The sequence below is a fragment of the Richelia sinica FACHB-800 genome, assembly GCF_014698825.1.
Lineage (GTDB): Bacteria > Cyanobacteriota > Cyanobacteriia > Cyanobacteriales > Nostocaceae > FACHB-800.
On the sequence record NZ_JACJTT010000024.1, the window covers coordinates 1 to 57,671 of the forward strand.

Annotated in this window: 46 protein-coding genes and 1 pseudogene (1 of these 47 running past the window's edge); 24 read left to right on the forward strand and 23 right to left on the reverse strand. The window is 39.3% G+C overall.

The genetic code is table 11. The features are described from left to right. Positions 1-297 (reverse strand): annotated as a pseudogene (locus H6G73_RS24280) (IS4 family transposase); the annotation flags it as partial. 61 nt (positions 298-358) lie between these two features. On the opposite strand from H6G73_RS24280, the gene H6G73_RS16050 reads away from it, so the two are divergent. Further along, entirely contained in the window at positions 359-1,252 is an 894-nt protein-coding gene (locus tag H6G73_RS16050) for an iron uptake porin (RefSeq protein ID WP_313948295.1), read from the forward strand. A gap of 102 nt (positions 1,253-1,354) precedes the next feature. Here H6G73_RS16050 and H6G73_RS16055 read toward each other — a convergent pair whose 3' ends face one another. After that, complete coding sequence (locus tag H6G73_RS16055; RefSeq protein ID WP_190606229.1) at positions 1,355-2,176, reverse strand: PEP-CTERM sorting domain-containing protein; 822 nt, start codon at positions 2,174-2,176, stop codon at positions 1,355-1,357. 1,080 nt (positions 2,177-3,256) lie between these two features. Between H6G73_RS16055 and H6G73_RS16060 the strand changes: the two genes are divergently transcribed. After that, a complete protein-coding gene (locus H6G73_RS16060) occupies positions 3,257-4,276 on the forward strand; it encodes an XDD4 family exosortase-dependent surface protein (protein WP_190606231.1) in 1,020 nt (339 codons plus the stop codon). Positions 4,277-4,656: 380 nt separating this feature from the next. Here H6G73_RS16060 and H6G73_RS16065 read toward each other — a convergent pair whose 3' ends face one another. After that, positions 4,657-5,763, reverse strand: a complete 1,107-nt coding sequence (locus H6G73_RS16065; protein WP_190606233.1) for a thiamine phosphate synthase — start codon at positions 5,761-5,763, stop codon at positions 4,657-4,659. 144 nt (positions 5,764-5,907) lie between these two features. Between H6G73_RS16065 and H6G73_RS16070 the strand changes: the two genes are divergently transcribed. Next, positions 5,908-7,623, forward strand: a complete 1,716-nt coding sequence (locus H6G73_RS16070; protein ID WP_190606235.1) for a DUF1565 domain-containing protein — start codon at positions 5,908-5,910, stop codon at positions 7,621-7,623. Positions 7,624-7,647: 24 nt separating this feature from the next. Here the strand turns inward: H6G73_RS16070 and H6G73_RS16075 are convergent, their stop codons facing one another. Next, positions 7,648-8,349, reverse strand: coding sequence for a hypothetical protein (locus H6G73_RS16075; protein ID WP_190606237.1), 702 nt, complete (start codon positions 8,347-8,349; stop codon positions 7,648-7,650). Positions 8,350-8,475: 126 nt separating this feature from the next. Then, positions 8,476-10,566 (reverse strand): S-layer homology domain-containing protein, encoded by a 2,091-nt coding sequence (locus H6G73_RS16080; protein WP_190606239.1) that lies wholly within the window; start codon positions 10,564-10,566, stop codon positions 8,476-8,478. 270 nt (positions 10,567-10,836) lie between these two features. Between H6G73_RS16080 and H6G73_RS16085 the strand changes: the two genes are divergently transcribed. The 9 genes from H6G73_RS16085 (at position 10,837) to H6G73_RS16125 (ending at position 21,592) form a co-directional block, all read left to right on the forward strand. After that, positions 10,837-11,835: an ABC transporter ATP-binding protein gene (locus tag H6G73_RS16085; RefSeq protein WP_190606241.1), complete on the forward strand. Its 999-nt coding sequence runs from the start codon at positions 10,837-10,839 to the stop codon at positions 11,833-11,835. Further along, positions 11,836-12,648 carry an ABC transporter permease gene (locus tag H6G73_RS16090; protein WP_190606242.1) on the forward strand — a complete coding sequence of 271 codons (813 nt, stop codon included), beginning with the start codon at positions 11,836-11,838 and terminating at the stop codon, positions 12,646-12,648. Between the two features lie 71 nt (positions 12,649-12,719). Next, positions 12,720-14,546, forward strand: coding sequence for a GldG family protein (locus tag H6G73_RS16095; RefSeq protein ID WP_190606244.1), 1,827 nt, complete (start codon positions 12,720-12,722; stop codon positions 14,544-14,546). 44 nt (positions 14,547-14,590) lie between these two features. Beyond that, positions 14,591-15,232 carry a DUF4340 domain-containing protein gene (locus H6G73_RS16100; protein ID WP_190606246.1) on the forward strand — a complete coding sequence of 214 codons (642 nt, stop codon included), beginning with the start codon at positions 14,591-14,593 and terminating at the stop codon, positions 15,230-15,232. Between the two features lie 24 nt (positions 15,233-15,256). Then, on the forward strand, positions 15,257-16,111 hold the full coding sequence (purU, locus tag H6G73_RS16105) for a formyltetrahydrofolate deformylase (RefSeq protein ID WP_190606249.1): 855 nt from the start codon (positions 15,257-15,259) through the stop codon (positions 16,109-16,111). A gap of 239 nt (positions 16,112-16,350) precedes the next feature. After that, positions 16,351-17,088, forward strand: a complete 738-nt coding sequence (locus H6G73_RS16110; protein WP_190606251.1) for a phycocyanobilin:ferredoxin oxidoreductase — start codon at positions 16,351-16,353, stop codon at positions 17,086-17,088. Between the two features lie 1,164 nt (positions 17,089-18,252). Continuing rightward, positions 18,253-19,677, forward strand: a complete 1,425-nt coding sequence (locus H6G73_RS16115; RefSeq protein ID WP_190606253.1) for an HlyD family efflux transporter periplasmic adaptor subunit — start codon at positions 18,253-18,255, stop codon at positions 19,675-19,677. A gap of 11 nt (positions 19,678-19,688) precedes the next feature. Next, complete coding sequence (gene devC, locus H6G73_RS16120) at positions 19,689-20,843, forward strand: ABC transporter permease DevC (RefSeq protein WP_190606255.1); 1,155 nt, start codon at positions 19,689-19,691, stop codon at positions 20,841-20,843. A 32-nt stretch (positions 20,844-20,875) separates the two neighbouring features. Beyond that, entirely contained in the window at positions 20,876-21,592 is a 717-nt protein-coding gene (locus H6G73_RS16125; protein WP_190606257.1) for a DevA family ABC transporter ATP-binding protein, read from the forward strand. A gap of 429 nt (positions 21,593-22,021) precedes the next feature. On the opposite strand, the gene H6G73_RS16130 is transcribed toward H6G73_RS16125, so the two are convergent. After that, the gene (locus H6G73_RS16130) at positions 22,022-22,789 is read right to left on the reverse strand and encodes a hypothetical protein (RefSeq protein ID WP_190606259.1); all 768 of its coding nucleotides are present in this window, start codon (positions 22,787-22,789) and stop codon (positions 22,022-22,024) included. Positions 22,790-22,998: 209 nt separating this feature from the next. On the opposite strand from H6G73_RS16130, the gene H6G73_RS16135 reads away from it, so the two are divergent. The 7 genes from H6G73_RS16135 (at position 22,999) to H6G73_RS24485 (ending at position 35,491) form a co-directional block, all read left to right on the forward strand. After that, on the forward strand, positions 22,999-23,718 hold the full coding sequence (locus H6G73_RS16135; RefSeq protein ID WP_242034225.1) for an HAD hydrolase family protein: 720 nt from the start codon (positions 22,999-23,001) through the stop codon (positions 23,716-23,718). 985 nt (positions 23,719-24,703) lie between these two features. After that, positions 24,704-25,042 carry a Mo-dependent nitrogenase C-terminal domain-containing protein gene (locus H6G73_RS16140; RefSeq protein WP_190606264.1) on the forward strand — a complete coding sequence of 113 codons (339 nt, stop codon included), beginning with the start codon at positions 24,704-24,706 and terminating at the stop codon, positions 25,040-25,042. 14 nt (positions 25,043-25,056) lie between these two features. Beyond that, entirely contained in the window at positions 25,057-25,329 is a 273-nt protein-coding gene (locus H6G73_RS16145; RefSeq protein ID WP_190606266.1) for a cupin domain-containing protein, read from the forward strand. A 438-nt stretch (positions 25,330-25,767) separates the two neighbouring features. After that, positions 25,768-26,514, forward strand: coding sequence for a creatininase family protein (locus tag H6G73_RS16150; RefSeq protein WP_190606268.1), 747 nt, complete (start codon positions 25,768-25,770; stop codon positions 26,512-26,514). Between the two features lie 232 nt (positions 26,515-26,746). Continuing rightward, entirely contained in the window at positions 26,747-27,754 is a 1,008-nt protein-coding gene (gene trpS, locus H6G73_RS16155) for a tryptophan--tRNA ligase (protein WP_190606271.1), read from the forward strand. A 61-nt stretch (positions 27,755-27,815) separates the two neighbouring features. After that, positions 27,816-28,730 carry a methylenetetrahydrofolate reductase gene (locus H6G73_RS16160; RefSeq protein ID WP_190606273.1) on the forward strand — a complete coding sequence of 305 codons (915 nt, stop codon included), beginning with the start codon at positions 27,816-27,818 and terminating at the stop codon, positions 28,728-28,730. Positions 28,731-29,173: 443 nt separating this feature from the next. Continuing rightward, positions 29,174-35,491, forward strand: a complete 6,318-nt coding sequence (locus H6G73_RS24485) for a DUF4347 domain-containing protein (RefSeq protein WP_277925193.1) — start codon at positions 29,174-29,176, stop codon at positions 35,489-35,491. A gap of 338 nt (positions 35,492-35,829) precedes the next feature. Here the strand turns inward: H6G73_RS24485 and H6G73_RS16185 are convergent, their stop codons facing one another. Further along, complete coding sequence (locus tag H6G73_RS16185; protein ID WP_190606275.1) at positions 35,830-36,366, reverse strand: GAF domain-containing protein; 537 nt, start codon at positions 36,364-36,366, stop codon at positions 35,830-35,832. A gap of 429 nt (positions 36,367-36,795) precedes the next feature. Here H6G73_RS16185 and H6G73_RS16190 point away from each other — a divergent pair, with 429 nt between their 5' ends. Next, the gene (locus tag H6G73_RS16190; RefSeq protein WP_190606277.1) at positions 36,796-37,608 is read left to right on the forward strand and encodes a SnoaL-like polyketide cyclase; all 813 of its coding nucleotides are present in this window, start codon (positions 36,796-36,798) and stop codon (positions 37,606-37,608) included. Positions 37,609-37,986: 378 nt separating this feature from the next. On the opposite strand, the gene hypB is transcribed toward H6G73_RS16190, so the two are convergent. The 9 genes from hypB to H6G73_RS16235 form a co-directional block, all read right to left on the reverse strand. Continuing rightward, positions 37,987-38,853 (reverse strand): hydrogenase nickel incorporation protein HypB, encoded by an 867-nt coding sequence (gene hypB, locus H6G73_RS16195; RefSeq protein ID WP_190606279.1) that lies wholly within the window; start codon positions 38,851-38,853, stop codon positions 37,987-37,989. Beyond that, positions 38,844-39,185: a hydrogenase maturation nickel metallochaperone HypA gene (hypA, locus tag H6G73_RS16200; protein ID WP_190606281.1), complete on the reverse strand. Its 342-nt coding sequence runs from the start codon at positions 39,183-39,185 to the stop codon at positions 38,844-38,846. Before hypA ends, hypB begins: the two co-directional genes overlap by 10 nt. A 48-nt stretch (positions 39,186-39,233) precedes the next feature. Then, positions 39,234-40,328: a hydrogenase expression/formation protein HypE gene (gene hypE / locus H6G73_RS16205; protein WP_190606299.1), complete on the reverse strand. Its 1,095-nt coding sequence runs from the start codon at positions 40,326-40,328 to the stop codon at positions 39,234-39,236. Between the two features lie 64 nt (positions 40,329-40,392). Beyond that, entirely contained in the window at positions 40,393-40,608 is a 216-nt protein-coding gene (locus H6G73_RS16210) for a tautomerase family protein (RefSeq protein WP_190606301.1), read from the reverse strand. Between the two features lie 23 nt (positions 40,609-40,631). Continuing rightward, the gene (hypD, locus tag H6G73_RS16215) at positions 40,632-41,783 is read right to left on the reverse strand and encodes a hydrogenase formation protein HypD (protein WP_190606304.1); all 1,152 of its coding nucleotides are present in this window, start codon (positions 41,781-41,783) and stop codon (positions 40,632-40,634) included. Positions 41,784-41,832: 49 nt separating this feature from the next. Further along, complete coding sequence (locus H6G73_RS16220; RefSeq protein ID WP_190606306.1) at positions 41,833-42,084, reverse strand: HypC/HybG/HupF family hydrogenase formation chaperone; 252 nt, start codon at positions 42,082-42,084, stop codon at positions 41,833-41,835. Positions 42,085-42,087: 3 nt separating this feature from the next. Further along, positions 42,088-44,472, reverse strand: coding sequence for a carbamoyltransferase HypF (gene hypF, locus H6G73_RS16225; protein ID WP_190606307.1), 2,385 nt, complete (start codon positions 44,470-44,472; stop codon positions 42,088-42,090). Between the two features lie 23 nt (positions 44,473-44,495). Further along, positions 44,496-45,662 carry a hypothetical protein gene (locus tag H6G73_RS16230; protein ID WP_199317751.1) on the reverse strand — a complete coding sequence of 389 codons (1,167 nt, stop codon included), beginning with the start codon at positions 45,660-45,662 and terminating at the stop codon, positions 44,496-44,498. A 126-nt stretch (positions 45,663-45,788) separates the two neighbouring features. Next, the gene (locus H6G73_RS16235; RefSeq protein WP_190606309.1) at positions 45,789-47,300 is read right to left on the reverse strand and encodes a phenylacetate--CoA ligase family protein; all 1,512 of its coding nucleotides are present in this window, start codon (positions 47,298-47,300) and stop codon (positions 45,789-45,791) included. Between the two features lie 126 nt (positions 47,301-47,426). Here H6G73_RS16235 and H6G73_RS16240 point away from each other — a divergent pair, with 126 nt between their 5' ends. Continuing rightward, positions 47,427-47,792, forward strand: a complete 366-nt coding sequence (locus tag H6G73_RS16240; protein ID WP_190606311.1) for a Lin0512 family protein — start codon at positions 47,427-47,429, stop codon at positions 47,790-47,792. An 8-nt stretch (positions 47,793-47,800) separates the two neighbouring features. On the opposite strand, the gene H6G73_RS16245 is transcribed toward H6G73_RS16240, so the two are convergent. Further along, a complete protein-coding gene (locus tag H6G73_RS16245) occupies positions 47,801-48,391 on the reverse strand; it encodes a gamma-glutamylcyclotransferase (RefSeq protein WP_190606313.1) in 591 nt (196 codons plus the stop codon). Positions 48,392-48,731: 340 nt separating this feature from the next. Between H6G73_RS16245 and H6G73_RS16250 the strand changes: the two genes are divergently transcribed. Further along, positions 48,732-49,550, forward strand: coding sequence for a hypothetical protein (locus H6G73_RS16250; RefSeq protein WP_190606315.1), 819 nt, complete (start codon positions 48,732-48,734; stop codon positions 49,548-49,550). A 213-nt stretch (positions 49,551-49,763) separates the two neighbouring features. On the opposite strand, the gene H6G73_RS16255 is transcribed toward H6G73_RS16250, so the two are convergent. The 6 genes from H6G73_RS16255 to H6G73_RS16280 form a co-directional block, all read right to left on the reverse strand. Beyond that, complete coding sequence (locus tag H6G73_RS16255; protein WP_190606317.1) at positions 49,764-50,558, reverse strand: phospholipase D-like domain-containing protein; 795 nt, start codon at positions 50,556-50,558, stop codon at positions 49,764-49,766. A gap of 44 nt (positions 50,559-50,602) precedes the next feature. Then, a complete protein-coding gene (locus H6G73_RS16260; RefSeq protein ID WP_190606319.1) occupies positions 50,603-51,025 on the reverse strand; it encodes a hypothetical protein in 423 nt (140 codons plus the stop codon). Positions 51,026-51,062: 37 nt separating this feature from the next. Beyond that, positions 51,063-51,626 (reverse strand): hypothetical protein, encoded by a 564-nt coding sequence (locus H6G73_RS16265; protein ID WP_190606321.1) that lies wholly within the window; start codon positions 51,624-51,626, stop codon positions 51,063-51,065. A 278-nt stretch (positions 51,627-51,904) separates the two neighbouring features. Beyond that, a complete protein-coding gene (locus tag H6G73_RS16270) occupies positions 51,905-53,185 on the reverse strand; it encodes an O-antigen ligase domain-containing protein (protein WP_190606323.1) in 1,281 nt (426 codons plus the stop codon). Between the two features lie 27 nt (positions 53,186-53,212). After that, on the reverse strand, positions 53,213-54,610 hold the full coding sequence (locus tag H6G73_RS16275; protein ID WP_190606325.1) for a GumC family protein: 1,398 nt from the start codon (positions 54,608-54,610) through the stop codon (positions 53,213-53,215). After that, complete coding sequence (locus H6G73_RS16280) at positions 54,607-55,635, reverse strand: polysaccharide biosynthesis/export family protein (RefSeq protein WP_190606327.1); 1,029 nt, start codon at positions 55,633-55,635, stop codon at positions 54,607-54,609. The genes H6G73_RS16275 and H6G73_RS16280 overlap by 4 nt, the downstream gene beginning before the upstream one ends. Before the next feature lie 767 nt (positions 55,636-56,402). On the opposite strand from H6G73_RS16280, the gene H6G73_RS16285 reads away from it, so the two are divergent. Then, positions 56,403-57,461 carry a polysaccharide pyruvyl transferase family protein gene (locus H6G73_RS16285; protein ID WP_190606329.1) on the forward strand — a complete coding sequence of 353 codons (1,059 nt, stop codon included), beginning with the start codon at positions 56,403-56,405 and terminating at the stop codon, positions 57,459-57,461. Positions 57,462-57,521: 60 nt separating this feature from the next. After that, positions 57,522-57,671, forward strand: the start of a protein-coding gene (locus H6G73_RS16290) for a glycosyltransferase family 4 protein (protein ID WP_190606331.1). Its footprint extends 849 nt past the window's final position; 150 of the gene's 999 nt are visible here — the first part of the coding sequence; it begins with the start codon at positions 57,522-57,524; the stop codon falls past the right edge of the window.

Sequence of the window (57,671 nt, forward strand, 5' to 3'; positions counted from 1 at the left end):
CCATTTGGTGCGGTCAATTACTAGATATAGTATTTCTTTCTCTTCAAAGTATGTCTCTAACCACACTTCAATTAATGGTAGCCATATCTTCTTAATTGTCAATTTTGGTAACGATAAAAATCTTTTAACTTTTCTCCGTCTGCTTTCAAATTTTATTGGGATTGGTAGGGCATTTGCTAAACTCTCCAGGTTCACCTGTTTGATTGATTGCAGAATTTGGAGCAGGATATTTAGTAACAGGTATTCTGAACGGTTTAGTTGACTTTTGAGATGGCTTTGATAGAATGTCGGTATCATTTTCAATAGATTGGTCTTGTTGAGAATATAAGACCTATCTTTTTTTACCATACACCTTCACATTCTTTACTCTGTCTCTTTTTCAGCTCGGGGGGAACACGTAGATTATTTACCCAATGTATTTAGTACAGTTGGTGATGAAGATGGGGGTTCTGGTTCACTTTCTACCTTTGCTCAATATAGCCCAATTTATCGCATTATTTCCCAAGGTGCGGGTGTGGGGTTGAATTATGAATTGAGTCCTGCAATTAACTTGAGTTTAGGTTATTTAGCGCCAAATGCTAGTAGTCCAGAAAATTTAAGTCCTGATAGTAGCAATGGTACAACGGCTGGAGGTTTATTTAATGGCCGTTATTCAGCATTAGCACAATTAACTATCCAACCAACCAAAAATTTAGCTTTCGGTCTAACTTATGTTAATGCTTACACCGCTGGCACACCCACCTTTCTCAATGATGTGGGAACAATTTCCGCAAATTCGCCAAGTTTAATTGCGGATAATTCCCGAAGAAGCATCAATGCTTACGGTGTAGCAGGATTATGGCGAGTTTATCCCAAATTCGCTATTAATGGTTGGTTTATGTATACCAATCAACAAGGCCAATCCGCTGGGGAAGATAATGAAAGTGCAGATGTTTACAGTTATGCGATCGCTCTAGCTTTTCCAGATTTGGGTAAAGATGGTAATTTAGGAGGTATTATCGTCGGTGTTCCTCCCTATGCTACTCGTTCCGGTGTCGTTCCCTTATATAGACCATTTTTAGGTGGTGCAACGGATGTGATCAGCACTATACCTAATCGCGCTACACCAGTGCATATAGAAGGCTTCTACAAATATCGACTCAACGATAATATTTCCATTACACCGGGTGTAATTTGGTTAATAGCTCCTAACCAAAGCAATGATAACCCTGATGTCGTCATAGGTACAATTCGCACTACTTTTACTTTTTAATTCACCTGTCTAAGCTGTTGTGGATTTGACAAAATAGTGCGTTATGGCTCATACCATAACGCACTCTGGAATAGTTGGGACTTTTCAATTTAGTAATAGAAATTAAGCTTGCTTATTTCTCATTTGACGTAAAGAACCACTGCCAATTGCAGCTACTCCTAGAATGCCTAAAATAGAAGTAGGTTCGGGGACGGACTTAGGTTCTGGTGGTAGTCCTACTAATTCTCCAACTGTAGAACGAGTGCGGAAGATGGTGTAGTTTTTGTTGGCAGAAGTTCCTCTAGCTTTGCTATCAGCCGTAGTAACATTGAGAAATTCGGCTGTTGAATTAATTCCTGGAATCTGTCCCCAAGGGTTGTTCTTTGTAAGATCAACTTTATTTGCATCTTTACCCCATGATTTTCTGTCTGTGCTAAAACCACCTTGAATTTCTCCAGCCAATTCTGCTAACCCTGGAACATTACCCTCAAATCTTTCTCCACTCTGAGTAGAAAGATAACCTGCATCACGAATAGGTTCATTACGAGTAATGGGGTTTGAGTTTTTGGAAATTATGTAATCCCAATCTGGTGCTTTACTCAAGAGATTCTTACCATTGTCAAATTGAAATTGACCAATCCAAGATTCATCAACACTTTGATCATCCCAGACAACCACATACAGATAATCTGTAGACTTCAAATTAAAGTTCCAAGTTTCTGCATTAGACCAGTTATAAGTACCTTGACTACCAAATCTGCCTAATTCGTTGCGACCAACAAAATTTAAGACACTACCGTCATTGTTTCCATAGAAAAGTCCATAGTGATTATCTGCTGTCAGAGTTGCAGTTACAGATGCAGCTAGGGCATGACCTGCGCTCATCAAACTCAGACCAATGGAAGCCAGTGTACCTGCAAATATTGTCTTGAATGAAAAGGACATATAAGTATGTATGAGGTGAGTTTTCAAATGTCAGTATGGCATTTTGAAAAGGAATTGAGAATCAGTAAAATACGGTTTTTGATGAAAATTACAATAATATTCTGTCTTTTTGTTTGAATTATTTTCATATAATTTCTATCCCGCCAAAGCCTTGTATTATAGTTATTTCAGCCATTAGTTCGTAATTATCCTTAAGAGAAAATACCTTTTTTATTAGATGTAAAGTAATTATATTTAGAAATCAATTTCATATTTAATCAATAACACAGAAAAAACTCTATTTATTAAATCAATTGTCGGCATTAAATACGTAAATACTAGGAAAATTTTTATAACCCTATTAATACTTTGCTTTAAATTAAGAGCAATAACACGCATTTCAGGGAAATTTTGGGCACTGTTAACACTAGAGATGTGTCAATTGACAGAAGTTGTGATTGCAATCAATGAACATGGATTAAATGGTCGATTATTGGAAACGCCTAAAAATGCAGCATATTTACTTAGGTAAGAAGATGTCATAGCCATACTTGCACAGTTGTCCTAATAGTTGAACCTTGTTTGCACTGCTCATAATACTGATCATGCCTTTAGTCCTTTACTTAGGTAGTAACTGATAGAGAAAAATATGAGCTACAGCTTTTAAACTCTGTATACGCAAAAAAGTACCTGCATATTTATACGGTGAGGCACAATGTGCAGGCCTGTGGAAATCACTTCCTCTATCTCATCATCAAGGTTACTATTTGCTTCACTTCAGGGACTCGCAAATCAAAAATATCCTTTGGAATAGCTATATTACCTGCTTATTGAACGAAATGAATCTTTGCATAGTTATTGAGTTAGAGTCTAGTTATTTTTTCATATTAATAGTGATATCACTTAAGTTTTATCCAATTTCTCCATTAGCGTAAAAATACGGTGATTTAGTGAATGATTATCCAAAGAAATTGATGGATTAAATTATTGATGAAGTTGCTATAGAAGACTAGATAAATGGAATTTACTGCTGTATAAACGGTATTAGTAATCAAAAGATCAGAATTTTTATTGAAGCTAATAAACAAGAATCAACACTATATGTCAGCAGCATCTACTCATAAACTAACAGCTTATTTAACTGTCGGGCTTTCTTCCGTAGCCGTAGTCATGGCAGCACAAACACCTCAAGCCTATGCTGCCACTTTAAGTTTTTCAGCAACAGGCACTAATACTGATACAACTAATGCTTTAGGAGCATCAGTAATATTTGATGATTCCATTAGCGGAAAGTTGAAAATAACCCTCAGAAATACAGGGACTGGAGCATCAGCACCTTCCGATGTGCTGACAGGAATATTTTGGGACATCACTAACAATCCAAAATTAAGTTTAGACAGTGCTAGAGCCGCTAGTTTATTTGATAATTCAAAGATCATTACCCCCTCTCAACCCATTGATCTCACACAAGTATCAGGCAGTAATAAGAAAGAATGGATAAAAGAATGGGGATTTGCATCCACTACATCTAGCAGTGGACTAGGAGGTTCTGTTAATCAAAGATACGGTCTAGGTACAGCTGGCTTTGGTATCGACCCTGGATTCGGTTTATCTGGTGGACAACAGATGAATTACGGTATTATTAGTGGCTACGCTAATAAAGCCAATTCACAAATCACTGGTGGTACTTTTGTCAAAGATTATGCAGAGTTCATTTTATCGGGTTGGAGAACTGGGTTCAATTTAAGTCAGATTACAAATATTCGTTTCCAATACGGTACTGCACTCAGTGAACCTAGCATCAAACCTGCAACACCCACACCGACTCCAACCCCGACTCCAACCCCAACTCCAACCCCAACTCCAACTCCAACCCCAACCCCAACCCCAACCCCAACACCGACTCCAACCCCAACTCCAACCCCAACCCCAACCCCAACACCGACTCCAACCCCAACCCCAACACCGACTCCAACCCCAACACCTACTTCACAACCACCTTATTACACACCAACTCCCCAACCTAAAAAAGTTACTGAACCTAACTCTATGGCAGCTTTTGGCTTATTGACTTTAGGGGCATTAAGACTAATGAAAAAGAAAAACTTCCTGAAAGACTAAATCAATAACATTGGTTGCCAGAGAATTGAAATATTGCATCAATTCCCAAATATGCCTGAGAATAATTCAATTCTCAGGCAATTTGGTTGGTTAGTTTTGCCGTAATTATTTTCTAGAAAAGTAGGTGACTGGTGAGAAGTTGCTAAATCTCTAAATGTCTACTAACAATAACTATAGGCAGTTTAAATTTCACTCAAATGTAACCCTTGTAGGGTTTGTGGGGTATGAACTGAGTCAAGTTGTGAAGCTAAAAAATGGAAATATAGAGTTAGCCAATCCAGACCGGGAACAAACAGCATAGAACTAATTTTGTTGATATTTCATGTAGTGTTAGAAATATCAGACTGGATTGACTTAAGTGAAGGAGTAAGTTTACTAATTTAGTTGTCTGGTCTAACTCGATTGAGTTGAGAAAGATAATATTGTGTAACTAACGTTGGTTGTTCTGATTGCATCAGTGATCGCACTACTGCTACTCTGGGTGCACCTGCATCAATTACCGCATTAATATTACTGGTATCAATGCCACCAATGGCAAACCAAGGAATAGAACAATTTTTCGCGGCATAGCTAACATACTCTAAACCTGCTGCGGCTTTACCTACTTTGGTCGGAGTTTCATAAACTGGCCCCACACCAATATAATCGGCACCCTCAGCAATGGCAGCTTGCATTTCTTCTGCATTGGTGGTGGAACGCCCAATCACCCGCTGTGGGCCTAGTATTTGTCTAGCCACGGCAATAGGCATATCATTTTGACCTAAATGTACCCCATCGGCATCTACCGCCAAAGCTAAATCAACTCGATCGTTGACGATGAACAACGCGCCATAATTTTGGCATAACTGCCGTAATTTTTGAGCTTGTTCTAGACGCACTTGATCATCAGCATTTTTTTCTCGATACTGTACAAGAGTTAATCCGCCTTTGAGTACAGCTTCCACCATGTGGTATAAATTTTCCACTGGGGCTGTAACTAAATATAAACGCGATCGCCACAGGAGTTGATGACGTTGATAACCCATCAAATTACTTTCTAATGTATAAACCTGATAGCGCATCAGCTTAAAAGCCTTACCCATATTGGGGTGATAAAGCTTGCCATACTCCTCTAACACCCTTAAGGCTTCTTGCACACGGCAAAAGTTAGCTTGCAACAAAGAAGAAACATTTGCTCGCTGTTCTTCTTGGGGGTGCGTTAAATCGGTGCCAGTATCGCCAGCCGTATCTCGTGCTGCGCGAATTTCCGCTGTATGCCACTGTGCGATTTCCTGACGGAGGCGCTTGCATTCTCCAGCGAAATGGGGGTTATTCAAGCCAAACCGACACCACTCTTCAATAATCCGCAAGCCTTCACGAGTGCGATCTAAATTAGCATCTAAAATCCGGTGAATAACGTGCTGCATTTGCTGTTTTTGGCTATTTGGCTCGACCATTACAACAACCCCGTTGTTAGTCTTTTCATCGTAACAGCCAGCCTGTTTCATATTGACATCATTAAATAATCACTAACTACTTTGGAATAACCATAATCAATTGGTCAAGATATGATTCATCTTATCGACATTTTTTATTCATAGAGTATAAAGAAGTATTGTAGATTTACTTTTTACAGAATTGGTATAAAACTAATGCCTCCTCATGAATGTGTTAAGTACCCTGTAACAAATCTCTATCCGCAAAATGTTTTTTCTCCTTTGGTGGGATTGACCTTGGGCGTAGGCATAATTAGTACCGCCTGTTTTGACGCTCACTTCAGTATTGCCTTAGCTCAGTTCCCCACAGTAACACAGACCAACCAGAGTGAAAAGACTTCATCTCGGATGACGGTGTTATTTGTCAATCCCCTGAGAGGAGATGATCAAGTCGGTGATGGGAGCGAAATTAGCCCTTGGAGGACTATAACTCAAGCTTTGCAAATAGCTCCACCCAACAGTGTTATTATGCTTGCTCCAGGTACATACAGTGTACAAAACGGTGAGAAATTTCCACTGATACTCAAGTCGGGAGTGGCGATTCAAGGTAACAATAGTAACCAAGGTAGAGACATTAAAATTGTCGGTGGTGGTGAATTTCTCAGCCGCAGTTTTGGCGGTCAAAATGTAGCAATTGTTGGTGCTAACCAAGCGAGTTTAACTGGTGTGACGGTGACGAACACTAACCCTCGTGGTTATGGTGTGTGGATTGAATCTAGTAATACTGTGATTCGGGAAAATACCTTTACTGGTAGTACCCAAGATGGGGTAGCTGTAACCGGTAATGCAATTCCCAGTATTCATAAAAATTATTTTTATCGTAATGGTGCCAATGGCATGACCATTTCTGGCAATTCACGTCCAGAAGTCAGGGAAAATCTGTTTCAACAAACTGGGTTTGGTGTCAATATTGCTCAAAATGCGGCCCCAGTTTTGGTTGCTAATCAAATTCAAAATAACCGGGCTGGGATTTTAGTTCAAGCTAATGCTCGGCCTATCTTGCGGAATAATGTGATTCAGGGAAGTAAGGAAGATGGTTTAGTGGTGATTGCTCAAGCTTTACCTGATTTGGGAAGTCCTTCAGACCCTGGCAGAAATGTATTTAATCGTAATGGTCGCTATGATATCAATGCAAGAACTGCCAAGCAAGCGATCGCTGTACCGGGTAATAGTCTCAATCGCAATCGCATTGCTGGGAGGGTTGATTTTAGTGGCACCACAGCACCTGTAGCCCGGAATCTTCCCCCTAGTTCTTTACGCAGTAATTCAGCTTTAAATATATCCCCTCGCAATAATTCCTTTAGTAATAATTCTCCCCGTGCCAATTCTGTGCAAATGCCAGAAGTTGCCGTTGGTGGTGAAATTGTTTTTTCTGCTCCTACCGTACCGAAAACTGGTAGACAGCCAACCAGATTAGTGAATAACAGAATTAGTAATCCTCGACAATTGCCACCAGTACCCAATAATGCACAAGCTGTTCCTGCCAGGACTAATTTACAAACCATAGCGGCATCAGAACCACAACAAACGCCTCAATTAAACTACGTCAACATTGAGCCAGGAGTAATTGAGTTTACTGCTCCTCAAGTCTCAGCTACGAGAAACACTCCTACTAGAAACTTACAACCAATATCTACACTGAGACCCCACAGTAATGACCGTCCTGGTGTTCGTTATCGGGTGTTGGTGTTAGTAGAAAATAATCAACAAAGAGACTTATTACGGTCTTTAAATCCGGGGGCATTTTCCACCGTTTGGCAAGGCCGTCAAGTCATGCAAGCGGGAGTTTTTAGTAATCAATATAATGCTGATGAAATATCCAGGCAACTTAATAGTCAGGGTTTAAAAGCAATTATTGAGCAATTAAATTAATAAATTAGGGGTTGGTGATGGAGATTATTTTCCATTACCATTTGCACCAGAAGTAGCATAAACAGGTTCGGGTAAAGTTGCTGTCATCGCTTTGAGTTTAGAGGTAAAGGACTCAGAGCGATCGCTCATTTCTGGGGTAAATTGTCCAATGGGAGGATTATGGGCTGATGTTGGTGGTGTAGTTTGGGTGATTGGGGGAGAAATAGCTACTCTCGCCATTGGTATAGGTGGGGGAGTCACATTTTTAACTACTGGGGAAGTACCTCCATTGACTGTTCTGGCCCCTGCACCCACTAAAACAGGTTTTTCTGCCTCTGTTTGTGAGGGGGTGGAGTTAAATACTTTTTTCTCTATTACCGGGGGTAATTGCTCATTTCTAGCTGGTTCTAGCTGAGGTTTAGGTTGGGCTGGAGGTAAAAGAGGTGCTGAGAGCATTGTCAGTCGTTCGGGAAACTTGCTGCAAATCATCCGCTCAAAGTCGAGGTTGAAATGATAACTGACCTGTCCCCGTCGATGCCAAAAGTTTAATATTTGTTGAACTGATACTGCTTTATAACGACCTTGATACAAAGCTTCTATCACACCTAAGTGTAACCAATCAGCAGGGAATTCCCTCTGCCAACGGTCAACTAATTGACTGGCAGTGTACCCACTCAGGTCAAAACTATAGTGAATTAATAAATTTTCTGCTAGTTCAGCAGAAGGGTTTGGGGCTTTTTTTAACATGGGATGAAAATTCCTATTATTAGGTATAAAGAATCACCCATCAGCTTACAAAGATGTTGTTTTCGTTACATGAGTGCTGCGCTCGCAGGCAACGAAATTGTGCGTCAGTGTTTCCCATTCTACTTGTCAATTGCTGATATGCAAAACTATGTATGGTGAATTAATTGGTGGTGTGCGGCCAATAGCTACTAATGCTTGATAAACCATTGCAGCTACTTCCGCCCTTGTAGCTTCTCTGGTGGGTGCGAGTAATTTGGGGTCAGGGTAGTTAACGACGATTTTCTGTTCTGTGGCAGTAGCGATCGCTGTTTTAGCGTATTCAGGAATAGTTTTGCTATCGCTGTAAACTGATAAAACATCTTTATCAGTGGCTGGTAGTGTCAAACCATTAACGAGAGACACCATTACCTGTAATCGTTGCACATTTTGTTGAGGACGGAAGGTGCGATCGCTAAAACCACCTACAAATCCCCCACTAGCAGCAGTTTGAATCGCACTAGCAGCCCAAAAATCCTTACTCACATCAATGAATTCTGGTGCAGGTCGTTTAGGGGTGGGGTTAAAAGCTGCGGTTACTAAAGCTGCGTATTGACCCCTAGTCATGGGTTGGTCTGGTCGATAACTACCATCGGCAAAACCTTGGCTGAAGTTCATACTCACCAAGGCCCGAATAAATGGTTCTGCCCAATGTCCTTGTAAGTCTGTGAAAGAAGGAATATCTATAGCTGGTTTAACAATGTAGGGAGAAGCAATGGCATCAACTTTGCCCATGGTCACCAAGGCTTGATAAATAATTGCTGCCACTTCAGCGCGAGTAATTTCCCGTAATGGTTCCAACTCCTCTAGGTGGGGATAATTCACCACCAACAGTTTTTGTGTAGCTACAGCGACGATATTAGTAGCATAACTGGGAATTTGGGCGCGATCGCTATACACACTCAAAACATTGGGATTACCACCAGTTAGATTTAACCCATTCACCATGGAAACTAAAGCTTGTACCTTGGTTAAATTTTGACCAGGGCGAAATGTGCCATCAGGAAAGCCAGTTAAAAAACCAGATTCTGCTGCACTAGCAATGGCAGAAGCCGCCCAAAAATCAGGACGAACATCGACAAATTGATTGAGTTTTTGACTAGGAGAAAGTTGAAATGTTTTGGCAATTAAAGCTGCATATTGAGCGCGGGTAATTGGTGTGGCTGGTTGAAAAGTACCATCAGGAAAACCAGTAATTAAACCCTTATTCACCAAAGCTTCCACAAAAGTCGCCGACCAATGGCCATCCATATCAGAAAAACTGCTATTAATTGCCACTTGGCTAGGAGTTTCTGCCGTCGCTGCCATAAATTCTACTAATCCCTTGACCTGGGTAGGATTTAATTGATTACCAACAGAAACTAAAGCTTGGGAAGTCAAATTTTGTAAGTCAAATTCTCCTTGGTCACGAAAAATATTATCAGCCGGGTCTTGGGCTAGGCCTAAATCAGGTAAAGCTTGCCCATTCACCAACAAACCACCTTGAGTATTACCCACAATTAAATTCCGACGCAATACTGGTTTCGCTTGGCGAGAAAGAGCGATCGCGGTGCCATTGGTTGATAATTTGTTATTAGCTACTAAAGGTGCAGCAGAGTCACTAATAGCGATGCCTAAAGAATTATTTTGAAATACATTGCGTAGCACTTCTCCTTTGCTATTTCTCGCCATAACTAGACCACTGGCAGTATTTTGGACAAACAAATTATCAACAATGGCAGGTTTAGCGTTACCACTAATAAATACTCCTTCCCTGCCACAGTTACTAAATGTATTGTTAGCCAGAGTAGGCACAGCCGACTCAACCCATACACCAGTACCTTTGGTAGCAGAATTGGTAATAGTCACTCCCAACAGACTAGCATCATCCTCTAAAACCAGGGTGATGTTCTGCACCCCAAAGGTAGGACTCTCATATTCACCACTACCGGAAATAATTATTTCCTTTCCCTTGTTGGACTCATTACCCACTAACAGCACTCCACCAGGGATAATTAACGGAAATACCTCTCCACTAGTCTTGCTGTAAAGACCCGGTGCTAGCTGAATAATTCTGGTTGTGGTAATTTCTTTCAGAGCGCGAGTAATAGTTTTAAAAGGACTTAACCGAGAACCAGCATTTTTATCATTCCCGGTCATGGGGTTGACATACATTGTGGCGACAAGAGTAGAGTTGACCATTGATGATGAAATTTGATTGTTTAAATGAAGACAAGCATAGTTAGTTAACAATAACTTGTAACCGATTTTTAATCAGTGGTCAGTAGGGAGGAGGGAATAGGGACAGGGAACAGGTGACAGGGAACAGGTGACAGGGAACAGGGAACAGGGAACAGGTGACAGTATTTATTTCTCCTCTTCTTTTGCGTCCCTTGCCTTGTCCCCCTAGTCTTAAAATCCCCTGCTAAGATTGTTTGGGTATTCTATAACAGGCGATCGCTTCCAGACAGAATGATTGAAGTTGAACATCTGAGTAAAATATACGGTTCTACTCCAGCGATTACTGATGTGACTTTTAGTGTGGACCAAGGGGAAATTTTGGGGTTGTTGGGGCCTAATGGTGCAGGAAAAACCACCACCATGAGGATTTTAACTGGCTATCTCCCGGCTACCAGTGGCACTGCCAAAATCGCTGGTTATGATGTCCATGAAGATTCTTTGGCTGTGAGGCAACGAATTGGTTATTTACCAGAAACACCGCCTTTATATCCAGAGATGACCGTAGAGGGCTATTTACATTTTGTGGCCCGGATTAAGGGAGTACCAGCAGGGGATCGCCCTCAGAAGGTACAAGCAGCGATGGCACGCTGTAGTCTACAAGACAAGCACCGTGTGATTATTCGTAAGTTATCTAAGGGCTATCGGCAAAGAGTGGGAATTGCCCAAGCGATCGTTCATGACCCCCCAGCGATTATTCTGGATGAACCAACTGTAGGGCTTGATCCCCGGCAAATCATTGAAGTCCGCAATTTAATTAAAAGTCTGGCGGGAACACACACAATAATTCTTTCTACCCACATTCTCCCAGAAGTAAGTATGACCTGTAGCCGTGTTGCCATTATTAATCGCGGTAAGGTTGTCGCTACCAATACACCAGAAAATCTCATGACCCAGTTAACTGGTGGTTCTGGTTATGAATTAGAAATCAACGGGGAAGCACCTTTAGCAAAACAGGTTCTACAAAATGTACCAGGGGTGATTTTAGTGGAATCCCTACCTACCAGTCATCTCCACCCCCACCCCCATCATGCTTATTTACGGGTAATTTCCCAACCAGGAAAAGAACCAGGAAAAGATATTGCCGCTGCCTTAATTAAAGCTGGATTTGGTTTATACGAAATGCGTCGAGTTAGCGCTACCCTAGAAGACGTGTTTTTGCAACTGACCACAGAAGAAAAAAATTTGCCCCTAGAGGTAGACTCAGGTACTACAGAAGGAGAGGCTGCATAGATGGGAATCGTCCTGGCTAATATTATTGCCATTTATCGTCGTGAACTACAGAGTTATTTTGTTTCCCCTTTAGCCTATGGTATCGCCGCTGTCTTTTGGTTTTTGGCTGGGTTGTTCTTTGTGATGATTTTGCTAGGCCCAGACGGAATTTTAGTGACAGTTGCTAGCTACGATTTACAAGGGCAACAACTAGGTGTGCCAGTCCCACCGTTTGACGTTCCCTATGAATTTATCAGGGCATTTTTAGACAGATTGGGGTGGTTACTTTTGTTTGTACTGCCAGTTCTATCTATGGGACTTTATGCAGAAGAACGGAAGCGGGGAACCTTAGAACTTTTAGCCACATCACCAATTACCAATTGGGCTGTAGCCGTCGGTAAATTATTAGGGGTGTTAACCTTTTTTGTCACCATGCTTGTACCCTTGGTAGGATTAGAAGCGATCGCTCTGAGTGGGGCAAATCCTCCCATGTCACCTGTGATTCCCTTATTGGGTCACATCGGCTTAATCTTACTAGCAGCAGCAATATTATCCTTGGGGATGTTCATTTCCTCCCTCACAGACAGCACCATTCTTTCTGCTGTCCTCACCTTTGGACTAATTATTCTCCTCCTCTTCCTGGATTTACTCGCTAAAATTATCCCTGGCCCCATTGGTGAAGCCATCAGTCATTTATCCCTACTCAAACACTACAATACCCTTCTCCAAGGCATTTTTGATACCAGCGCCTTAATCTTATTTGCCACTTACATCCTGTTGGGCATCTTCCTCACAGCCCAATCAATTGATGCACTGCGTTTTCAGCGGCAGTAGGAACTGTTTCTTTCCATCCTATGATCACGTAATCAAGACCAATGCCCATGCCCAATGTCCCATAATGACCAATGACTAAAAAATCTAAAAAACAACTTTGGAAACTGATATTTTTATTAGGCCCCTTCCTGTTGATTGCCGGATTAACAGCAGGATTAATATCAGAAACTTGGGGTGCAATCCCATTAGCATTGATGATTATCGGTCTTGTCATCACTGGGATATGGTTAGTATGGCAAAGCCAAACCAATAGATGGTGGAAACAACGTTCTACCCAAGCAGGTACTAATGCCCTCGTTGCCACCTTAGCTGTATTCGTGATTTTAGGCTTGATTAACTTTTTAGGTACTCGCTACCACCTACGCTTAGATTTAACAGAAAACCAATTATTTACCCTTGCCCCTCAGTCTCAAGAATTAGTACGTAACCTGCCTCAAAATGTGAAAGTCTGGTTATTTACTAAAAATCAAAATCCCCAAGACCGAGATTTACTAGATAATTTCCGCCGACAAAATAACAAGTTTCAATTTGAATATATAGATCCCCAAGCTAGACCAGGGCTAGCAGATAAATTTGGTTTTCAAGATGATGGGGAAGTTTATTTAGAATTTGGTGATAAAAAAGAATTAGTACAAACAGTTAATGAAAATGAACGGTTATCAGAAGTTAGATTAACTAACCGTCTGCAAAAAGTTCTGAGTGGCAAAATCGCTAAAATTTATTTTGTCCAAGGCCATGGTGAACATCCCATTACACCCGCTAAAGGGGCAATTTCCCAAGCAATTCAGGCGTTAACTGACAAGAATTTTACCACTTCTGCCCTGAACTTGGCAGAACAGCCAAAAGTTCCAGAAGATGCTTCTGCTGTAGTTGTAGCAGGGCCCCAACAAGAATTATTTGCTAGTGAAGTTAAAGCCTTGCAAGACTATCTCAAAGGTGGTGGTAATGTACTGCTAATGATTAATCCTAATACCGACCCCAAAATTGACAGTTTGCTGCAAGAATGGGGCGTGCGTTTAGATAATCGGTTAGCAATTGATACCTCTGGTGAAAGTGTTCAACTAGGCCCGGCTGCACCTTTAGTTACAGAATATGGACAACATCCCATTACTAAAAAATTTGGGAATGGTTTCTCATTTTATCCCCTCTCTCGACCATTAGAAATTACGCCTGTACCTGGTGTAGAATCTACTCCTTTACTCAAAACTAAACCCTATCCCAGCAGTTGGGCAGAAAGTGACCAAAAAAGCGAAAAATTAGAGTTTAACGAAGGTAAAGACCTAAAAGGGCCTCTCACTTTGGGTGTGGCTTTAACGAGAAAGTTAACAGACCAAACAACCCCAACAACGTCTCCCAGTCCTACAACTACATCAAGTCCCTCACCTTCTCCAACCACTGCACCAACCCCAACAACGTCTCCCAGTCCTACAGCTACATCAAGTCCCTTACCTTCTCCATCCCCTAGTCCAACCACTGCACCAACCCCAACAACATCACCCAGTCCTACAGCTACATCAAGTCCCTTACCTTCTCCAACCACTGCACCAACCCCAACAACATCACCAAGTCCATTAGCTTCACCAACTCCTACCACCTCCCCAACCACTGCTAATAATCCAGAAAATACTAAAGAATCTCGATTAGTAGTATTTGGCAATTCTGAGTTTGCTAGAGATGGTTTATTTGAACAGCAATTAAATGGCGATGTATTTCTCAACTCAGTAGCTTGGGTCAGTCAACAGGATCAGCAAACTCTGTCTATTCGTCCCAAACAACCTAACAATCGACGTATTACTTTATCTAGTCTACAAGCCAATTTGTTAACCTTACTGTCCTTGTTGCTTTTACCTTTAATTGGGTTAGCAACTGGGGCTATTATTTGGTGGAAACGCCGTTAAAGGAAAGAAAATACCTCACAAGTAAAACTAACAACTGACCAATAATGAAATTTCCACGCACGACTTTAGTTTTGGTACTGATGGCGCTGGGTTTAAGTGGTTTTGTTTATTTTCATGAAATTAAAAATTCTGCCCAGCGTGAAGCAGTTAGTGAGCAAAAAAAGCAAGTTTTATCTTTGCAAATAGATGATATTCAATCTTTAATTATCAAAACTAACAACTCAAATCTGGAGTTGGAGAGGAAAAATACTGACGCAAAACCCCAATGGTCTATTAAGTCTCCTGTATCTGAACCAGCTAATGATGCTATTGTTTCTTATTTACTAGATTTATTAGCTAAAGGTAAAACTGAGAGGATTTTATCAGTTCCACCTAATCAACTAGCAGAATTTGGCTTAGACCAACCCCAAGCGACGATAGATATTAAACTCAAGAATCAGCAAAGTCATCAAATCATTTTGGGGAGGGCAGATTTTACAGGCAATCTTGTATATGCTCAAGTTGATCCTGCTACACAAGTCAATGGTAATATCAATGTGTTGTTGGTATCTAAAGATTTTGGTAATGCAGTAAATCGAGATTTATCAGAATGGAAAAACCTGGAAAATAATCTGAATCTATCTCCTACACCTTTACCAAGTCCAACTTCTCTACCCACTCCAACGGATATCAAAAAATCTCCATAAGTCTAAAAGTCTAAAAAAATATATATGACCAGTCCCACCGCAACGTTACTCATTTCCTGTCCCGACCAAAAAGGATTAGTAGCTAAAATTGCTAACTTTATCTATGCCAACGGTGGTAATATTATTCATGCAGACCAACACACAGACTTTGAAGCAGGTTTATTCCTAACGCGGATAGAATGGCTGTTAGAGGGGTTTAATTTACCTAGAGAAGTAATTGGCACTGCCTTTAATGCGATCGCACAACCTTTAAATGCTAAATGGGAATTACATTTTTCTGATACCGTTCCCCGCATTGCTATTTGGGTCAGTCGTCAAGACCATTGTTTATTAGATTTAATTTGGCGACATCGTGCTAAGGAATTTACAGCCGAAATTCCCCTAATCATCAGCAATCATCCCCATTTAAAAACCATTGCTGAACAATTTGGCATCGATTATCACCATATTCCTATTACTAAAGAAAATAAACTTGAGCAAGAAGCAAAACAACTAGATTTACTCCATCAATACAATATTGATTTAGTTGTTTTAGCCAAATATATGCAGATTGTCACATCTGATTTTATTCAAAAATTTCCACAAATTATTAATATCCATCACTCATTTTTACCGGCATTTATTGGTGCAAATCCTTACCATCGAGCTTTTGAAAGAGGCGTGAAAATTATTGGTGCAACTGCCCATTATGCAACTACTGAATTAGATGCTGGGCCAATTATTGAACAAGATGTAGTAAGAGTTAGCCACCGGGATGATGTGGAAGATTTGATTAGAAAAGGTAAAGATTTAGAACGAGTAGTTTTAGCCAGAGCTGTACGGTTACATTTACAAAACCGAGTTTTGGTTTATGGTAATAGGACAGTTGTATTTGAATAGGGAACAGGGAACAGGTGACAGGTGACAGTGTTAAAAGCCTTTGAATATCCTGATTTATTAATCATTATCTAGAGATTTATCCTATGTAGGGGCGGGTTGACAAATATCTTGATTTATTAATCATTATCTCGATAAACCCGCCCCTACTAATGTAATTTACTAAATCTGTTGAGAATCAAGGGATTTCTGTGGCTGCATTTGAGATAGACTAGGCACTAGGTTGTATTGTCCAAATAATTATGTCCTCAACTTCCACCCCTTCCCTGCGTGAGCAACAACATCCTCTAATTCGCAGTTTAGCAGATACAATTGAGGCTGTTTGGCATAGATACTTAGAGTTATCGCCTTATCACTTACCTGCGGAATTGGGATATGTGGAAGGTAAGTTAGAGGGTGAAAAACTGACTATCGAAAATCGTTGCTATCAAACACCCCAGTTTCGGAAAATGCACTTGGAACTGGCTAAGGTGGGGAATAATTTGGATATTTTGCACTGCGTGATGTTTCCCCGTCCAGAATATGACATTCCCATGTTTGGTTGTGATTTAGTCGGGGGTAGGGGTCAAATTAGTGCAGCGATCGCTGATTTATCTCCTGTAAACTTAGAACGTATCTTACCTGCGGGTTATAACTCTGCGCTACAAGCCTTAACATCAGTGGAGTTTTCCCAACCCCGCGAATTACCCACATGGGGAAATATCTTCTCGGATTTTTGTCTGTTTATTCGTCCGGCATCCTCTGAGGAAGAAGCCAAGTTTCTGGCACGTGTTCAGGATTTTCTAGAAATTCATTGTACCCAAGCGATCGCTTCAACTCCAGCAACACCAGAAAAAATCGCACAGATTATTGCTGGACAGCACAATTACTGTACCAAACAACAGCAAAACGATAAAACCCGTCGTGTGCTAGAAAAAGCCTTTGGCCCAGAATGGGCAGAAAACTACATGACTACAGTTTTATTCGATTTACCAAATTAACCTACTTCCCGCCATAAAAGTTAATAACTAACAATTACAATCCCAATTTATTGGGATTTGTACTTTTGTGATTATCATAGCAGGTTATACCAATGATATAGCATTTCCTAGTCTAATAAAGTACAAAATTATCTGCGTTAAATTATGATTGATTTTACCTCACTGGAATGGGAATAGCTATAAAATAGAACATCTTGTGTAATCAGCATTTTAAATTTTTGACTTTTATTTTTTCATCGTGTATCTCTGTGGTGGACATCTTACCCTTAAATCTTCTGTAAGCTGCGTTACGTTTTCCCTCAAGTAATAAATGTAGAATTCATCCAAGCAGAGTTAATGGAGTTAAGATCAGCTAGTAGGGAAAACTATATATCTCTTATTACTTTGTGTGAATCTACTCATTATTTATCATCTACCCTAGCAGTCAATTAACAATCAAGTTCAAAAAACCTGATGTAAGCAATTGTTGATTTGACATCAGTTTGTTCTTGATGAGCTTCAAAATATTGAGGGCGATGGCATGATGTCATTCAGCCACAGTCGTTTTTTTCATGTTCTTTTGTAGAATTTAAACTTGCTTATTTTTCTTGTCCAAAAATTTCACAATAAAACGACGGGGTGTAAGCTGCAATTGCTAACCAGTAACAGTTATAACAGCCAAATGGTAACAATTGACATGATAAAAGTTCTTTTGTTATCTAGTTTTTATTATCAATTGATGACCTACCACAGGCAATTGCTATACCTGGAAAATTGGGAGGCAAATAAATTTATCAACCTCACGTTAAATTGATGATTAGCAATAGAGTTGGTGAATTCAAAATGTAAGGATTCTAGGGTTAGGTGCAAAGATTAAAAAAATCTACTTTTAGTGATAATTCAGCATAATTTGGTCAAATCAGGAATTAAGAGCATCAAAGTTACGTAGGAAAAAATCTGAATTCTTACAGAAAGATTTTGAATTTGTTCCACTCTGAATCAAACCCAGAAAATCGCAAAGTCATAGCCTTTGGCAGTTAATTAGTTACTGTTCAGTCAACTGAATGGGCACAGGTTGATAAGTCTTGTCCAAAAAGTTCCAGACTGGTTTTTTCACTAATTCCACTGCGACGAATTTGCATTTGTATTTTCATCAGCACAATTCAGATAAATGGGCAAAGTATTATGTCTAGGGTGACTGAGAAGCAAAAAGTGACAGAACAGCCACTAGAACAGCCTCAGATTTGGTTGGGTATTGCTGTAGCTTTACCAGTAGCGATCGCAGCTGGTGTACTTGCTACCGTGAAAATTGAACAACTGAAAAAGATTGCCACACCGGTTCCTGTGGTTCCAGTGAGTAACACTGTCAGTGCAATTGGCAGATTGGAACCACGAGGAGAAGTGATTAAAGTCTCTGCCCCTGCAACTGGTGTAGCTACACGGGTTCAACAACTCTTGGTCAGAGAAGGGCAACGGGTACAGCAAGGTCAAGTCATCGCTATTTTAGACAGTCGTAACACTAATCTGGCTGCGGTTGAAGAAGCAAAAGCCAAGTTACAAGAAGCGCGTGCCAATTTATATCAAGTCCGGGCTGCTTCACCAAGGGATCTACAAGCTCAACAAGCTGTCATTGCCCGTCTAGAGGCCCAATTATTAGGGGAAAATCAAGCCCAACGTGCCCTCATCTCCCGTGTGGCTGCCCAATTAACTGGGGAAAGAATTGGCCAACAAGCTACAGTCAAGCGATTAGAGGCTGAATTACGAGGGCAAAGAGACAGTTTAAGAGCGGTTGTGGCAAGAATCAGGGCTGAAGAACGCAATGCTCAAGTTGATTCTGGACGATATGAATTCTTATATAGACAAGGTGCCATTTCTCAACAAGAACGAGATAGAAGAAGATTAACTGCCGTTACTGCTAGACAACAGCTAATTGAAAGCCAAGCTAACTTTCGTCAAGCAATAGCCACACTGCAACAGCAAATAGCCCAAGCCAGAGCTAATCAAGTGCAGACTTTGGCAGTTTTGCAACAGCAACTAGTAGAAGCAAAAGTCAATCGAGAAAAAACTATTGCCACTTTGCAAAGGCAAATTGATGAAGAAAAAGCCAGATTCAGACGGATTTTAGAGGTGACTCCTGCTGATTTACAAGTGGCTCAAGCTCAAGTAAGTAATGCGATCGCTCTCGTGCAAAAAGCCCAAGCTGAACTCCAGCAAAGTTATGTGAAAGCACCCATTACTGGTGAAATTCTCCAAGTTAACACCAAATCGGGTGAAATCATGGGTAACAATGGCATTGTGGAAATTGGCCAAACTGACCAGATGGTTGTCGTGGCAGAAATTCCCGAAGATAGCATTGGTAAAGTACGCTCCGGCCAAACGGCAGTTATTACCAGTGATAACGGTGCATTTGAAGGAGAATTACGAGGCAGAATTACAGAAATTGGCAGAAGAATTGGTAAGAAAGATGTCCTCAATACAGACCCGGCTGCCGATATTGATGCCAGAGTTGTAGAAGTGAAAATTGCTCTACCTCCAGAATTTAGTCAACAAGTTTCTGGTTTAACTAACGCAAAAGTAGTAGTTGAAATCAATACTAATCAAGGAAATTAATCATAGTTAAAATGAACCAGAAAATACCTTTGTCTTGGCTACAACTGACTAGAGAAAAAACTCGTTTAGCCGTAGCTTTGTCAGGTATTGCCTTTGCTGATATTTTGATGTTCATGCAAATAGGTTTTAGAGACGCACTCTATTACAGTAACGTCAGAATGCACAGCAGTATCATGGGCGATGTGGTTTTAATTAACAGCCAATCTAATGCTGTGCTGTCAATGAAATCCTTTTCCCAACGGCGACTTTATAAAGCCTTAGACTTGCCCGCAGTCCAGTCTGTCCATCCTATTTATCTCGACTATACTAGCTGGAAAAATCCTGTAACTGGTCGCCCCCGCAGTATCCTCGTTTTTGGCATTAATCCCGACACCAATGTATTGAATTTGCCGGGAATAGCCGAAAATTTGAATCAATTAAAACTACCTGATGTAGTTCTCTATGACCGTTCTTCTCGTCTGGAATATGGGCCAATTGCTGCGGATTTTGACCAGGGAAAAACCGTCAATGCTGAAGTGAGGAGAAGAAGAATTAAAGTCGGTGGATTATTTACTTTGGGTGCTTCCTTTGGTGCAGATGGTAACTTAGTTACTAGTGATGTTAACTTTTTAAGAATTTTTACAAACCGTCAACGGGGATTAATTGACATTGGTGTCATTAAACTAAAACCAGGGTCCGATGCTAATCAAGTAGCTCAGGCTTTGCGGAGTTATTTACCACGAGATATCAATGTCCTCACCAAACAAGAATTTATCGATTTTGAAAGAAATTATTGGGCAAGTAGCACAGCGATTGGTTTTATTTTTACTTTAGGTACCATCATGGGTTTCATTGTGGGAACCGTAATTGTTTATCAAATTTTGTATACAGAAGTAACAGATCATTTATCTGAATATGCTACGCTCAAAGCTATAGGCTACACACAAAACTATCTTTTATCTGTAATTTTGCAAGAAGCATTAATATTAGCAGTCATCGGTTATATTCCTGGGTTAGCTTGCTCATTATTAATGTACAAAGTTGCTAGAGATGCGACACTTTTACCAGTTTTTATGGATTTATCTCGTGCTATCATGGTGCTGATTCTGACCATTTTAATGTGTTTTATTTCCGGCATGATTGCTATTAGGAAATTAGACTCTGCCGACCCTGCTGATATTTTTTAATTCATCCATCTATTTTGATTACAAAATCACAAATGATCAGCAAAGAACCTGTAATCGCCATTAAAAGTCTCAACCATTACTATGGAAGAGGCTCTCTGAGAAGACAAATTTTATTTGATATTAATCTGGATATATATCCAGGTGAAATTGTCATTATGACTGGTCCATCTGGTTCCGGTAAAACTACATTACTGAGTTTGATAGGCGGATTACGTTCTGTACAGGAAGGTAGTCTCAAGTTTTTGGGTGAGGAACTATATGCAGCTAGTCAAAGTAAACTAGTGCAAATTCGCCGCAATATTGGTTATATTTTTCAGGCTCATAACTTATTAGGATTTTTAACTGCCAGACAAAATGTGCAAATGGCAGTAGAATTAAGTGAGAACATTTCCCAAGCTGAAGCTATTAAACAGTCAGAAGCAATGTTAGCATCGGTGGGTTTACAGGAACGAGTTAACTATTATCCGGATAACCTTTCCGGTGGGCAAAAACAAAGAATAGCGATCGCTCGCGCCTTGGTTAACCATCCTCCTCTCGTCCTCGCAGACGAGCCTACAGCCGCCTTAGACAAGCAATCAGGACGGGATGTAGTAGAAATTATGCAGAGGCTAGCTAAAGACCAGGGAAGTGCTATTTTGCTCGTTACCCATGACAACCGGATTTTAGATATAGCTGATAGAATCGTGCAAATGGAAGATGGCCTTTTAACTCGTGACGCTCAAAATATTTCTACCAATCAGCATAAATAGGGTTGGCTGAAAAAGTTATGTGTGAGGGGTAGGAGTATGGCTACGCCACGCTACGCGAACAGAAGTATGCCTACGGCACGCTACCGCTGATTATTATAGCTTTTCGGTTTATTTAGCAAGCTCTAAATAGAGCACCAAAAATAGAGCACCAAATCTCTACACCAGCGGTGTAAATCATCAATTATGAGCAAATGTAAATGGTATTACTAATTTCAGGTAATGCCTAATTCCCTGGTTAAATATATTAATTTGCACCCTAGAAAATGGAAAAAACCGAAAGATAATTCAGATTTTTAGGTGTGTAATACCCATGTCAACAATTAGGGCAATAGAGCTAATTTATCAACTTTCAATAAGTCGATATTTAAGTTAATCAAAGCCAAAATTGCTAATCCCAATGGTATGACACCAGTCATATCTCATAATTGATTAACGGTTAGTACGGAAAGTAACATTCACCCCTTCATTGGATTGTTCTAGCACCAACAAAGGTGTGGGTTTTGCTTTTTGATCCCAGTGCATATAGACAATTCGTCCTTGTAGTGTTGGTTGCCAAGTGTCATCCTCATCTCTAGGACTTAAATAGGTTTCAATACAATCTATTAATTGACTAATGGTAGTTGAAGTTGCTTGTGTAGGTAGTTTAGTTAAGCGGATTTGAATCCGAAATAGAACCCGTTTAGTAATATTTGGCGGTACACCTGTTTCATATTCAACATCAAAAAGTTCTTCTACCTGCCTAGCAGTATTACTAGCAATTCCTACCATACCTTGATTAGATTGGCTAGGACGCAATGCTTGAGAAAGTGTTTCTTTTACCTTGATTTTAACTTGATTTACAATTCCAAAATGGAACACTTCTTCTGACATCCGCATCCGCAGATAGTCAAGGTTAAAATCTCTGGAGTGCACTAAGTCCGGGTTAGTTTCCATGTTCCGAATGGTTTCTAGGGCTAATTTGAGCTTTTTCTCTAGTTCCCTGGTGCGAAATTTTTCAAACTTAACCTTTTTCTCCAGCTGCGTCTTTAAGGTTTTTCCATAAATAATCAAGGCCACCAAAGCTATTAGCAGTCCTCCACTACTAAACATTAAGATGACTGGTGGGATGGGAAAATCTGGCTGAGAAGCAGGTACTTCAGCCTTGGTTTTTTTGGGCTTTGCTCCTGTAGCTTGAGCCAGAATGATTGTATTGACCATATTTAGCAAATTAATCCTCCATACTCTCTGATTTTTAGGATGCCCAAATCATTGATGTCAATTGACGGTAGTATTAAGATTTTTTTATAAATTTTTGTAATGTAAATATGAATTTTCCGTTAGTTCCTCCTGTCCATCGTCTCATCAAATTAGAAGAATGTCAGCATGTATTTAAAGAACTCAGCAAAATACGTCTTGTTGCGACAGATATGGATGGAACATTAACTAAAAATGGTAAATTTACATCTGTACTTTTACAAGCATGGGAAAAGCTAGCTTGTGCTGGTATTCAAGTCATGATAGTCACAGGACGTTCTGCTGGTTGGGTGAATGGAATCAGTAGCTTAATGGACATTGGGGGAGCGATCGCAGAAAATGGTGGTTTATTCTATCCACCAGGAAATCTTGACCCAATCACCTTAACACCCATATCAGATTTTACCCACCATCGTCAGCAACTAGCAGCTGCTTTTGCTCAACTACTCAACTCCTACCCAACATTGTGCGAGTCTCACGATAACCGCTTTCGTCTCACAGACTGGACATTTGATGTCGCAGGTTTAACTCTCCCAGAACTCCAACACATCGACTATCTTTGTCAACAGATGGGTTGGGGATTTACTTACAGTAATGTGCAGTGTCATATCAAACCCCAGCAACAAGATAAAGCCACTGGGTTAAAACAAGTCATCAATCAATACTTTCCCAGCTATTCACCAGCACAAATTATGACCGTGGGTGACAGTCCCAACGACGAAAGCCTATTTAACCCAGATGAATTCCCTTTATCGGTAGGTGTAGCTAATATTCTCAAATATGCCGAACAATTGCAGCATCAACCCCTTTACATCACTGAAGCAGCTGAAGGTGAAGGATTTTGTGAATTATCTGAATATATATTGACCAGTCTTTCCCATCCAAAAAGCTAATTAGCTAAAGCGCATCTAGTTTGCGTGCCATAAATGCCAATAGGTCAAACCTGATCCTTTGGGGTTGTATAGCAGGTGATAGAGAACAGGTAAGCCATCTCTTTCCCAATTAGTCTAATCAATACAAATGCACTATACTAAAAGAGTAGCAGCACCAGCAGAACTTCCTGACTATAGGTCTGTTTTCATGCTGCTAACTGGTTGGACATTAAACTTGCAGATTCAACCATTTCTAATCATGGGTTTCTCTGTCACTTCTATCTCAATACCGTATTTTTACTAACTAAAAAAACTATATTTATCAGAACTTTATGGAAATCCCCAAATAGTTAAATACTAGTTCAGTATTTATTCGCAATTTATCCATAAAATAGATGGGACTGATTAGACAAAATAAACAGTCCTAAATTTTGCTGCCATACCAACTCAACTTTTGAAACATCGTCAATACCTGCTTCACAAACTTATTGATTATTTTTTGATGATGCAGCAGTAATCACAACGCAAAATCTAGTATCTATAAGGGTTTAACCAATTGGCATTTGCCATTTAACTATCTCTACATACTGCCATCTAATACATCAATTAGGTTGTACTTATCAAACACTTTTTGTCCCTAATTAGATAATAACAATAATAACTTTTGTATCACAATAGACATTTTTTTTGATACTGGGTACTCTAGAATCAAGTTCATCAAGATACAAAACACAGTGAAACCCCGATGAATTAAAGGTTATAAGCCCTGATTATCAGTCGGATTTTTATGAAATCACTGTGCATTTTCACAACCAAACCTGAGGATTTAGTATATGAAAACGCAATCTCCGATATCAGTAATCAATAAGTTTAAGCAATATCATTTTTATATTTTCTTTGTTATTTTGTATTTAACGGGACAGTTCTTCAAGAAACCATGAGTTTAAATAGCATTAGTTAAACCATATCTTTCCGTTATCAGTTTCATCACAACAGGTTTACAAATATGATCAACACAAATACTCAATCAATGATTCTCCCGAGTTTAATTAATTCTTTAGGAGAAAACCATGCAAAAAATCCTAAATTTGATGTATTGCAACCCCTGCGCGAATGGTTAGACAACATCCAAATTGACAACCGCAAATTTGCCAAATTGATTGCAAAATTGATTCCTGCTCAATGTCCCTTTGAACGTGACATCGTTCTTTTCGGTCGTAAGATAGCTCACATTCCTCCCATGTGCAAGCTCAACCCCTTCTATGACCAATTCGTAGGCTTGCGTTTTCGCGCATTATGTTATTTAGTGGATGAGTGTGGAGAAGATATCCAATCCTACTGCTAAATTCATCAAACCGCATGGAAATTAAAGTCGAGCATCAACCTACTCAAGAACGTCTCAATCAGTTGGGTGTATCCAAATGGGCGATTTGGCAAAAGGAAGTATCCAAATTCCCGTGGACTTATGACTCTCAAGAAACTTGTTACTTTTTAGAAGGAAAGGTTATTGTCACCCCTGATGGTGGACAGCCAGTGCAAATCGGTAAAGGAGATTTAGTTATTTTTCCAGCTGGTATGTCGTGTATTTGGGAAATTACCAGCGCCGTCAAGAAGCATTATCTCTTTGATTAATTCCTCACCAAACACCAAAAGAGAGCATTAACAAATATTTACTAGTTAGTTTACAGTCATTGCTTGCTGACCAGAAAACCAACATTTCAACACAGAATTGGTTATTTATGGAGTTTCGCAACGAGTTACATTAAATAACTAAAGTTGCAGAATCGTTAAGTTGCTGATTACCTGAGTGTTAAACTTCTGTTGCGACTCCATCCCTGAAAAGTATTTATCTATCTCAATAGTCATGAACCTTAATCTGCATCTGTGCAAAGATGTGGAAACCCTATTGCCTTCCTTGATGAGCAAATTAGTAATTTTTAGTACCAAAACTCAAAAACCAGCCTAAATCCAGATTTTCGCTGCAAATCACTTCCCATAAGCAACATCAGGCAGAAGTTGCGATTACATTAAAGACAATTCAAACGTTTTCTTACCTGATGGGGTTAAATCATGCTGTTACATTTAAGCACTTGGCAGGAAGTTGAAACTTATTTACAAACATCCCAAGGAATTATTCTTCCCATTGGTTCTACAGAACAGCATGGGCCTACTGGTTTAATTGGTACGGACGCAATTTGTGCAGAAGTAATAGCACGTGGTGTGGGGGAAGCAACTCAAGCCATAGTAGGGCCGACTATTAATGTGGGTATGGCATTACATCACACTGCTTTTCCTGGGTCAATTAGTTTACGTCCTAGTACCTTGATTCAGGTAATTCGAGATTATATAACTTGTTTAGCAAAAGCTGGTTTTAGCAAGTTTTATTTTATTAATGGACATGGTGGAAATATTGCCACTTTGAAAGCTGCTTTTTCAGAAACCTATGCACATTTAGAAGACTTACAATTAGCTCATGCTGCCAAGGTGCAATGTGAAATTGCTAACTGGTTTATGTGCAGTTCTGTATACAAGCTAGCTCATGAGTTATATGGTGACCAAGAAGGATCTCATGCTACCCCCAGTGAAGTAGCTGTGACTCAATATGTCTATCCCGAAGCTATTAAATCTGTGTTGATTTCACCCACAGCACCAGCAGGGCATAAGATTTACAGTGCTAATGATTTTCGCCAACGTTACCCTGACGGTAGAATGGGTTCAAATCCTGCTTTAGCGACTCCAGAACATGGTAAGCAATTTTATGATTTGGCAGTGGAGGAATTAACTAAAGGATATTTGGCGTTTTTAAGTCAGGAATAAGAATTGAGAGAATATCCTTAAATATCTGCTGCTAAAGGTTGTAGAGACGAGATTTTGATTCAGCGTCTCTACAGGGTCACTATTAACAGTGGTGTATGGCACTTAAAAAACCAGCAACTAGCTAAATCTTATCCCTTGCCAATCACTAATGACTAATGGCTCATGACTATTAAAATAGTCTGGTAACCGCTCAATCAACAAAGCGGTGATTAGAGATAACTAACTGATAATTATGGGTAAGCAGCGCGTTCTGTCGGGAGTTCAACCAACTGGTAACTTACACTTGGGTAACTACTTGGGTGCAATTCGCAACTGGGTGGAAATTCAAGACCAGTATGAAAATTTCTTTTGTGTGGTCGATTTACATGCGATCACTGTACCACACAACCCCGCCACTTTAGCGGCTGATACTTACACCATCGCTGCTCTTTATTTAGCCTGTGGCATTGATTTACAGCATTCTCACATTTTTGTCCAATCTCACGTTTCGGCACACAGTGAACTGTGTTGGTTGCTAAACTGCATTACCCCCTTAAATTGGTTGCAAGATATGATTCAGTTTAAGGAAAAGGCACTCAAGCAAGGTGAAAATGTTGGTGCAGGGCTGTTGACTTATCCAGTTTTGATGTCTGCGGACATTTTGCTTTATCAAGCTGATAAAGTACCGGTGGGTGAAGACCAAAAGCAACATTTGGAATTAGCACGGGATATTGTCAACAGGTTTAATCATCAATTTGCTAAGGATAAACCTGTATTAAAATTACCTGATCCTTTGATTCGCAAAGAAGGTGCAAGGGTGATGAGTCTGACTGATGGGACAAAGAAAATGTCTAAGTCTGACCCATCGGAGTTAAGCAGAATAAATGTTTTAGACCCACCAGACCAAATTGCCAATAAGATTAAACGCTGTAAAACTGACCCAGTGAGAGGGTTAACTTTTGACGATGTAGACCGTCCAGAATGTAATAACCTATTAACTCTCTATATGCTGCTGTCTGGCAAGACCAAGGAAGCTGTGGTCGCTGAATGTGCAGATATGGGTTGGGGTCAATTTAAACCTTTGCTGACCGAAACTGCAATTAATGCCCTCAAACCAATTCAAGACAAATATCAGGAGGTCATGGCAGAGAAAGGTTATTTGGAGTCGGTGTTGCGAGATGGTCGGGAAAAGGCAGAGGCTATAGCTAACCAAACTTTGGCAGATGTGAAGGCAGCTTTAGGCTATACCGTCCCCCTCTAAGGTTTACTCTTGAAGGTGTAATGTGTTTTACCCTTTAAGAAAACCAAATTGATCATCAATTATGCAGGATACCCATAGCACCAGTGCTGTAAATAACTTCCGAAAAGCGGTAGCAGCAGGAGATTTTCTCGTTACTGCTGAGGTCGCACCCCCGAAAGGGGCAGATTCTACACATATGATTGAAATGGCGGCGACTCTTAAGGGGAGAGTTCATGCTGTCAATATTACTGATGGTAGCCGTGCTGTGTTGGGGATGTCGTCTCTGGCAGCGTCTGTGATTTTATTGCAACATGGTATTGAGCCAATATGTCAGATGGCTTGTCGCGATCGCAACCGTATCGCTCTACAAGCAGATTTGATGGGCGCTCATGCTTTGGGTATCCGCAATATTTTAGCTTTGACTGGCGACCCTGTAAAAGCAGGTGATCATCCTGATGCTAAAGCTGTATTTGATTTAGAATCTGTGCGGCTGTTGCAGTTAATTAGGAAGATGAATCAGGGTGTAGATTTTAATGATAAAGCCTTGAATGATGGTGCATTAGATTTATTTACAGGTGCAGCAGTAGACCCCCAAAGTGCCAGTTGGTCAGGTTTGCAAAGCCGATTTGAAAAAAAGATAGAAGCCGGAGCGCAATTTTTCCAAAGTCAATTAATTACTGATTTTGAACGCTTAGAAAAGTTCATGGATAAAATCGCTTCTGGTTATAATAAACCAATTTTGGCGGGAATTTTTCTGTTGAAATCAGCCAAGAATGCTCAGTTTATTAATCGCATGGTTCCAGGTGTAAATATTCCTGACCATATTATTGATAGGTTAGCAAAAGCAAAATATCCCCTAGAAGAAGGAATGAAAATTGCGGCTGAACAGGTGCAGATAGCCCGCCAATTATGCCAAGGTGTACATATGATGGCGGTAAAGAAAGAAGATGCGATCGCACCGATTTTGGATTTAGCGGGGGTAGAGAAGGTTAATTAAACAGAAAAGCGATCGTATTGAAGTGTAGGATGCGATCGCTTTTTTACCCCTAATAACAAGAGGTTTTAGCATCTAGCTGCAAAGGTGCCAAGTTTGGGTATGACACCAAAAGTTGAATTTTTCTATTGTTCTAGAGATATAGGAATCCTACTTGAATATTGTTCAGTATACTGAGATTCAAACTTTGCTTTGATGGTGCTTCCAGTTTGGAATTTGTATGGCTTACGCCACGCTATGCTATCAGAAATTAAATAGAAGTCCTATCAGAAATACAAGTTTTTCAGAAAATCATAAATCAACTATTTACTTCATGAAAAAAATATATTTAACCGTACTAATACTTAAACAAACATTTACTATTGACAAAAAAATAACTTTTGTAAATACTGTTTAGTTGTGATTAAAAATTAATTCACACATAACATCAGGGATGCAATATATCTATGCTGACTGGCTCGCTTGTCAATCGACAGTTGAAAGCTGTTGTATTTATCGATTCGTCAGTTTCTGACTATGACACTCTCAAATTAGGAGTTGTAAAAGATGTAGAACCAATCATCATTTCCTCTAACCGAGATGGTATTCAGGAAATAACAGAATTTTTACAAAAGCATCCGCAAATATCTACCATACATATCGTCTCTCACGGATCTCCTGGATGCTTGTATTTAGGAAATAGCCGACTGAACTTGAATAATTTCAGTCAGTATGCTGAATTATTGGAAAATTGGCATAGACAAAGTATTTTACTCTATGGTTGTAATGTTGCTGCGGGGGATGCAGGTGAAGAATTCATTACTAAGTTGCATGATATTACAAAGGCAACGATTCAAGCATCCGCAACAAAAACTGGAAATGCAACATTAGGTGGAGATTGGAATTTAGAAGTAACCCTTGGTTCTATCAAAGCTCCTTTGGCATTTAGTGATAACTTTCTAGAAAGTTACAACTATACCTTGGCTGCTACAGTTGGCTACTATGATATGGACTTGGGTCAAGGTAATAGTAATCAAGTTCAAGCAATTAACAGTTTGGGTCTGAATGCTGTAAATCTCAGTGATTTAAGTGCTATAGATTTGAATGGTATTGATGTTCTTTTGATTCAAAATCCTAACAATTACGGTTATGGCACCGAATTTTTAAGCCGGTTATCTGTAATCCAACAAGCAGTTGCTAATGGCCTAGTTTTAATCATCCATGATCGCTATGTAGATAATGCGGAGTCTATTTTACCAGGACTGAGTGGAGACTTTATTTTTAGAAATTATGGTAGCGATATCAATGTTCTTGATAATAATACTCTAGCCACTCAAGGGCCTGCTGGCACTGTTACTAGTTCAAATTTAGATGGAGGAAATTCTTCCTACCATGGTTATGCAGATATTTCTAGACTGCCCATAAATACTCAAACTCTTCTCTCCACTGGTAGTTCAACCCAGGCAGTAACGTTTGCTTATTCCTATGGTAAGGGTTATGTTGTTTACTCCTCAATTCCCTTAGACTATTATTTAACAGGTTATTCACCAACCGCTTTTGGTAATACTTATGCCCCTAATATTTTGTCCTATGGGGTGTCCTTACTAGACAATGTGCAAGACAATTTTAACTCAGGGTCGGTAAATAATAGTCTTTGGGCAAGTATAGTTGGTGGTGCAGCGAGTTCCTTACCTCCAGGTAGTTCAGGAAACTCTCTTTATTTCAATGGTATTTCTCGTTCTGCTACAACTGTGGCGCTCAATGTAGTCAATGTTGGCACCATATCCTTTGATTTGGCTAGAGGTGATAGCAGCATTATTGGATGGGAGACATCTGATTATGGTGAAGATGTAATACTGGAATACTCTATTGATGGCGGTAGCACATGGACGCATATTGCTTCCTATGGTACAGGTAGTCTTCCTTGGACTAATTACAATGTTGTCATTCCCACCGCAGCTAGAACAGCAGCTACCCAATTCCGTTGGCAACAGTTATCCAATAGTGGAGCCAACTTTGATAACTGGGCTATAGATAATGTGGTAGTTTCTGCCGCGACTAACGACGCAGCAGTAGTTACCACTAGCAGTAGCTTTGTATCCTACCTAGAAAATGCAACAGCAACCATTGATTCAGCAATTACAGTCAGTGATGTAGATTCAACAAATCTCATTAGTGCTACCGTCAGCATTACTTCGGGCTTCGTTGCTGGGCAAGATATCCTCAGTTTCACGAATCAAAATGGGATTACTGGCAGTTATAACAGCACGACCGGGGTTTTAACTTTAACTGGTGCATCTAGCATTGCTAATTACCAAGCGGCTTTACGCACTATTACCTATCGTAATACCAGCGATAATCCTTCTACTACCACTCGCACTATTGGCTTTAGTGTCAATGACGGTGTTATCAATAGCAACCTTGCTAGTCGCAACGTTACCATTACTGCTGTAAACGATGCTGCGGTAGTTATTAGTAGCGGCAACAATTTATCCTACCTAGAAAATGCAACAGCAACCATTGATTCAGCAATTACGGTCAGTGATGTAGATTCAACAAATCTCATTAGTGCTACCGTCAGCATTACTTCGGGCTTCGTTGCTGGGCAAGATATCCTCAGTTTCACGAATCAAAATGGGATTACTGGTAGTTATAACAGCACGACCGGGGTTTTAGCTTTAACTGGTGCATCTAGCATTGCTAATTACCAAGCGGCTTTACGCTCCATTACCTATCGTAATACCAGCGATAATCCTTCTACTACCACTCGCACTATTGGCTTTAGTGTCAATGACGGTATTGTCAATAGCAACCTTGCTAGTCGTAACGTCACCATTACAGCTGTTAATGATGTCCCCGTATTAGGACAAGAATTGGGAACCAGTAATACTGCCTTCAATATCCGAAATGATAATGGTGCAATCCAAAATCTCTCCTTTAGCGGTAATGAATTTTATCGTTTAGGAACCTATTTTGCAGACTGGGGTTTGCAAGCGGGAACCGATACCAGCAGTTTCAGTTTATTTTCTACCAATGGAGGTATACCATCTGGGGTATCAGGTCTTTCTGTTACGAACAATGCTTCTCAGGTATTGGTTAAAGGCACTTATACAGGTGGTGGTACAAATATTGGTTTTTTGCGTATCTATTCCTTAGTGACTGGACAAAACGCTGTTTTAGTAGAGACGCGATTAACCAATAACGGTACCTTAGCAGCGCAACTAAGAATTTTTGATACTTTTGACCCAGATCAACTAAACAACATCACAATTAACGATACAACAACCCTAATTACTGAAGCAGGAACAACGAATGTTGCTGAATCTTCCAATAGTGGAGGTCTTTCAGTTGTTATGGGTGGCTTAACTAATAACGCTACTGTTGGTTTCCAACCTAGTTATCTGGGCATTAGGAGTGGAAGTGAATTAAATAGCTTCTTTACCAGTCCTACAGACCCTAATGATAGTAGCTATGATGGTGGGTTAAATATTGGTACAGAACAGACTATAGGTGCGAATCAAAGTGCCACCTATTCCTATATCCAAGCCTATGGCACGACCTTGAGTGCAGCTGAGTCCACTTTCATTAACAGTATTGCTCAACAACTCCTCGTTTACACCGAAAATTCTAGTGCTACAGTAATTAGTTCCACAGGCTTTGGCATTAAAGATGTAGACAACACAAATATTATCAGTGCTACTATCCAAATCACAGGAGGATATCAAAGCAGTCAAGATCTCTTATCAGTAGTTGGCATCTTACCATTGGGAATTGCTGCTAGTGCATTTAATGCAGCTACAGGAACATTAACTCTATCTGGTAGTGCAACTTTAGCTAACTATCAATTAGCTTTACAACAGATTGGTTACAGCAATACCAGTGATAATCCTAATACGACAACTCGTACTGTCAGTTTTACTGTAAACGACGGTTTTGTTAACAGTAATACTGTTACTCGTAATATTTTTGTTACTGCTGTAAACGATGCTGCGGTAGTTATTAGTAGCGGCAACAATTTATCCTACCTAGAAAATGGAACAGCAACCATTGATTCAGCAATTACGGTCAGTGATGTAGATTCAACAAATTTAGTGAGTGCTACCGTCAGCATCACTTCTGGTTTCGTGACAGGGCAAGATATCCTCAGTTTCACGAATCAAAATGGGATTACTGGCAGTTATAACAGCATGACCGGGGTTTTAACTTTAACTGGTGCATCTAGCATTGCTAATTACCAAGCAGCTTTACGCTCCATTACCTATCGTAATACCAGCGATAATCCTTCTACCACCACTCGCACCATTGGCTTTAGTGTCAATGACGGTGTTGTCAATAGCAACCTTGCTAGTCGCAACGTCACCATTACTGCTGTTAATGATGCTCCTGCTGGTCTAAGCTTAGATAATATGGCAGTTGCAGAAAACCAAGTAATTGGGACAGTAGTTGGTAACTTTAGCAGCACCGACCCAGATATAGGTAATACTTTCACTTATAGTTTGGTTACTGGTACAGGTGATACTAATAACGCATTATTCACCATCATCGGTAATCAGCTACGAACAAAAGCTGTTTTCGACTTTAAAACTAAAAACAGCTACAGCATCTTGGTCAGAACTACTGATCAAGGTGGTTTATTCTACAATCAACAATTTACCATCAACATCAATATGAGCAGTAATCAATTACTACAGGGAAGCACTGGAGACGATTTCTTTATTGGCAATGACGGTTATGATACTATCATTGGCGGTGCTGGTGTTGATACAGTCGATTACGGACAACTGGCAACTAGTATTACCTTAAAAGCCCAGGGAATAGTTGATAAAGGTCATTTAGGCACAGACATTGTACAAGCAGAAATATTTATCGGTAATGCTGCTTTTACTAATGCTATTGACGCTTCTTCTAGCTTTACCAATGCAATTAATGTCAACTTATCAGCAAATACCTTAACCGTATTTGGTTTACCTTCTGGTGATGCAACCTTTGATGTATATAACTTCACTGATGTTAAAGGTAGTCAATTAGGCGATGAAATTATTGGTGATGAACAAAATAACCGATTAGAAGGACAAGGTGGAGACGATCGCATTTATGCTACTACAGGGAATGATACAATTATCGGTGGAGATGGTTTCGATACTGTAGATTACAGTTATGTTGATTCAGCTATTACCTTAAAATCTCAGGGTATAGTTGCTAAAGCAATAGGTGGTACAGATATTGTACAAGCAGATCAATTTATTGGTAACGCTGCTTATCGCAATAGTATTGATGCTTCTAGTAGTACCACTACTTCCATTAACGCTGATTTATCTCTGAATAGTTTGACAGTCTTTGGCTTACCTTCAGGAGAATTGACCTTTGATGTAGCAAATTTCCAAGATGTAATTGCCTCTCAATCTGATGATCAGTTAACTGGTAACGAGCTTGATAACCTTCTTGACGGTCAGGCTGGAGATGATCTGTTTTTTGGAACTGTTGGCTCAGATACAATGACTGGAGGCAGCGGTGTTGATACTGTAGATTACAGTAATTTGGCAGGAGCAATTAAGATTAAACCCACTGGTTTCATTGAAAAAGATGAAGGTTTATTAGGGGTTGATAAGGTTGCTGCTGAAGTTATCATCGGCAATGCAGATTACATCAACATTATTGATGCTAGCTCCAGCACTACTGCTTCCTTAGAGGTTGATTTATTCAACAATAGTTTCAAAGTGTTAGGAACTGCTGTTGGTAATCTGAGTTTTGAAGCGCAGAACTTTTCTAATGTCATTGGTTCTCAGGTAGCAGATATCATCAAAGGTGACAGTGGCAATAATAATTTGAGAGGTGAAGGGGGAAATGATACCCTTACTGGTGGTGCGGCTAGTGATGTTCTCAATGGTGGTACAGGAATAGATACTGTATCTTATCTAGGTTCCACTTCTGGTGTAACGGTGAATTTAGCAACTGGTATTGGTAGTGGGGGAGATGCGGCGGGTGACTCTTTTGCGTCGCTTGAAAATGCTACAGGTTCAGGGTTTAATGATAACCTGACTGGTAATACCTTGAACAACATTCTCAATGGTGGTGCTGGAAACGATAACTTGAGTGGCAGTTCTGGTAACGATTCGGTCTTGGGTGATATCGGTAATGATGTATTGATGGGTGGTTTAGGAGCTGATACCCTAGATGGAGGAGCAGGAACTGATACTGCTTCCTATGCTACTGCTAGTGCTGGAGTATCTGTGAATCTGTCTATTGGTAATGGTACTTTGGGTGAAGCAAATGGCGATCGCTTGATTGGGATTGAAAGACTCACAGGTTCTAACTATAGTGATAACCTCATTGGCAATACTGCTAGCAACACTTTAACCGCCAACAATGGTAATGATACTTTAAATGGCGATGCTGGTACTGACACCCTAATTGGTGGTTCAGGTAATGATTTCTTGGTTGGTGGTTTAGGCAATGATTTCCTCACGGGAGGCACAGGTTTAGACAACTTCCGATTTAATAGTAAGAGTGAAGGAGTAGACCGCATTACTGATTTCTCAGTTGTTGATGATACTATTAGCATTTTAGCGTCAGGTTTCGGTGGCTTAACTGTAGGTACATTATCTGTAAGTAGATTTGTGATTGGTAGCACTGCCACTAATTTCAATCAACGCTTTATCTACAATAGTAGCAACGGCAATTTGTTCTTTGACCGCGATGGTGTGGGTACAAGTTTCAGTAGCATACAAATCGCAACTTTAAATACTGGGTTAGCTTTAACTAACACAGATTTTCAAATTGTGTAAATGGCTTGAATCGGAAGAACCCCACCCCGCCAAAGCTGCGCTTTGTCTCCCTTCCCCGCAAGCGGGGAGGGGATTAAGGGGAGGGGTGTAAAGACTGTAGTCACCATAACTAATTTCCCGGACATGATAAGTAGTCGTGCAAAATAAATTTTATATTTGGAAGAGGGAAAAGAGAACACTATGGCTAACGCCACGCTCCGCGAACGACAAGCTCAGTGCATCGCAGGGAAGAGGTAAAAGATAAGGAATACAGAGATTTTTGGTTGTTCCAAAAATGTTAAATTAATTTTTCCCAGGTAGTTATAACCTAAAAATAAACCTCACAACACGCGAGGATATTATGACACCTGATGGTTGGTGATGTAGGTGACGACTAAAGGCGTTAATTCCCTTTCTAATCGAGTGATAACGGTATGGTCATAATCTGACCAAATTCGCTGCTGATTAAAAACACAAGGCTGCAAAATTCCCCAAAGTTGACCATCTTGGCATAAGTGAGCATGAATCAAGGCCCGGTGTCCAAAGTATTTGCGTTCAAACTCTCGATTTACAACTTTTGGGTTAGCAGTTTCCACATCTTCAATATAAATAGAAGCTTCCGTTCGCAGTGCCGCAGCAAATAAGGGGTCTTCTTGAGGTAATGATGCTGGTTCTAACTGCCACTGGCAGTCTGTAATATCTGGAATATTTTGATTGCGTCGCCAGCAATAGGCTATTTTACCAAACTTAGTTTGAGGATTTCTCAAGTAGAGAAAACAGCGATCGCACTGTAATACTTCTCCAACTGCTGGAAGTATGGCACAAAAAATGGCATCTGGCTCAATATATTTTTCTAAAATGCCTTGTATGCTGTTGGGTAAAGCTAAGTCAGTCATTAGCGGGTAAGTCCTAAAGTTGTATTTTCGCAATGACCCCTTACCAAAAACATCATCCTACCGACACACAGAGTACACCTGTTATAGATTTATCAGGGTTTGAGCTTAATTCGCAGATATGTGGGTAGAAAACGACAAATTATTTTGGTGATTAGTGGTTGTCTAGCCAGTTTGGGAGGTGCTTATCTGAGAAGCTAGAAAACAAGAGTGCGATCGCTTATGATTATCTTTAAGCTAAATATATTTAATTCTTGGCTATTTTTATCTATTCTTGCTAATATTTAAAATTTCTGGTTAACCTCAAAACAAATAAAACAGAAATATACATCTTAGTTGGATACAGATTTTTTGAAGAAGCATTATTAATCTAAATAATAGAACCATCATTATGAACTTGATTGTGACGAAAAAAGTTCGTCAGAGGTATTTATGAGTTCTATTAACATTGATAATCTTCCTCTTTGGGTACAACATCGAGACACAGTGCTCAAATATAGCAATAACGTTCAATGGCGCTATGGTGAGAAGCCAGATTACACTCGTTCCAATCAAAAGTTAGCCCAGGAAAGTCAGTACAATCATCCCCAAAATTCGCTGCCCGGACTTGTGCAGAATTTAGTCCGTAATTTTGATATTGAAGCGAACTTTAAAAGTAACCCCGCCCAGTGGCTAACTGTGGTTCAAGATAAATTTCGCATGAGTACAAATGGCGGACATGGCTACACACTACCAGAATTAGTCAATTCAGGAACTTATAAATTGTTGATTGGTAATACTCAATATTATAAGGCTACTGAAGAGAATTTTGAAACCTCAACTAATCTCTTCCATACAGCATTTCCTGAAGGGTTTTTGTGGGAAGTAATCGATGTCTATTCTCCACCACCAGTAATCACTTTTAAATGGCGGCATTGGGGTTATTTTAAAGGTGCATATAAAGATTATGCTCCGACAGGTCAAATGATTGAGGTAGTGGGGTTAAGTATTGTTACTGTTACAGATGACCTAAAAATTCTCACTTTGGAACATTATTATGACAATAATAAATTCCTCGAACAACTAACATCTGCTGGTAAATTAGGTACATCATCCCCAGCTGCGTCTAATAGAACTGTGCAATCACCGACTTTTCTCCAACAAACATTGTTAGGTTTTATCAAGAAACTATGGGGGAAAAAAGAGGAAGCAGTTACACCTAATCTTGCAGCTAGTCGTTGTCCTTTTGCTGCTTTAGTTAGATAATTGACTCAAGATTTGATAGATAGCACAAATACATACCAATAAATTATTCATTTATATTTGTGCTATTTATTAACTATTGTTTAATTGGCATTATTTTTTGGCATTAATAAGTTAGGATTTGATATTGTATATAGATAGATATGACAACAGGAAATAAGCCCAATCATTGATTAGGGTATTTACAACTATTTAAAATAACTTACATTTTATCATTCGAGATATCTATTTAATATCCTAGTCGCTATAATCAAAATAAATTTTAAAAAACAAGGTGTGGGCTTAGAAACAGAAATATTGTAGGTTGGGTTGAACAAAGTGAAACCCAACATTATAAATGTTTTTCTTGGTTTGCCCTGTCGCTTAACCCAACCTACTGATTTATACAGAAATCAAATTAGCTGAAACATTCACCTTTTGATTTAACCAGCTATACCATTCATCCAACCCTGCACCAGTAGTAGCAGAAACTTGAAAAATTTGCATTTTGGGGTTTACCTGTTGCGCGTATTCAATGCAGCGTTGGACATCAAACTGCACATAGGGTAATAAATCAACTTTGGTAATAATCATGATCTCGCTAGCGCGGAACATGTGAGGATATTTAATTGGTTTATCTTCCCCCTCTGTCACTGAAAGAATTACTACCTTTGCCTGTTCTCCTAAATCAAATAAAGCTGGACAAACTAAATTACCGACATTTTCAATCATCACCACAGAATTTAGTGGTGGGTTGAGTTGTTGTAAACCTCTATCAATCATAGATGCGTCTAAATGACAGCCTGTACCAGTGTTGATTTGCACCACTTTACAGCCTGTTGATTTTATTTTTTCCGCATCGTTTGTAGTTTCTTGGTCGCCTTCAATGACGCTAATAGTTAGTTTGTCTTTGACATCATTAATGGTGCGAGTTAATAATGTGGTTTTACCAGCACCAGGAGAACTCATTAAATTTAAAGCGAGGATATTTCTTCCTTTAAACCAGCCCCGATTTTGGGCAGCTAATAAATTATTTCTAGCTAAAATATCCTGTTCTAAAGATATAGTTGTGTTATGAATATTGGCGTGAATATGTGCTGATTCTTCGTGACTATGATGGCTATGATTTTCATGATGATGAGAATGGGTAATCACAGTGCCATCAGGTAAAGTGTGAGTATGGTGATGGTGGTCATGTTCAATTACACCATTTTCTAAATTTGTTATTTTTGCTTCTCCATCATCGGAACAACCGCAGGTTACACACATAATTCCTCTACTTCTATTTCCTTGATTTTCAGTTCTTCACCAGTGATTAAATCTAACTGCACACTACCACATTCACAAATGCCAAAGGGTTTTTCTAAAGGAATTGTTGCACCACATTGACGACATCTGGCCATGCCCGGAATTTCCCAAATTTCTAAGATTGCACCTTCTACTATTGTACCTTTAGCACATATGTCAAAGCAAAAACGTACTGCATCTGGCATAATGGCAGAAAGTTTACCAATTTCTAATAAGACTCGTTGTACTTTTTTGCCTTGGGCGTGTTCGCTGACAATGGCGATGATGTTTTGAGTTATTCCGAGTTCGTGCATAATTTTTTTGATTTTATCTCACGCAGAGGCGCAGAGGGCGCAGAGAGATTAACAAATTCTTGGGAGTTGGTCGCCTACTAGCATATCAACTATTCTTTCTGCACCGAAGGTGGTTTTTAATAGGACTATGCCTGGTGGTGTGGGGATAATTTCACCGATGATAGCGGCTTTTTCTCCGGCTGGATGAGTTTGCATGGTTGCTAAAATCATGTCGGCTTTTTCTTTGGGTGCAACTATGACTAGTTTGCCTTCGTTAGCTAGATATAAGGGGTCTAAGCCCAGTATTTCACAGGTTCCTTGGACTTCTTCTCGTACAGGAATGGTGCTTTCATTGAGGCGTATTCCTAAGTTTGCGGTCTGGGCAAATTCATTTAATACTGTGGCTAAACCTCCTCTTGTAGCATCTCGCATGGCATGAATATTTGGGCAAACATTGAGAATAGAGGCTACTAAATCATGTAATGGTTGACAGTCACTTTCTATATCTGTTTCTAATGCTAATTCTCCCCTAGCAACTAAAATTGCTGTACCATGATTACCAATTTCGCCATTAATAATTACTACATCTCCCACTTGAATATGACGAGGAGAAATATCAATACCAGAAGGAATTACACCAATACCAGTAGTGTTAATAAAAAGTTTATCAGCACAGCCACGATGAACAACTTTAGTGTCGCCTGTGACTATTTGTACTCCAGCTTTTTGGGCTGCGGCTTGCATACTAGCGACCACACGCCGTAATGTTGCCACTGGTAAACCTTCTTCTAAGATGACACTACAGGTGAGATACAAGGGCTTTGCACCACTTACAGCTAAGTCGTTAATGGTGCCATTAACAGCTAATTCACCTATGTCTGAACCTGGAAAAAATAACGGGTCTACTACATAAGAATCTGTGGTAAAAGCTAATCTATTTCCATATTGAGAAAAACTGGCTAAATCAAAACTGGCTTGGTCTTCTAATTGGGACAAAATGGGATTATCAAAGCTGGTGACAAAGACATTATCAATTAAATCACGCATGGCTTTACCACCACTACCATGGGCGAGATTGATATGAGTATCACGGACTTTAGCCGGACGACGACGAACCTGTTCGATTTTTTGAAAAAATGGATTTTGATGAGGGTTAATAGTCATTTTAAAATTGTTTTATAAGTATATTCTTATGTCAGACAAGCAAAATGCCTGTCTTACAAATTATTTATCTATTTCTATCTTCCTGCTTATTGGAGTTTTTATCATAGTGTAAAACTCCACCAACTGCCCAATCTTCTCGTTCAACTTCTTCAAAATTAATAATTACTGACTCAGATTTAGTATCTAAAATAGACACTAAAGCTTCGGTCATGGCTTTGACTATTTTGCGCTTTTTTTCTATGGAGTTGTTTCTAGGAATTCGCACTGTTACATAAGGCATATAATTTCCTCAAGTTGTGTAATTTAGACTGATAGAGGTTGTGGAAATACACCTGATTGATTTCTTTTGTCCATAGTAGAAAGTCGCCCATATTTATAATAGGCAGCACAAGCCCCTTCGGAAGAAACCATACAAGTACCAATGGGTGTTTCAGGAGTACAAGCTGTGCCAAATACTTTACATTGCCAAGGTTTTAATACTCCTTTGAGAATTTCCCCACATTGACAAGCTTTATGGTCTGCTACTTTTAAGTTAGGAATGGTAAATTTAACTTCGGCATCGAATTGGGCGTATTCATCCCGAATTTTCAAACCAGAATTGGGTATTTCTCCTAAACCACGCCATTCAAATTTTTCCCGCACTGCAAAAACTTGATTCATAGCTGCTAGTGCATTTTTATTTCCTGCTGGTTCAACTAAGCGGTTATATTGATTTTCAACTTGGCAACGGTTGTTAACTATTTGTTTTAGCAACATCCAAATTGATTGGAAAATATCTAATGGTTCAAAGCCAGAAATAACGATGGGTTTACGATATTCTTGGGCAATAAATTGGTAAGGGTCTGTACCTATAACCATGCTGACATGACCAGGCCCAACAAAACCGTCAAGTTGTAAGTCGGGGTTGTCTAAGAGTGCTTGGAGGGCAGGGATAACTAAGACGTGGTTGGAAAACATACTAAAGTTAGTGATGTTTTCAGCGGCTGCTTGGAGGATAGTAAAAGCGGTACTGGGGGCGGTGGTTTCAAAGCCTAAGCCGAAGAAGACTATTTCTTTGTGGGGGTTGGCTTTGGCTATTTGCAGACTATCGAGGGGTGAGTACACCATGCGGATATCTGCGCCTTTTGCTTTGGCCTGTAAGAGGCTGGTTTGGGAACCGGGTACGCGCATCGCGTCGCCAAATGTGGTGAAGATGATGTTGGGGTGTTGGCAAAGGGCGATCGCATCATTTATTCTACCTCTAGGCATAACACACACTGGACAGCCAGGCCCGTGGATTAATTCGATATTATCAGGTAATATTTCTTCGATTCCGTATTTAAAAATAGAATGAGTATGTCCGCCGCATACTTCCATGATTTTGAGATGTTTATCTATTTGGCGGCTGAGTTTTTCTATTTCTTTTTGTAGGGCTTGGGCTTGTTGGGGGTTACGGAATTCGTCTACATATTTCATATATTTTTGTTTCGCGCAAAGGCGCAAAGGCGCAAAGGAAGAAAGGGTTTTAAATGGTTTGGGCTGCTGCTAGTTCTTGGAGAAGTTGCAATGTTTCGGCGGCTTCTTGTTCGTTGATGCGGTTCATGGCAAAGCCGACGTGAACAAGTACCCAGTCTCCTATACATTTTTCGGGTGGGTGTTGTTCGTCAACGATACAAGCGATGTTTACTTGTCTTTTGACTCCTCCAATATTAACCATTGCGAGTTTATGTTCGGGGTTGGTTATTTCAACAATTTGTCCGGGAATTCCTAAGCACATTTTTTATTTTCCTTTTTTAAGATTAGTACGGGGAGTATGTATATTATTTTTTAAGTTGTTAGCTGCTGTAATTACGGCTTGTCCTAGTGATAAGCCACCGTCATTGGCAGGTACTATACTATGAGTTAGGACAGTGATATTAATTTGTTGTAAGCGTTTACTTACTTGTTCTATAAGAATACAATTTTGAAATACTCCTCCTGTTAGTGCTACTTGATTAAATTTGTATTCTTGGGAGAAAACTTTCACTATTTTAGTGATTAAAATAGCTAAACTAATGTGAAATTTTGCGGCTATTTCTGAGTTGGAAATTTGCTGCTGTATGTCGTTTAGTATCCCCAGCCACATAGAGCTAGGGTCTATATAATAGATATTATCGAAATTTTCAAATTTAAAGGGATAATTTAGAGTTTCTTCATCATTGTTTAAAATTTCCCTATCAGCTATGGCTTCCATTTCTATTGCGGCTTGTCCTTCATAGCTGCATTGTTCTCGACAAATACCTATGGCGGCTGCTACTGCATCAAATAATCTACCTACTGATGAGGCTAAAGGTGAGTTAATACCTTTGTTGATGATTTGGTTCAGTAATTTTAGTGGTTTTTGTTCGAGAAATTTGATAATTTCTAAATCAGGATATTGCTGTTTTAATTCTTCCCAGTCAAACGCAGTAATTAATTGGGCATAGGTATTGCGCCAAGGTTGATAAATTGCTTGTTCTCCCCCTATCATCGGTATAGGTTTAAATGTTGCTATGCGTCTAAATTCCCGATAATCAGCAAGTAAAAATTCTCCGCCCCAAAGTGTACCATCTTCACCATAACCTAAACCATCGAAAGCAACGCCCAAAATCGGTGATGAATCTAAAGGTATTTGATTTTCTGCCATACAAGCTGCGACATGGGCATGATGATGTTGAATTTGTTGGAGAGGGATTTGATTAGCTGTAGCTAGTTCTTTACCTAATTTGGCAGATAAGTATTCTGGATGTTTATCTATAGCAATGATTTCTGGTTTATGGGCAAATAAGTTTAAATATAAATTCAGGGTATCTTGATAAGCATTAAAGGCTGCGGCGTTTTCTAAATCTCCTAAATGTTGTGAAAGAATTGCTTCACCTTCACGTAACAAGCAAAAGGTATTTTTTAACTCGCTCCCCATTGCTAAAATTGGTGGTATTTGCTCAAATCCTGGTGGTAATTTAATTTGTGCTGGGGCATATCCTCTAGCCCTTCTTAGGGTTTGAATTTTACCATCGATGACCCGCACCACAGAATCATCTACTCGGTTAACAATATCTCGATTATGAAAAAGAAAATAATCAGCTATTGTTCCTAGTTTACGTTTTGCTTCTTCATTATCTATACATTGTGGTTCATCAGAGATGTTGCCGCTAGTTAATACTATTGGGCGATTCATACGTCTGAGAATTAAATGATGGAGAGGTGTATAAGGCAGCATAAAGCCCAGAGTATTTTGCCCTGGTGCAACTGACGATGGTAATTGGTTTTCTAATTTTTGCTTTAATAAAACTATGGGTGCAGCCGGACTAGTTAATAATTTTTTCTCTTGGTCGTTAATATAACAATATTCAGAAATGATATTAATATCTTTTGCCATTAAAGCAAAAGGTTTATGATAGCGTTGTTTACGTTCTCGTAATTTTTGTACTGCTGTTTCTTGAGTGGCATCACAAGCTAAGTGAATACCTCCCAAACCTTTAATAGCAACAATTTGGCCTTTTTGTAATAAGGTACAAACAGCGTCAACATCATCCAACATCGAGAACATATCAGCGATAACAGGTTTACCATCAGCCCTTTCTAACCATGCACGGGGGCCGCAAACATGACATGCTACAGGTTGGGCATGGAAACGCCTATTTTCTACATCTTGATATTCCTGTTCACATTCTCCACACATAGGAAACTGGGCCATGCTGGTGTTGTTTCTATCGTAGGGAATAGCGCGAATAATGGTGAGACGTGGGCCACAGTGGGTGCAGTTGGTAAAGGGATAACGAAAATAACGACTAAAGGGGTCAAAAATTTCTTTTTGGCATTGGGGACAAGTAGCAGCATCAGCAGAAATTTCTGTTTTAACTGCACTGTTTACACTATGGGAAATTACAAAATCATCAAAGTTAAATTCCCCTAAATAAGGAGTGCGAATTAATTCCTGAATTCTGGCTAAAGGTGGACATTCTCTATCTAAATTCTCGATAAATGCGGTGATTTTTTCCTCGCTTCCCGCAACCCGAATTAAAACTCCTTCTCCATCATTACAAACATCACCCTTCAAACCTATACTTTTCGCTAAACGATACACTGTAGGACGAAAACCCACACCTTGTACAGTACCACGCACTCTAATCTCTTCAACAGACATCTCTCCTCCTCTGCGTGAGATAACTAAAGCCTCCAAATCAAAACCCGATTATTTCCCGAATCAGCTATGACTGCAATATCATCACAAACCTTAATTCCATAACACCAATTTAAACTTTGTCTAGTCGGTAACCCAAAATTACGATTTTCACTTTTACTGGTAAAGCTATCTTGTCCAACTACACCATCAGCATCTGCACCCTGTAATAACAAAATCGATTCAGGCTGTTTCCATCCTAACAAACGAGAATTAGCCGTATCCGCAACTAATAACCATTCTCCAGCCACATCTATGCCGTAGGGCATACTTAAACTACTAGCATTAGGAAAATAAACTCCTTGATTTAATTCCACACAATGAAAATTTTTCTGTCCTAAAACAACCGCACAAGGGGTATTGTTTTCTGTGGGTATGCCTGACCAAATCATCACTCGGTTATTACCTGCATCGGTAACAACTAAATTGCCATCCCAAAGAGTAATATCATGACACCAACGCATACTAGCAGCAGTGGGAGAACCACCACCATTTTCATTACGAGATGTCATGTCTGGTTGACCCAAAACTATATCGGCAGGTTGACCGTTTTCTGTGGGTAATTGATGCCAAATTAATAACCGACGATTTCCAGTATCTGCTACAAACAACTGACCTTGATGATAAAAAATACCATAGGGCCAATGGAAAGTATTAGCCTCAGGTTGCTGACTTCCTCGGTTAGGTTCATTATCAATGAAATTAGCTTGTCCTAACACTAAATCTGCGGGAACATTGCTATCTTCTGGGATATTGTGCCAAATTAAAACGCGGTGGTTCCAAGCATCTGCAACTGCTAAACCTTGACCACATTTACAAATACCTGTAGGAACGCTGAGGGTTGATTTTCCTGGTGTACCTTTGGCATTTTGTCCTTCATGATGAAAGTCTGGTTGTCCTATCACCCAGTCCGCAGGTTGATTATCTGTTGTGGGTAAATTTCGCCATCCTAATAACCGATGGTGTCCTGTATCTGATACCCACAGGGGCCCAGTTGGTGAGATTAAATAAGCACCACGAGGGCCAAACATGGTGGAGGAACTGGGGGCAAGAGGTATAGCTAATTGTTCCGGTGTTGTAGTGTTACCTAAGATTATTTCTGCACCCTCAGAGGAGAGAAATAATCTATTATTAGCTGTTATGTTATGTTGCAAGTTAGATAATAAATTAATTTGACTAGAGGTTTATCAATGTAGCGAGATGCTGTTAATTATTGAAAGTCATACAGTGGGATATATATGTATCCTCGATGACTTTTTGTCGGAAATGTCAATATTTTGCTAATTTGTTGATTTTCTGGTGTATCGATGTTTGACACCGATGGGGAAATATTCTGTATCACCTGTTAACTTTAAGGTGATTTTTGGCATTTGATATTCTAGAGGTACATAATTAGCAAATTCACTGTTGAGACGTTGCAGTTGAGTGAGAATTGCCTCAGCGATAGTTTTTGTTTTTTCTTCATTACCTTCGATGCCTGGGGCTAACTCTACTACTACAGATAAAAATCTATTTTTATCTGTATCTTCTTCCACTTGCAGTACAAATTTGCCTGTCACCCATTCTCTAATTACTGGTTGTTCTAGTCCAACGGTGACATTTTCCGGGTAAATATTGGCACCAAAATAGGATACTGTAAAGTTAGATCGTCCAAATACATAAACAAAAGGTAGTTGATGAATACCCCTGTTTGCTTCTAATTGAGATAAAGGATTAAATCCCCATTGTGCTAAAAATTGAAGCATCTGATCATAAGTAATTAAACCCCCATGATCTAAGATGTTATAACGGATTAAAGGAATGCCATTATTACCAGAGAATAATAATGCTCCTGATTCTACTTCAAAAAAGCGGCTACAGGGGTCATATTGTACTAGGGTAGGTAAGCGAGATTCTCCAAATAATGCCTTAGCTGCTTCAGGATTCTCGGCTAAAAAACGACGAATGCAAATACTTAAAGGTGTTTCATTACCTAATACACCTGCATCCGCTGTTCCATACATGGAAGCAAAATCATAACAAGGATTTTGTGAACCTATTCTTTCAGCTACTAAGTTTCGCCATTCTTCGCTGAAAACTTCTCCTGCCATGACTAATTTAATGTGATATTGATGCCATCGCACACCACGACTAATGCCTGTATCGATTACGTCTTTCAGAAAAGGTGGATATCCTAATAAAACGACTTGCTCAAAGTATGCACCTAATTCTTGAACTACTCGCAATATCTCTTCTTTATTATTACCAGGAGTAATGACGGTGAGGGGATAACCTTTGCTGGCTAAATAACGACAGCAGTTAGTGGTAAACATGCCACCGACCCAGGTTCCTAATGTGAAACAGACTACAGCTAATGTGCGGTGATTTTTGGCATCAAAACTATCATGAAAAATTTGTTCAAATCTTGTAGCTATTTGTAATTCGTCGGTGAAAAAACGTGGCCAAAATGTGGGTTTACCAGTAGAACCAGATGAAGCCGCAATCATATCACAGTTTTCTAATTGCCCATGGCGACATAAACTAGTTAATGGATACTGGGAAATATAATTTTCTTTATTAATCGGTGGTAATTTTTGAAAATCTGCAAAGGTTTGGATTGTCTGGGGCTGTATATTTGCTTGTGCTAAAAAAGCTTTGTAAGCTGGGACTGTATTGGCGACATCTTGGAATAAGTTGATAACTGCTGTTGTACTGGAAATATCAAGATGCTGGGTTAATTTATTTTCTAAAGGAGTCAATAAAAAATTGTGAAATTCTGTAATTGCTCTTTGGGTTTGTGGTTGCTGATTCATAAAAATATAGCTTTTGGTTTAATTTCTGCAACCTAGATTTCTGCAACCTAGATTTGTACAAAAATTATCACTGGTAACTCCAGAGAACGATAGAGTAAAAGGTGCAGAATTAACAAAATTAAACCTATGGCACTAAAACGCTTTATTATCGAAATGGGAATGGGTGTAGACCAGCATGGACAGGAACCGACTGTAGCAGCTGCTAGGGCTGTGAGAAATGCGATCGCTCACAATGCTTTACTCGGTATTATGGAAGTAGCAGGCTTAAAAGACCCCAATGAAATGATTGTAGAGGTGAAGGTCGCAGTACCCTATCCTGAACAAGTCAGAGAAGAGGAAGTATTAGCTGTACTGCCCTTTGGTCAGAAAACCCTCACCGTAGAAACAGGGGGAATGGTGGTAGATGGGTTAGCAATTCCCTCTCTCAACGATAAAAATGACGAAATGTTGATAGCGGTGGCAGCAGTGACAGTTTTAGTAGAAACTGAATAACTCTATCTCTAAGCTGAAAGTCTCCTGGTTTGCTGACGTTGCTGTAAGTGATGCATGTGATGAAACAAAGACCAGCAATATTCTTCTGGTAGCCCGCAAGTAACTGCACCCCTCATGACGACATTAAAATACCAATCATTGGGTGCAATTTCTTCTGTTAATTTGTTGACGACTACATAGGTGCGGACGTTTTGATAAATCTTGTCTCGACAATGAATATTCACTAATTCGTGTCGATATAAACCTTGGGACACTCCTTCCCGTTGGTCTAAATATTCACTGAGTCGATAAGGTAGCTGATAAAGAACTCCTTTAACGCTGTGTTTGGCATCTGTCACTACATCTAAAACCCCACATTTGCGGTTGGGGGAATAGAGATAAAATCCTAAGCGATATCCACGCAGTATACCAGTGCCAATGACATAATGGTGTGTATTCTCGCCAAGCGATCGCTTTAAATCTACTGGACACATACACGAACCATAGGCAAAATAATAAAACATTGGTTCGTTTTGTAGCAGTTGTTGCTGTTTCCAGTCTGACTTGGCAGAATTAGGTTCTACCCATCGATGGTGAGGTTGTCCACTTTGATTAGTCATCTATCCCTGGACTGATTGACGATGATAGCCAAATATAGCACCTGATTTTTGAAAATACAAATCTAAGTTTATCAATCTATTTTCATAAATAATGAAAATAGCCAATTTTTCCTTTGATTAAATCTGGGTTTCTTTTCATTATATAAATTTAAAACATTGTCTTTATTTATAATCATCAGCATTTATGAAATTGCCTATGATAATAAAGGGCAAAAATATCTGGTTATCACAATAGCAAATATAGAGTTTTGGTTGGTTATTTAGAGAATTTATCAGTTACTACAATCGCTAATTATATAAAGTCATATATTGTACTCTGTCAAAATCGAAAATTAACGTTATGCAATTAAATCTCAATTATAAAGAAATGCCATTCTTGCCATATCATCAACGTAAGGATTTACCAGCAAAACCAGGTATTTATTATGTTGGCAATGGTGATTATCCTGTTTCGTATATAGGATTTTCTCATAATTTGAGAAATCGTCACATAAATCATCATCGTCAATCAGAATTTGCTGAAATTGCAAATGCTGTTATACATTATCGAGTTGTGACCGAAGATTTATTAGATAGAATTTACAACCTTACAGAAAATCTCAGGAGATTAGAAAAGCAAGCTATTAATTATTATCAGCCACAACTCAACAAAAAAGCTGTCAATACTCAGCATAAATTATCCCTTGGAGGAGTTTATGTTCAAACTCATCAAGTCGCAACAGCAGGATATTGTTCACATTTTGATGCGGAAGATGGGGAAGAATTAGCCATTAATACAAGTGCAAGTAAGATAAGTTTAATAAATAAAGCTATTGCAAATCAACGTCCTATTTTTTTAATAGCCTCTGGAAATTATGATGATTATGTAAGAGCAAATTATCATAATTTTTCTGAGTTGATTATGTTAAAAAATGAAAAAGAAAAAATTTATATACTTATAAGTTGCTTTATTCCTTATGGTTGCGAAGTTAACCTCAGTTATGAACTCAGTCATATTGTATATGGTGGAAATTATAAAATATTTATTGAACCTTATATTATTCTTAATAATCAACCTGGATTTAAGGAATTTAAAAGAAGTTATTTGACAGTAGGATTTACTAACTGTGAAAAATCTCCATTCGCTCAAATTTTGTTAAACTTAGGAGGTTTTCAATGAATTTAAATTATTTAAAAAATTAAATAATTTAAATAGAGAGGGAAATAAATTTAGAAACTAGACCAGATTGCCAAGCATCTCCCAGAGACACCACAAATACAAAGATTATTACTGTGAGAAAATATAAACTTTGTGTAGGGTGAGTTATGCCATAGGCTAACGCACCGTCAATAATTCAAGGTATGTTGTGCTGCGCGACAACTGAATCTTAATTTATTTATTTTTTATTGATTTTTTCAAATTAATAAATTCATGCGCGTACTTTTCAACTGAGGTTCTATTAGAAATTATATTAAGGTTTTCATGATTGAATTGAGCTTTTTTTGTCCAATTGTAAGAGCCATTGATCACAGTACACAAATCAATTACACAAAACTTATGATGCATTATGTTATCAAACTTACCACTTTTAGGAATTCTATAAGTTTCAAAATTCTCTTCAAATTTCAAATTATTATTAATATTATCATCGCTAATAATTACTTGAACATTAATTCCTTGTGCTTGCTTATCTATTAATTTGTTAAACAAAACCTCATCTGTAAACCAAGCGACAGCAACCCATATCAAGAATTTAGCCTGATTTATGGCTTTAATTATTTTTCCTTGATTCTCTTCAAAAGAAACTTCTATTTCTATCTCTTCATCATAAGAATCTTGGCTTATTACACTATAAATACCATCGGTTTCGTCTAAATAATAATTATCATTTTTGATAATTTCATTGATTATATTGGCAATTTTTTCTTTATCATCATTATCATTGACAATCTTTTCAAGAATATTTTTTATGGTTTTTGTACCGTTTAATTGTTTAAATTTATCAACAATAAATTTTTGTCTAGAATAGAATTTATCATTGAAAATAGTATCATAAACATCTCTTTCCCCAAACGAGTTAAAAAAATACACTAAATCTTTACCAGTTTTAGGCTTTGTTAATTTTAATTGGTGATCACCAGATACTATTGTTTTAAGTTGATTTATTGTATATTCTGAAAGTTTCATTGTTTTTACCTATTTTTTTGATAAGTATTTTTAAATAATCCTGATTATAAAATCTGAGAAATAATAATATACATTATGTTTGTATCTATAGGTTTTGTTTCTGTAGACGGTTTTAACTGTAGCCATTCATGAAAGCTAATTCCGATTTGTGATATTGCTTTCATTTCTGTCTTGTAGCATTCAAAGCGGTTATTAGTTTCAATTATTATCTCAATTTTTTCCAGTGCTTGAGGAAAATTATTTTTACTTTCTTGTTGATAGCTTTTATCTACACTTCCTAGTAACGGTACGAAAGGTATAAATGGTAATATCACTTTAGCAACATCAATCATGTTAATGCTAACAGGAGGAGGGGTAATAATTGATGGAGGAAACAAATTTAAGTATTTTTTGTACAGAAAATTTCGTTCTTCCTCTTCCAGAAACCGCAACATATTATAAGCATATCTACTAACTTTATCATTCATAAAATCAGCACTTTCTTGTAAACAAAGCAGCGCAGTATCAATTGCTTCTAAATTCCAAATAGCAACGCGCTATAGCTACATAACTTAAAAATAATGATTTAAGATATTCATCAGCAACTTGAATATTTGGTTCTAATGATCTCTCAAAATAATCTGCATAACTATGTTTAGCGTCTAAAAATCCTTTAATAGCTAAATTTACTTGATTATCACGAGTTTCAGATTTTTTGATTGTAAAAGCATAACGAGCTAAATCAAGGGATGCACGAAAATTAGAATAAACAGATAAATCTAATTTATGATTCGCATCCTGAATATCTTTTTGTAAAATGTTTAGCTGATTTTCAATTTTATCTAATTTGTGAATTACTATAGTAAATCCTATACTCGAAACAGCTAAATTCAAAATACTGGCAACTGAACCAAATTGAGAGAGTATTTTACCAGTTTCAGGAATATCAGGTATTGTTTCACGCAACATAGCAACTATGGACTTTGTTCTTGAATTACGAATAACACCTCCATAACGTTCGTATGTATTATTTATCAAACCATCTTCGAGCCAGTCAGGAATTGAAAAAGTAGCTGTAACTGTTTCCATTATTTTTCCTATTTGTCAAAAATTTAGCTATGCCATATTTAACAATAAAATTTTATATTGCAACACATAACAATCCTTAGTTAATTATCCTTGTTATCTAGATTTGACATTGTGTTATTACTCCTGTTCAATATTATAAACTATTAAACAAATTTAATTTGTTGATAATAAATCAAATAAAAATAAGGGCAAAAAGTATTATAAATTTTAATAAGCACCGATGAATATAAAGCAGATTAAATAGCTGCAATGGAATTGAGAAAATACACATCCTAATATTAATTTTGTTTTTCTTGACAACCAATCCCCATAACTAATAATCCAGGCCAATATAAATACACCAATATCTCTAAATTCTCTCCAAATGTATAGAGAAATAAAATCATTACTACACTCAAGCCCACTTTAGCCGCTGGACATTTGCTATCCATGGATTTAATTAATAAATAGCCAAAACTTGTAGCCATAGGGATGGCTAAAGCAATAAACCCAACTATTCCTTTGACAAACAGTACACCAGCCCAGGTATGGTGTGAGCCAATGGGCATATGTTCAACGATATGGGGCCCATCTTCAACTACTCCATGGCCCCAAATGGGAGCTTCGGCTTGCCAACGATAAACAGCAATTCGTTTTAATGCCATTCTGACTCTTGTTGAACCGGCTCTCGCAGCTTTGAAGCCTTCCCAAAAGTTATTTAAGGCCAGAATAATAGAGGGGGAGAAAATACCACCAAGATAACTAACAAACCCTAGTCCAATCAATATTTTTGGTCTATTCAATCCCGATAGAACGTTGGTAAGTAGGGGAATGATGACGATACATACTTGAGCGAGACGGGACTTGCACACAAAACACATTAATATAGCACCTATTAAGCCAAAGGTGCGCCATTTTTTGTCTTTCTCTTGCAAGGCCAGCATAAAGTAAACATTACCAACAAAACCTAATGCTGGCCCCCAAGGAGTAAATAGTCGCCACCGTAAGTCACCGGTACTACCATCAATTTCGTAGAGAGGTACATCAAAAAACTCATTACCAGGCCCTCCTACGGCTTTGAGTGGGGATACATAGAGTATTTGGGGCAGATGTAGGACGGGAGTTAAGAGTAAAAAAGGAGTGATGATGAGGGTATGAAAGCCGACAATACAAGCGGCTCGATAAACTATTTGTGGGCGAATTTTTAAGCACCCACCTAAGGGATAGAGAGCTAGTGCCGCCCAACCTTTCGCCCAGCCAATGGAGGATTTGATAATCAAGCCTGTGGGTAAATTGTAGTCTAGGTGCCCGGCGATTAAGGCTACTTCCATCGCTATCATCCCAATGACCCAAATCCAAAGAGGCCAAGAGATGGAGATTTTTTCTGACTCTGGTGTGTCTTGGGTTTGAGCCAAGATTTTAATGCAGAGAAAGATGAGCAGTATCCAACAGAGGATCGAACCAACAACGTATAACCCACCAAAAACCCAGATGAAATAGGTATTAGTTATCGCCCACCACACCACTTTTTCTGGTACATTCTCTGGTTGAATATCATCGGCTTTGGTTTGCTTGAACATCAATTTCCTTTGCCAATTCTGGATTTATCAAGACAGCCATTTAGCTAGTTTGTCTATCCAAGGTTTACGAATCCATAGCAAGCACAGGCCCAAGGTGGAAAATACAGAACCTGCTGCTGCTCCCGCTAAAACAAAGCCTTTTTTGGGTGCTGTGGGTTGTTCGGCTAAACTTGGTTCGACTAACATTTGGACTAAAGGATAGGCAGCAAAAATATCTCCTTGTCCTAAATCTAATTTGGTGAGTGTAGATGCAAACAAGGCTTCGGCAATTTGTTCATCACGTTTCAGGTTTTCCAATTTGCTTTGCTGTTGTGAGAGTAGTTCTAGACGTTGCTCTAGACGCTTTATCTCTAAATCTAATGCGGTAATTTGAGCTTTGTATCCTTCTAGGTCTGATTGGTAAGACACTAAACTTTGAAATAAGGCATCTCTGCCTGAACCATTTACAGCTAAAGCTAAACGATTTAAGGTTTCTATGGTCAGAGGTTTATTTAACAGTGATTTACTTTTTTGTAGGAGAGCAGTTAAGGCTGATTCCTGCTGTATTTTTTCTCTAATAACTTGGGGATGGTTAACACCAAATTTAGTGATGAGAATTTCCAACTTGGCACTGGATGCACTGTAATCTTTGAGGTTTTGTTGAAATATTTGGTCGGCATGGAGTAGAAAGGCATCTGCGGCTTCTTGGGGAGAAAGTCCCAAGTTATTGATGAGTTGTTGAAGTCGGCTATTGGTTAACTGTGCTTGGGCTTGAGCTTCTGCTCTTTGTCTGCGTAACTGCTCGATGTTGGAAGACAAGTTACCCAATTGTTCTGGATAGCTTAGACCAGAACGCATTTTATAATCGGAGAGGCGTTTTTGTGCCTGTTCTAGTTTGCGTTGGGCAGAAAGGAGGATTTTTTCCGTGGGGCTTTTGCGTTGATTAATTTCTCCGGCTCTTAAGGAATTGATTTGATTGACCATGGCTTGATATAGGGCCAGGGATTTCTTGCGTGCATCTTCTGGACTTTTACCGGTGACTTCAAACTTCATGATAGTGGTATTGTCTAACAGTTTAATTCGCGGCTTGCTAAATTCCTTGACAGGCATTTTGGCGATCGCTGCTGCTGCTTCTACAATGGGTTCACTAGTAAAAATATATTCATAGTTGGCTCTAGGGTCATAAGTTGAACTACCTAAGGCAGAACCGCTGGAAGATGTGGCCTGACCAATACCAGGTAAGTTGACGTTTACACCAAAACTAGCGCCCGTCAGGATGAGAGCAAATTCGCTCGTATAGACTGGTTTAGTAACTTTCAAATATTGCAGGGATGAACCCCAAATCAACGTGTTACCCAAGGCACTGAGAATGAGATAGCGCAGCCAACGGCCTTTGAGCCAATTTCCCAAATTTCCCATCTTGAACATGAATAGCGGCTGTGTCATCTGAACAAATCTCGAATGATGGAAAGAGGATTTAAGATCGTGTTGAGGATGTCCCGAAATTCCACAACCTTGGAGTCATAACAGGCGACAATATCGTTAGCCTGAAGAAAAGGGTTGTTGGCATCATTGGTGGAATTGACGAGTATGTCGTTGATTGGACGTTGCAAATATTTAGTTTTGCCTGTTAACTGTTCGGTGGTGACGAGGATGGCTCTGCGTTCAGCGTTAGTACCTCTAGTACCCCCTGCACAGTTGGCGGCTGTGACTGCATGGGAAAAGCGAGAGCCATAGGGGAAGGATGTGGCATCACGACCAATACCAGACACTGCATTACCTGTGGCTGGTACGGTGAGGTTAGAAAGAAATACTTTCACACCTGTGGGGGTAATTTGGGAAGGACGCACCAGGTCATTTTGCATTTTCCCAGAATCGGGGACGATAATGCGATCGCCTGCAATTAACGGTATATCTGCAAAGGGTTCGCCTGTTAATACACCAGATAAATCCACTGTACGGGCTTGACCATCGCGGATCAGTTGAACGTTTTTGAGATCCGCTGTGGGTTTGACTCCACCAGCATCACGGACAGCGGCTGTCAAGAAACGGTTGGGGGGATATTGTCCAGCTACGGGTACGGGTGGTTGGGTTTTTTCTCCGGGAGACAGTTCATTAATCACTACTCTGCCTGGTAAAAAGGTAGACCCACTCACAAATACTTCTATGGTAGACCACTGCACTACTAGCAAATTGACGCGGAGGAAGGAAGGTTGAAAAAAAGCGCCATCAATCAAAGCTGTGGTGAGATTCTCCTCTACTTGCTCTGGTTCTAAGCCCACTACAGGCAAGGGTTTGAGATAGGGAATTTCTAAATTGCCTTCTACGTTCACTTCAAAAATTCCACTGAACTCTTCTCCCTCCGGGATACTTATCTTGACGCGATCGCCTGGAGATAGGGGTAATGCCCACGCAGGTGTGGTCAAAGCTAAGGTTGCAACGATGGTATTAAATATTAAATGTTTCAGCATTGCCGGAAACAACCCCTAAGTAGCTACTGCGGAAATTCGTGCAAATTTAGACATTAATCATTAGTAATATTGCTAGGGAAAAAAGTAAGTCGCAATTAAACCTAGAAATTAAAATTTATTTTACTGTATTCGTTGAGATGGAGAATACGCTTTCTACCAATTTAACTAACTGTCCAGCTAGTTCGGAGGGGTGTAATTACGTAATTACCGCTAATAATTAATGATAGTAATCCGGGAAAATAGTGAAATTCAAGACTTATAGCCTGAGGGAATTAATCAAAAAAAATATACAAATTTTGTTTGACAATTTAGTTCCATTAGAGATATAAAAATAATACAGGGTTTTTAAAAGAACGCATCTCTCCTCAGTAACGCTGTTTGCTATCTTAGGAAGTGCTGAACATCTACTAATCACAAGGCAATCAGCGATGAAAACAACCCAGTGGCTTTTCAGGGGGAAAGCCATTTAGCTGGATTTTAAATCCCTATTTATTTCCGTCTGGGTTAATTAATAATTCTTGGAATCTACAAACTCCTGGATTTATCTAAGGGGTCCATTCAACATCCAAAATCCGAAATTGGATGAACCATAATTCTTGGATAGTCACAACTCCTGGATTTATCTGTGGGGTAAATTTCACATCCTGAAAAGGGATAATATCAGGACAGCCAAATCATCACAGCTGTTGTTGGGTAGCATGGTTGCTGAACCTAACAGATTTCTATCGGGCATCTACCAAATCAATTAACTCTGAGAATCTCCATTTATGGGACTCACTATTGGTCTGGTAAACACTTATTCAACTCTTAATATTGGGGATGCAGCTATCTATAGTGCCTTAACTGCTTTAGCCGGGGATGCTAGGGTTGTGGCTCAATTTCCAGATGCTGTACCGAACTATATTCCTGGTCTGCAAATTTTGCCGCACCTGGGTCATTGCGATGCCTACATTAGTGTCGGTGGGGACATTTTTAATAATGCCCGTGAAGGTTTGATTACCAAAGCTTTCATTCGCAATTTGCTTCAGTTAAGGCGATCGCCCAAACATACCTTTGTGTTTGGTCAGTCTATCCCTCGCTCATGCCATGGTATCAGTTTTCGTGCCTTGACCTTATGTTTGCGTCAATTGGCAGCGGTTTGCGTGCGAGATAGTGAAAGTCATCACCGACTCACCCAAGCTGGTGTACCAGCAATTTTGTCCTTTGATGCCGCATTTGCTTTAGCGGTGAGTGAGGAAGCTAAAGACCTAGCACAACAACTATTCCAAGCCCTGGATGTCCAACCAGAATTAGCAGCTTTGATTTCTCTGCGGACATTTGACTCCATGTACCCCCATGACAATCAGCAATTTCTACAGCAACTTGTATCCGTAAGTCAGCAATTCCACCACCAGGGATATCAACCTGTATTGCTGATTCAGTCCCAAGCCTACGGTGCTGATAACGATTTGCTGATGGCAGAGGAAATTGTCAAACAAGTACCGCAACTGAAAATTTTTAATCCCTTTACTTTGCCTCATCCACTACCGAGTTGGCAATTGGTCATGGGTGCATTGGCGATTTCTCGTTTGATTGTGGCCATTAGATATCACACTTCCGTATTAGCCTTGGCTAGTGGTCGCGTCCCCTTTAACTTGTACTACTCAAATAAGGGCAGAGATTTAACGAAACGCCTAGAAATTCCCGGTTGTAGCCTCGAAGAATTTCACCCAGACACCCATGTAGATGCGATCGCTGCCACCGCTACAGCTACTTTTGACCATGAAGCTATTCGTCAACGGGTCAAACAGGATTTTCAACAATGTTATAGCCGAGTCAGTCGTTAAATGTTGATGCACATAGATATAGGCAGAACTCCTATTGAACAGTTCAAAAAATCCAACTCTATGAAACCCAAAATTTGCCATTTTTTAGGTGGTCAAGGCATGGGCTGGACTGGTGGCATTAAAGCCACATTAAAAAGTCTAGAAATGTCCTGGCTGGCAGAAAAATTTGAGTTTATCACTGCACCTTTATCAGCAGCAGATAGTGTGATA

Bases quoted from the DNA above. Each gene is read 5' to 3' on its own strand.
- H6G73_RS16055 (WP_190606229.1), bottom strand. From the start codon at position 2,176: ATGTCCTTTTCATTCAAGACAATATTTGCAGGTACACTGGCTTCCATT.
- H6G73_RS16060 (WP_190606231.1), top strand. From the start codon at position 3,257: ATGTCAGCAGCATCTACTCATAAACTAACAGCTTATTTAACTGTCGGG.
- H6G73_RS16065 (WP_190606233.1), bottom strand. From the start codon at position 5,763: ATGAAACAGGCTGGCTGTTACGATGAAAAGACTAACAACGGGGTTGTT.
- H6G73_RS16070 (WP_190606235.1), top strand. From the start codon at position 5,908: ATGCCTCCTCATGAATGTGTTAAGTACCCTGTAACAAATCTCTATCCG.
- H6G73_RS16075 (WP_190606237.1), bottom strand. From the start codon at position 8,349: ATGTTAAAAAAAGCCCCAAACCCTTCTGCTGAACTAGCAGAAAATTTA.
- H6G73_RS16080 (WP_190606239.1), bottom strand. From the start codon at position 10,566: ATGGTCAACTCTACTCTTGTCGCCACAATGTATGTCAACCCCATGACC.
- H6G73_RS16085 (WP_190606241.1), top strand. From the start codon at position 10,837: ATGATTGAAGTTGAACATCTGAGTAAAATATACGGTTCTACTCCAGCG.
- H6G73_RS16090 (WP_190606242.1), top strand. From the start codon at position 11,836: ATGGGAATCGTCCTGGCTAATATTATTGCCATTTATCGTCGTGAACTA.
- H6G73_RS16095 (WP_190606244.1), top strand. From the start codon at position 12,720: ATGACTAAAAAATCTAAAAAACAACTTTGGAAACTGATATTTTTATTA.
- H6G73_RS16100 (WP_190606246.1), top strand. From the start codon at position 14,591: ATGAAATTTCCACGCACGACTTTAGTTTTGGTACTGATGGCGCTGGGT.
- purU (WP_190606249.1), top strand. From the start codon at position 15,257: ATGACCAGTCCCACCGCAACGTTACTCATTTCCTGTCCCGACCAAAAA.
- H6G73_RS16110 (WP_190606251.1), top strand. From the start codon at position 16,351: ATGTCCTCAACTTCCACCCCTTCCCTGCGTGAGCAACAACATCCTCTA.
- H6G73_RS16115 (WP_190606253.1), top strand. From the start codon at position 18,253: ATGTCTAGGGTGACTGAGAAGCAAAAAGTGACAGAACAGCCACTAGAA.
- devC (WP_190606255.1), top strand. From the start codon at position 19,689: ATGAACCAGAAAATACCTTTGTCTTGGCTACAACTGACTAGAGAAAAA.
- H6G73_RS16125 (WP_190606257.1), top strand. From the start codon at position 20,876: ATGATCAGCAAAGAACCTGTAATCGCCATTAAAAGTCTCAACCATTAC.
- H6G73_RS16130 (WP_190606259.1), bottom strand. From the start codon at position 22,789: ATGGTCAATACAATCATTCTGGCTCAAGCTACAGGAGCAAAGCCCAAA.
- H6G73_RS16135 (WP_242034225.1), top strand. From the start codon at position 22,999: ATGGATGGAACATTAACTAAAAATGGTAAATTTACATCTGTACTTTTA.
- H6G73_RS16140 (WP_190606264.1), top strand. From the start codon at position 24,704: ATGATCAACACAAATACTCAATCAATGATTCTCCCGAGTTTAATTAAT.
- H6G73_RS16145 (WP_190606266.1), top strand. From the start codon at position 25,057: ATGGAAATTAAAGTCGAGCATCAACCTACTCAAGAACGTCTCAATCAG.
- H6G73_RS16150 (WP_190606268.1), top strand. From the start codon at position 25,768: ATGCTGTTACATTTAAGCACTTGGCAGGAAGTTGAAACTTATTTACAA.
- trpS (WP_190606271.1), top strand. From the start codon at position 26,747: ATGGGTAAGCAGCGCGTTCTGTCGGGAGTTCAACCAACTGGTAACTTA.
- H6G73_RS16160 (WP_190606273.1), top strand. From the start codon at position 27,816: ATGCAGGATACCCATAGCACCAGTGCTGTAAATAACTTCCGAAAAGCG.
- H6G73_RS24485 (WP_277925193.1), top strand. From the start codon at position 29,174: ATGCTGACTGGCTCGCTTGTCAATCGACAGTTGAAAGCTGTTGTATTT.
- H6G73_RS16185 (WP_190606275.1), bottom strand. From the start codon at position 36,366: ATGACTGACTTAGCTTTACCCAACAGCATACAAGGCATTTTAGAAAAA.
- H6G73_RS16190 (WP_190606277.1), top strand. From the start codon at position 36,796: ATGAGTTCTATTAACATTGATAATCTTCCTCTTTGGGTACAACATCGA.
- hypB (WP_190606279.1), bottom strand. From the start codon at position 38,853: ATGTGTGTAACCTGCGGTTGTTCCGATGATGGAGAAGCAAAAATAACA.
- hypA (WP_190606281.1), bottom strand. From the start codon at position 39,185: ATGCACGAACTCGGAATAACTCAAAACATCATCGCCATTGTCAGCGAA.
- hypE (WP_190606299.1), bottom strand. From the start codon at position 40,328: ATGACTATTAACCCTCATCAAAATCCATTTTTTCAAAAAATCGAACAG.
- H6G73_RS16210 (WP_190606301.1), bottom strand. From the start codon at position 40,608: ATGCCTTATGTAACAGTGCGAATTCCTAGAAACAACTCCATAGAAAAA.
- hypD (WP_190606304.1), bottom strand. From the start codon at position 41,783: ATGAAATATGTAGACGAATTCCGTAACCCCCAACAAGCCCAAGCCCTA.
- H6G73_RS16220 (WP_190606306.1), bottom strand. From the start codon at position 42,084: ATGTGCTTAGGAATTCCCGGACAAATTGTTGAAATAACCAACCCCGAA.
- hypF (WP_190606307.1), bottom strand. From the start codon at position 44,472: ATGTCTGTTGAAGAGATTAGAGTGCGTGGTACTGTACAAGGTGTGGGT.
- H6G73_RS16235 (WP_190606309.1), bottom strand. From the start codon at position 47,300: ATGAATCAGCAACCACAAACCCAAAGAGCAATTACAGAATTTCACAAT.
- H6G73_RS16240 (WP_190606311.1), top strand. From the start codon at position 47,427: ATGGCACTAAAACGCTTTATTATCGAAATGGGAATGGGTGTAGACCAG.
- H6G73_RS16245 (WP_190606313.1), bottom strand. From the start codon at position 48,391: ATGACTAATCAAAGTGGACAACCTCACCATCGATGGGTAGAACCTAAT.
- H6G73_RS16250 (WP_190606315.1), top strand. From the start codon at position 48,732: ATGCAATTAAATCTCAATTATAAAGAAATGCCATTCTTGCCATATCAT.
- H6G73_RS16255 (WP_190606317.1), bottom strand. From the start codon at position 50,558: ATGAAACTTTCAGAATATACAATAAATCAACTTAAAACAATAGTATCT.
- H6G73_RS16260 (WP_190606319.1), bottom strand. From the start codon at position 51,025: ATGAATGATAAAGTTAGTAGATATGCTTATAATATGTTGCGGTTTCTG.
- H6G73_RS16265 (WP_190606321.1), bottom strand. From the start codon at position 51,626: ATGGAAACAGTTACAGCTACTTTTTCAATTCCTGACTGGCTCGAAGAT.
- H6G73_RS16270 (WP_190606323.1), bottom strand. From the start codon at position 53,185: ATGTTCAAGCAAACCAAAGCCGATGATATTCAACCAGAGAATGTACCA.
- H6G73_RS16275 (WP_190606325.1), bottom strand. From the start codon at position 54,610: ATGACACAGCCGCTATTCATGTTCAAGATGGGAAATTTGGGAAATTGG.
- H6G73_RS16280 (WP_190606327.1), bottom strand. From the start codon at position 55,635: ATGCTGAAACATTTAATATTTAATACCATCGTTGCAACCTTAGCTTTG.
- H6G73_RS16285 (WP_190606329.1), top strand. From the start codon at position 56,403: ATGGGACTCACTATTGGTCTGGTAAACACTTATTCAACTCTTAATATT.